Genomic DNA, 55,919 nt, shown 5'->3' with positions numbered 1-55,919 from the left:
ACGGTGGCCGGGGCGGCCGGCACCGGCGCGGAGGCGCTGCGCCTGCTCGCGAGCACCGGCGTCGATCTCGTGCTCCTCGACGTGCACCTGCCCGACACCAGCGGCCTGGAACTGCTGCGCCGCATGCGGGCGGAGGGCCGGACCGCTGACGTGATCATGGTGACCCGTGCGCGGGACGTCGAGGTCGTGCGGGCTGCCGTCGCCTTCGGTGCCACCCAGTACCTGGTCAAGCCGTTCACGTTCAGCGCCGTGGCGGCGAAGCTCGCGAGCCACCGCGCCTACGTCGAGCGGCTGCGGGCTGAGCCGGTGCTGGCCCAGGGCGACGTGGACGAGCTGTTCGACGCGCTGCGCGCGCCCGGCCCCGATCCCGGCCTGCCACCGGGGATCAGCCGGGAGTCGCTCGACGCCGTCTCGGGCGTGCTGGAGGCGGCGGGTGCTCCGCTCACCGCCGCGGAGGTGGCTGAGCGGCTAGGCGCCTCCCGGGTCACGGCCCGCCGCTACCTCGAGCACCTCGCTGACATCGGCGTGGCCACCCGGCAGTCCCGCTACGGGAGCCAGGGCCGGCCGCAGGTCGAGTACGTCTGGCGGGGCTGATCAGCCGGTGTCGATCAGCCGGTGCTGATCAGCCGTGCTGATCAGCCGTGCTGATCAGCCGTGCTGATCAGCCACAGACCTCGGCGAGCGACTGCGGCCCGGTCGGCGGCGGGGTCGGGGTGACGCTCGCCGAGGCCGACGCGCGCGGCGTGGCCGTCGGCTCCACGGTCGGCAGCGGCTGGCCGTTGATCGCCCGCTGCACCACCTCGCGCATGTACTCGGTGTTCACCCGCGCCGTGGAGAACTTGCCGTCCGGGCGGCTCGGGTCCGGCAGGCTCGGGTCGAACGCGATGCTCTCCAGGCGCACCGTGTCCTCCCCGGCCAACGCCGCCAAGGACGGCAGCACTGCCTGCGGGATGTTCGTCGAGACGCTGTCGGTGGTGGCGTTCGCGACCGCCTGGAAGTTCACCAGGATGTCCGTCGGGCTCTTCTGGGTCAGCAGGTTCTGCAGCAGGCACCGCTGCCGGCCCATGCGGGCGTAGTCGGTGGAGTCGGTGCGCGAGCGGGCGAACGCCAGTGCATCCTCGCCGTTGAGCAGCTGGCGGCCGGCCGGGATGTAGCGGTCCGGCTTGACCCGCCGCCCGTCGGGCAGGATGCCGCCGACCGGGACCGGGTTGGGGCCGGTGTCGACCCACAGCCCGCCGAGCGCGTCGATGAGCGCGGCGAACCCGGCCATGTTGACCTCGACGTAGTAGTCCAGCTCCAGGCCGAGCATGTAGCTGATCGTCTGGTGCAGCAGGTTCAGGCCGGGATCGGTGGTCGGGGTGGCCGGTGCGTCCTGCGGGTGGTCGCGCCCCCACGCGTAGACGGCGTTGAGCAGGTAGTCGCCGGAGAGCGGATCGGCCCGGTTGTAGAACCCGTCGGGGAACTTCTTGCCCATCGGCGACTCGGGCGGGAACGGCACGTGCCCGAGGTTGCGCGGCAGCCCGAACAGGATGGTGCGCCCCGAGCGGGTGTCGATGCTCGCCACCATCATCGTGTCGGTGCGGGTGCCCTCGCGGTCCGGGCCGGCGTCGCTGCCGACGAGCAGCACGTTCAGCCGCGGCTTCCCGATCGCCTCCGCCGCGGCGGTGCCGCCGGTGTCGCCGCCGAACAGGTCCTCGATGAAGGTCCGCTGCGCGTTCGCGAGGTTGGCCGCGTAGCCGAACGGGGCGGCGATCACCAGGCACAGCGCGGCGGTGACCACCACGCCCACGAGCTGCTTGCCGAAGCCGAGCGGGCGGGGGCGGGCGAGCAGGTACGTGCGGACGATGACCGCGATCCACGCGGCACCCGCCACCAGCGCCCCGACGGCGAGCAGCACCAGCACGCGCGTCGAGAGCAGGTTCGCCAGCAGCGTGGCGCGGCTCGCCGTCGTGACCAGCAGGACCGCCGACAGCACGAGCAGTACGAACACGCCGACGATGAGCGTGCCGCTGCGGCGCCTGCGCAGCATGAGGTGCCCGACGCCGGGCACGAGGGTCGCAGCGGCCGTCGCGAGCAGGGCACGGCCGAACGTGCGCGGGCGGGTGACCGGGCTGCTGCGCACGGGCGCGGCGCGGTCGGTGCGGGCGGGGGAGACCACGCGCGCGGTCTTCGGCTCGGCCTGGTCGGCGACCCGCGGCACCTTGTCGGTGCGCTTGTCGGCATCGGCGGGGGCGTCGGCGGGGGTCTGCTTCACCGGGCGCGTGGCCGGCTCGACGCGCATGGGTGCGGCGCGCCGGGGGCCGACCGGCTGGGTGGCGGGTTCGGTCGGCGACGGCCCGCCCGGGCGACCCTGCGCCGGGCGACGGGGCGGCTCGGGGCGGCGGCGCAGCGGACCGCCCGGCCGTTCCTCGGGGCCCGATCCGCGGTCGGGCCCGCGGCCCGCCGGCCAGCCCGCGGTGCGCCGGCGGGGTCCGTCCTGCTGCGCCGTCCGCTCGGCGCGGCGCGGCCACGGCTCGGGATCGGGGCGTCGCGGTTGACGCGGTGCGTCGTCCACGCCGCTCACCTCCCGTGTCCTCGAACGCCGACCCGTTCGTGACTCGTCGTCGAGAATGGCGGGATCCTACGCGCAGTGATCACGGTCACGGGCCGTTGCGTCGGCGGCGGTGTCATGCCGACGTCCGGGGCACGCTGAGGTCCACCCCGGTGAGCTCGGCGGACAGCTCGAACAGCCGCCGGGCCACCGCGCGATCGTGTGCGGCGGCGCTGCACCCGACCGGCCGCGGCGCGCCGCGCAGCTGCGCCGGGCCGCCCGGGCCGACCACGGTGCCGCCGGGCAGGTCCGGGACCGTGGCGGCGTACAGGGTCGGCAGCGCCCCGTCCGCGGCCGGCTGGGCGAGCAGCCGGTTGCCCCAGCCCAGCAGCCGGCTCATGACCGGATCGGTGTGCGCCTGAAGGTTCGTCGCCGCGTACCCGGGGTGCGCGGCGAGCGAGCGCAACCGCGACCCGGCCGCCACGAACCGGCGCTCCAGCTCGAGCGCGAACACCAGGTTCGCCAGCTTCGACTGCGCGTACGCCTCCCACGTGCGGTAGCGGCGGCGCTCCCAGTTCGGGTCGTCGAGCCGGATCCGGCCGAAGCGGTGCATGAGGCTCGTCACCGTGACGACCCGGTCGGTCAGGCGGTCGAGCAGCAGCCCCGTCAGGGCGAAGTGGCCGAGGTGGTTCGTGCCGAACTGGATCTCGAACCCGTCGGCGGTGCGCCGGAACGGTACCCCCATCACCCCGGCGTTGTTGACCAGCACGTCGACCGGTCCGTCGAGCGCGTCGGCGAACGCGCGCACGGCGGACAGGTCGGCCAGGTCCAGTGCGCGGACCTCGACCGAGCCGCGCAGTCCGGCCGCGGCCGCCGCGCCCTTGGCGGTGTCGCGGCAGGCCATGACGACGTGCGCGCCCGCGGCCGCCAGCGCCTGCGCGGTGGCCAGACCGAGACCGCTGTTCGCCCCGGTGACGACGATCCGCCGGCCCGTTTGGTCCGGGATCTCCGCGGCGCTCCAGGCGGACGAGGACATGCTTCGACGATACGGACCGGAGCCCTGCGGCCGTCGCCGGATACGGTCCGTGTCCGGGACGTCCGGTTCGCCCGGCAGACTGGGCCCGTGCCTCCCGCTGCTGGCGCTGCCGCCGTCGTCCTGGCCGGCGGTACCGGATCCCGTGTCGGCGCCGCCGGCAACAAGGTGCTCCTCCCGCTGCGCGGGCGCCCGATGATCGCCTGGTCGGTCTCCGCGTTCACCGCGCTGCCCGAGTTCCGCACCGTCGTCCTCGTCGTCCGGGACGGGGAACAGGAACAGGCCCGCGCCGCCGTCGGGCCCGGGCCGCGCATCGTCGCCGGCGGGAAGGACCGCCAGCACTCCGAGCTCGCGGCGCTGCGTGCGCTGGCCGCGGAGATCCGGGCCGGGCAGATCGACGTCGTGCTGATCCACGACGGGGCCCGGCCGCTGGTCGGGACGGACCTGGTGCGTGAGGTGCTGCGGGTCGCGCGGGCCGACGGCGGGGCCGTGCCCGGCCTGCCGCGGCCGGGGCTCGCCGTCGCCGGGCCGGGGGACACGCTCACCGCTGCGGCCGATGGGCTCGTCGCTGTGCAGACCCCGCAGGGCTTCCGGGCGTCGGAGCTGCTCGACGCGTACGAGGCCGCCGCCGCGGACGGGTTCAGCGGCACCGACACCGCCGCCTGCGTCGCCCGCTACGCGCGCGGCCTCCCGGTGCGGTGGGTGTCCGGCAGCGCGCGCAACATCAAGGTCACGTACCCGCACGATCTGGTCGTGGCGGAGCGTCTGCTGAGCTAACCTCGGCTCCTCGCGGAGCGGGGGGTCGTCACGTGAGCATCGACGTACCGACGCGACCGCCCGACACCCACTCGGACGGGCTGCGCGACCGGCTGCGCGAGATCGCCCGCGGCGACGCCACCCCCGACCGGCTGCGCCGGGTGTGCGCGGTCCTCGTGCTCGGTTGCCTGATCGCAGGCGTCGCGAGCCTGGTGGCCGGCATCGAGCGGGCCCGCGCGGTCGCCGACGGCGGCGACCGCATCGGCGGCATCGTCGCCGACGCCGGCGCGGTCTACCGCCTGCTCGCCGACGCCGACGCGATGGCCACCAGCGGGTTCGTCTCCGGTGGGCAGGAGCCCCCGGCCGTGCGCGCCCGCTACGACGCCGACATCGCCCGTGCGTCGGCCCTCCTCGTCGACGCCGCGGCCAAGCTCCCGGCGGGTGATCCGGCCGCCGCCGCGGTGACCACGCTGGCGGAGGAGCTGCCCGTCTACACCGCGCTCGTCGAGACGGCGCGGGTGCACAACCGGCAGAACCTGCCGCTCGGGCAGTCGTACCTGACGACGGCGTCGAGGCTGATGACGGCGGAGCTGCTGCCGGCCGCGGACACGCTGCGGGAGCTGCAGACCGCGCTGCTGCGGGACCGGCTCGCGTCCGCAGGGGACGTCCCGTGGGCGCCGGTGATCACGCTGGTGGCCGCGCTCGCCGCCGTCGTGGACGTGTCGGTGCGGGAGAGCCGGCGCACGAACCGGGTGTTCAGCCCGGGGCTCGCCGTCGCTGGCGGGGCGCTCGTCGTGGCGCTGGTGTGGTGGGCCGGGGCAGCCGTCGTCTGCCGGGCGGAACTGGCCGACGCGGACCGGCACGTGAGCGTCGCGGACGCGCTCGAGGACGCGGGGACCGCGGTGCTGCAGGCGCGCAGCAACGAGAGCCTGGTGCTGGTGGCGCGCAACAGCGGCACCGCCGACGCGGGCTACGTCGAGCAGATGGAGAAGGTGCTCGGCCCGCACGGGCGGGGCGGGTTGCTCGCCGCCGCCGCGGCCGCGGCCGATCCCGGGGCGACGGCCGGGATCGACGAGATCCGCGCGGCGGCCGAAGCCTGGCAGACGGCGCACCGGACCGTGCGTGCGCTGGACGACGAGGGGCGCTACGCCGAGGCCGTCGCGTCCGCGGTGGGGACCGGACCCACGACGTCGGGCAGTCGGTTCGACCGGCTCGACGCCGAGCTGTCGGAGGCCCTCGCCGCCGAGCGGGTGGCGTTCGCCGATGCGACGGGCACCGCGGGGACCGCGCTGACCGGGATCAGCGGCGGGCCCGCGGTGCTCGCGCTCGTCGCCGCGGTGGGGGCCGTCGCCGGGCTGGGGCGACGGATCGGAGAGTACCGATGAGCCGGGCCACGGTCTCGTCGGTGAACGTCCGCCGGCCGCTGCTGTACGTGATCGTCGGTGCGGTGCTGGCGCTGGCCGGCTCGCTCGTGCCGGCCTCGAGGCCGGCCGCGGGCGGTGCGGCGGAGCCCCCGGCGCAGGCGGTTCCCGGTGTGGGCGCGCCGTCGCCGGCGCCGTGCACGGAGGTGGAGGACAGCCTGCGGCCCGGGCCGCTGCCGCCGCCGGGGGCGATGCCGGTCGGGTCGACGATGGCGGCGATCGCCGAGCGCGGGCGGCTGCGGGCCGCCGTCGACCAGGGCAAGTACCGGGTCGGCTTCCGCAACCCCGCGACGGGCGAGCTGGAGGGTTTCGACATCGACGTCGCCCGAGCCATCGCCCAGGCGATCTTCGGTGACCCGGACCGGATCCAGTTCGTCGTGGTCGACATCGCCGACCGGGCGTCCGTCGTCGCGTCGGGGCAGGCCGACGTCACCGTCAACACGTTCACGGTGACGTGCGCGCGCCAGCAGGTGGTGTCGTTCTCCGCGCCGTACTTGACGGCGACGCAGCGGCTGCTCGTGCCGCGGGGGAGCGGGATCCGGGAGATCGAGGACCTCGCCGGGCGGACGGTGTGCACGTCGGCGGGCTCGGTCACCGTCGACGTGCTGAGGCGGACCGACGGCGTGCGGGTCGTCGCGCTGCCCGGCATCCCCGACTGCGTCGTCGAGCTGCAGGCCGGGCGGGTGCAGGCGGTGTCGAGCGACGACGTCGTCCTCGCCGGCCTCGCCGCCCAGGACCCGCAGACCGAGGTCGTCGGCCGCGCCCTCGACTCCGCCCGCTACGCCGTCGCCGTGCCGAAGGGGGCCGACGACATGGTGCGGTTCGTCAACGGGGTGCTGGAGCGGGCGCGCGCGGACGGGTCGCTGGAGGCGAGCAGGCGGGCGTGGCTGGGTGAGGTCCTCGATCCCCTCCCGACCATCCCGCCCCCGGCGTACCGCGACTGACGCGAGTTGCCCCGACGGGCCTGGCGAGTTGCCCCGACGGGCCCGGCGAGTTGCCCCGTGCGAGTGCGCGAGATGCCCCGTGGAGGTCGGCGAGTTGCCCCCGCGGGAACGGTGAGTTCGCCCGCGACGGCCGACACGTTTCCCCGAGGTTGTCAAGTAGCCGCCGGTTCGGGACGTCGACCTGTCCCCATGTGCCCCAGGGCGTCCACAGATCGTCGAGATCGTCCCCGTTCTCGAACGGCGCGACTCACGGTGGGCCTATGCAGATCACCGCCGCCGGGCTGCACGGCGCACACCTGCGGGCCGACCTCGCCGCGGAGTTCGGCACACACCGGGTGAAGTCGGCGCTCGCCACCGGCGAGCTACGTCCTCTGTGGAGGTTCGTTGTGGTCGCCGCGGACCGCTGGCTGGATCCGCTGACCCGCGGCGCCGCAGCACTGCTGCTCGCCGGCACCGATGCCGCGTTGTCCGGTCCGACCGCGACGACGTTGCACGGCTGCCGGGCGCTGACCGCGGCGAACACCCACATCACCGTCCGGCCGGGGCGCACCTTCAAGCCTCGTCCGGGGCTGGTCGTCCACCACTGCGGGATGTTCACGCGCGACGTCGTCGACGTGGAGGGCCTACGCGTCCTCTCGCTCGACCGCACGGTGGCCGATCTGCTGTGCACGGCCCGGCCGGAGGACGCGCTCACCGTCGCCGACGAGGCGCTGCGCCTGGCCGGCCCCGACGCGGATGTCCTGCGCAAGCAGATCGCCGGCAAGATCCGTCGCCGGCTGGATCCGCGAGGAACCGTGCGGGGAGGCAATCTCCTCGACCTCGCGTCGTCCCGATCGCTGTCACCGGCGGAGAGCCGGTTCCGCTGGAAGCTCGTGGACGCGGGGTTCCCGCTCCCGGAGGTGAACTGGGAGCTCACCGCGCTCGACGGGACGGTGATCTGCATTCTTGACCTGGCCTGGCCGTCGGTGCGGATCGCAGCGGAGTACGACGGATATGCGGCACACGCCGGTCGGGCGGCCGAGGACCAGGCGCGCGAGGAGGACCTGCGCAGGCGCGGATGGATCGTCGTCCGGGCGTCGGCGGCCGACCTCGCCAGCCCGGAGAGGTTCGAGCGCGAGCTGCGGGCAGCGTTCGCGCAGCGCGGCTACACCTGGCGGTAGAGCGGTACGCCGGCGCGTCCCGGTCAGGGAGCCTCGGCGTGCCGCTCGGGACGACTCAGTCTCCCGTTCCGGGCGACTCGTCGCGCTCCGCGGGCCAACTCGTCGATCCGTCCGGGGCAACTCGCCGCACCCCGGCGGGCAACTCGCCGGCTTCTTCGGGACAACTCGCGCTACCCCGAGGGGAAACTCGCCCGGCTGGAAGGTCGAACGCTGGAAGGTCGAACTCGGCTCTCACGCGTCGACGGGCATCACGACCACAGTGACGTTGTCCCGGCCGCCGCAGTCGAGCGCGTACTGCGCCAGCTCGGTGGCCATCTCGATCGGGGAGGCCCCGGCCGCGTACGCGGCGCTGGCGAGGTCGGCGGCCGCCGGCAGGTAGTTCCACAGCCCGTCGCTGCACAGCAGCAGCACCCCGGGCCCGTCCGGCGCGAACCGGGTGACGCTCGGGGCGTCGCTCGCGTCCGCCCCCATCCAGCGGGTGATGGCGTGCGCCCGCGGATCGGCCGCGGCCGTCTCCGCGTCGAGCTCGCCGAGCGCCACGATCTCCACCGCCCACGAGTGGTCGGTCGTGAGGGCAGCGCTGGCCCGCCCGCCGCCGGGCGCGGTCAGCCAGTACGCGCGGCTGTCTCCCACCCACGCCACCGTGATCTCCGGCCGGTCCCCGAGCTCGACGAACCCCGCCACCAGCGTGCACGACGGCGCCCCGCGGGCGGAGTCGTAGGGCAACAGCGCGATCGCCTTCGCCGCCGCCGATACGGCGTCCTGGATGTGCACGTTCGCCGGGGTCTCCGGATCCCGCGCGCCCAGTAGCACGTCGAGCGCCGCCGTGGCCGCGGCCCGCGCCGCCAGCTGCGGCCGGTCGACGCTCGACACCCCGTCGCACACGACGGCGGCCAGCACACCCGGCGCCTCGGCCGTGGCCTCGCGGACCCCGAGCGCCATCGCGTCCTCGTTGCGCGCGTGCAGCAGGCCCCGGTCGCTGACCCCGGCGATCGTGCCCAGATCGATCTCGACGTGGTCGGTGCCGTCGTCGCGCAGCGCCCCGCAGTCGGGGCAGGACTGGTCGCCGGGATCAGCCGGGTCCGGTTCCCCGACCTCGTGCCCGCAGCTGCGGCACACCCCGCTGACCGTGACGAGGTCGGACGTGGCTCCGCGCCGCACGAGGAGCCCGCCGCCGCAGCCCGCGCAGAACCGGTCGTCCGGTCGCGCTCGTTCACCGCAGAGCGGACAGCTGCGCGCGCTCACGTCAACGTCCTCGGCCGCACGGCGTTGGCCCGGTCGACCAGCGCGATCCGTTCGGCGCGGTCGGTGGTGAGCCGCGCCCACGTGCGCAGGCACCGCTCCAAGCCCGCGCGCAGGTCGGGTTCGCGCCACTCGCACCCGAGGAACCGCGGCCCGCCGGCGGGGCGCAGCGCGATCGCGGCGTCGAGCAGGGTGGTGCGGACCCGGTTGGCGGTGGCCGGGTCGAGGGGCAGCCGCTCCACCCGGGCCGCGCAGGCCCGCAGCTCCGGCTCCCCGGCGCCGACGAGCATCGCGGCCTCGACGGCGGCGAGCTGCGCGGCGACGTGGAGGGCGGAGGTCTCCGGGATCGCGTCGAGCGCGGCGATCGCCCCGTCCCGGTCGCCCGCCCGCAGCGCCGCGCGAGCCCGGCCGAACGCGGCGTCGGCGATCTGCGGGTCGGTCAGTGCGACCCGCGTGTAGAACGGGCCGGCGAGATCGTCGCTCCCGGCGCACTCGGCGGCCGCGGCCAGCGCCAGCTTCGGCGCGATCTCCCCGGGCAGCGTCGAGTACACGACGTCGAAGCGGGCGCACGCGGCGGCGGGATCGCCCGCCACGAGCGCGGCGATGCCCCGCCACCAGTCCTGCCGCCAGTCCCCGGGCTCCTCGACGGCCAGCCGGGCGAGCACCTCGTGGGCGGCGCCGGGGTCACCCGCCTCCAGGTGGGCCCGCACCAGCCGCAGCCGAAGCTCGGTGCTCGGCTCCGCGGTCGCCTCGACGATCCGCAGCACCGCCGCCCGGTCCAGATCCGCGGACGCGACGATCGCCGCCGCGGGATCGTCACCGTCGGCGAGCGGGATCGGCAGGGCGGCCGCGACCCGGGCGGGATCGGGCCGCCCTAACCCGTCCGGCCCGGCGAGCAGACCGGCGGCGAACGTGCCGCGGGGCGGCCCGAACACCGTCGACACGCCCGGCCGGGGCTGCCCGTCCTCGGTGGCGAGCACCTCCCGCAGCACCCCGGCGAGCTGGTCGTGCATCTCGTCGGCCGACGCGAACCGGCGCAGCGGATCGGGATCGGTGGCGCGGCGCAGCAGCCGGTGGAACGACTCGTGGCGCACCAGCACGGGATGATCGGCCGGCAGCTCCGTGGGCCTGCCGTCCTCCGTCGGGTTCATGCCCAGCGCCAGCACAGCCAGCGTGCGGCCCACCGTGTGGATGTCGGACTGCACCGACGGGCCGTGCGTTGCGATCTCCGGCGCCTGGTAGCCGAGGGTGCCGAACACCGCCGAGCGGCGGTCGTCGGCCCGGATCACCGCGCCCAGGTCGATCAGCTTCACCTGCCGGTCGTACTGGATCACGTTGTCCGGCTTGAAGTCGCAGTACACCAGACCCAGCCCGTGCAGGTAGCCGAGCGCGGGCAGCATCTCCAGCGCGTACGCGGCGGCTTGGCCGACCGGCAGCGGTTCGTAGCTCCCGTCCGGCCGCCGGCGGTCCTGGAGCAGCTGCCGCAGCGAGCGGCCACCCACGTACTCCATGACGATGTAGCCGACGGGGTGGCCCTGCTCGTCGGGGTGCTGCACGAAGTTGAAGATCGACACGATGTTCGGGTGGCTGACCTGGGCGAGGAACTTCTTCTCCGCAACGGCCGCAGCCATCGCGTCGGCGTCGCCGGCGTCGAGCAGCCCCTTCAGGACGCACCACCGGTCCTCGACGTTCCGGTCGATCGCCAGGTAGATCCAGCCCAGTCCGCCGTGGGCCAGACAACCCTGCACCTCGTACTGGCCGGCGACCAGCGTGCCCGGGGCGAGCTTGGGAGTGAAGTCGAACGGGGTGCCGTCCTTCGGGCACGCCCCCCTCGCGGGGCCCGGCCGTCCGTCCTCGCTGCGCCCCACCGGGCCGCCGCACTTGCTGCAGAACCGCTTGTCCTCGGCCACCTGCGGATCGGCGAGCAGCGCGCCGGCCGGGTCGCGCATCGGCACCGGCGGGACGTCGACGAGCCCGGCACCCAGCCGCCCGCGCCCCGTGCTGCCGGTGCTGCGCCCGGACGCCCGCCGCGACGGCCGGCTCGACGCCTCCAGTTCCGAGCGGGCCGTGGGGGAGTGGGCGGCGGTGCCGCCGAGATCGGCCTGCGTGGCCTGCCCCTCGATCATCGCGTCCCCCTGTCCTGCGGCTGCGAGACTAACCCGCAGGATCGACGGTTCGCGGCGACGAACGACCGAATCCCCGCGCGACCGAGTGGATCACCCGTCCGGGAGTGCCGACGTCAGCAGTGCTGCCGTCCGCCGGCGGCGCAGCGCCCGCCCGGACCGCGACGCCGTCCGCGCACCGGCGTCGATCGCGGCTCCCGTCGACGAGCACGCGCGGCATCAGGGCGGCTGTCGGCGCTGCTCGGCGGAGCTGGCAGTGTCGGTGACCCGTGTCGATCACCCTGTGTCGGTAAACCCGTGTCGATCACCTCCACGGGGTCGAACTGCACCAGGTCAGCGGCGCGCCCCGGTTCGACGAGGCCGCGACCGCGCGGCCCAGCCGGACCAGCGCGGCGTCGCCGACGGACGCCACGACAGGCGTGTGGCCGAGGACCTCGGTCGCCACGTCCTGGCCGAGCACGCCGGAGTCCGTCGGCGTCGATCTCCCGATCGGCGGCAGCGGCGATCTCGCCGATCGCCGCGATGCGGACGTCGGCGAGCAGGACGTCGGCGAGCAGGACGTCGGCGCGGAAGCGCTCGGTCTCGTGCCTCGACGGCGGTGTCGCGGCGGATCAGGGTGGCAGCAGAGCCGGTGCACATCAGTGCCGGTGCACAGCAGAACCACGTCCGCACAGCTCGATCACGACCGGGGTCGTCGCCCACGCCGTGGGTGATCGGGATCCACTGCCACTTGTCCAGCACCGTGCAGGGGTGCGAGACCCCGAGCCGCACGACGTCGCCGACGGCCAGCGGATCGGCCGGGTCGAGCCGCAGGAACGCGTGCTGGTCGGCGAGCTCGGTGATCTCTCCGCTGACCGGTCGGGTCGGGGCCCCGAGCCCGGGCGCGGTGAGCTGCGGCTCGGGCAGGCCGAAGTCGAAGCTCAGGTCGTGGCGGCCGCCGTCGAGCAGCGCGAGCCCTGGTTCCGGGCAGGGGACGACCCGGCCCGCTGCAGCACGGGGCTCGCGTCGATCGCCGCGGCGACGGACAGCGCGGTGGCGCGGTCGCGGTGCGGCCGCCGACGGCACCCAGCTCCACCAGCACTTCCCACGGGCGGCCGGGGCCCAGCCCGGCAGCGGTGGCGACGACGGTGGCGGGGGAGTCGGCCCAGACGAGCACGCTCGGCTCGGGATCGGCGTCGAGGGCGGTGCGCAGCCACGCCAGCCCGACCGGGTCGACGACGGCGTTCGCGATCAGTACCCGTTCGACGCCTGCGGCCACCCGAACCTGCGACCAGGTGGCCACGGTGATGCCCCCCGCCCCGGCGGCCAGCTGCTGGTGCCAGACCGCGGGCGACCTCGTCGTCCTGCCGTGCGGGGCGAGCGCGAGCCCGCGGGCGCGGCACCACTCGGCGAGCCGGGTGGTGTTCGCGTCCAGGGCGGGTCCGGTCAGCTCCAGCAGCGGGGTGCCGAACGCCGAGTGGCGGGACGGGTGGCCAGGAACTCGGCGACGGTGGCGCCGACGGTGGCCTCCGGCAGGGACTTCTCGCGGCCCAGGCGATCGTCGGCCGTCCGATCCTGCGTCGCAGCGGTCACACCCGCGATCCTCGCCCGCGGGATTGGTACCCCTGCGCCGCCCCGCCCGGCGGCCGCCATGACAGGGTGGTGTCGTGACTCCGGCAACCCTGTGGACCGTCATCGCCGTCGTCGCCGTGGTGGTGCTCGTCGCGCTCGTGGCCGGGCTGGTGCTGTACCGGCGGCGGCGCATCAGCCTCCGCGACGCCGAGCAGCTGGAGCGCGGTGGGGACACTGCGCTCGCCCCGCCGCGGAAGGCCAACGAGTACAAGGCGGGCGGCGGCATCGACTTCTCCGCGGGCACCGCCACCCCGCCCGCGCAGAAGCCGGTGCCGCCGCGCCCGCGCCCGCCGAAGCCCGAGGCGGCGCCGCCGGTCGAGAAGGCACCGGTCGAGAAGGCACCGGTCGAGAAGGCACCGGAGACGAAGCCCGCCGAGCCAGCTCCGGCACCCGAGGCCGCAGCACCCGAGGCCCCGGCGGAACCCACCCCGGCGGAACCCACCCCGGCTGACCAGACCCCTGAGGAGCAGGCGCTCGAGGAGAGGGCCCCGGAGGAGAGGGCCCCGGAGGAGAAGGCCCCCGAGAAGGCGCCGGAACTCGAACCGCAACCCGCCCCGGCGGCCGCCGCGCCCCCGGCCCCGACCGAGGAGATCGCCCCCACCGAGGGCCGCCTCGAACGGCTGCGCGGGCGCCTGGCCCGCTCCCGCTCCGGCCTGGGCCAGAGCCTGCTCGGCCTGCTCGGAGCGGGCGAGCTGGACGACGAGTCGTGGGAGGACGTCGAGGCCACGCTGCTGGCCGCCGACCTCGGCCCGGAGATGACCGCCGAGCTCATCGACACCTTGCGCACCGAGCTGGCCGCCCGCGCTGTGCGCACCGCCGACCAGGCCAAGCAGCTGCTGCGCGAGGTACTGATCGAGGCGCTGCGCCCCGAGCTCGACCGCTCCGTGCGCGCCCTGCCGCACGACGGCCGCCCGGCCGTGCTGCTGGTCGTCGGCGTGAACGGCACCGGCAAGACGACCACCACCGGCAAGCTCGCGCGCGTGCTCGTGTCGAACGGGCACAAGGTCGTGCTGGGCGCCGCCGACACCTTCCGGGCCGCGGCGGCCGAGCAGCTCGCCACGTGGGGCGAGCGGGCCGGGGCGACGGTGATCCGCGGTCCTGAGGGCGCCGATCCGGCGTCCGTGGCGTTCGACGCGGTCAAGCGGGGCACCGAGGAGGGTGCTGACGCGGTCCTGCTCGACACGGCGGGCCGGCTGCACACCAAGACCGGCCTGATGGACGAGCTGGGCAAGGTGAAGCGCGTGGTGTCCCGCCAGTCCCAGGTCGATGAGGTCCTGCTCGTCCTCGATGCGACCACCGGGCAGAACGGCCTCACCCAGGCGCGGGTCTTCGGCGACGTGGTCGACGTCACCGGGGTTGTGTTGACGAAGCTCGACGGCACGGCCAAGGGCGGCATCGTGTTCCGGGTCCAGCGGGAGCTGGGGGTGCCGGTGAAGCTGGTCGGCCTGGGTGAAGGCCCCGATGACCTGGCGCCTTTCGAGCCGGCCGCGTTCGTCGAGGCCCTGTTGTCCTGATCACCGCGTCGATCACGACGGTGTCACGGCGATCGCACAGGAGGATTGCGTAATCCCGATGTAACTCATGCGGCGGTTTCGTTCACGATGGCGCAACATCGGCACACCGTGGCCGAAACATGGCAATCGGAAGCTTCCCCGCGATGCCGCACCCCTTCGACGGTTCTGCGGCGGAGACGGGAGGGAGTTCCGTGGACACCGGCGATACCGCTTGGATGTTGACCAGCGCCGCATTGGTGCTGTTTATGACCCCGGGTCTGGCGCTCTTCTACGGCGGCATGGTCCGTAGCAAGAGCGTCCTGAACATGATGATGATGAGCCTGTCGGCGATGGGGCTCATCGGCGTCCTGTGGGTGCTGTACGGCTACTCGATCGCGTTCGGCAACGACGTGGGCGCCGGCCTGCTGGGCAACCCGGGCCAGTTCCTCGGCCTGCAGGGGACGTTCGGCGGCACCTACGTCGGTGAGGACGGCGCGCCCGCCGACATCCCGCTGGTCGGCACGATCCCGGCCACGGTGTTCGTCGCGTTCCAGGGAATGTTCGCGATCATCACGGTCGCCCTGATCTCGGGTGCCGCGGCCGACCGGCTGCGCTTCGGCCCGTGGCTGCTGTTCGCCGGCCTGTGGGCGACGATCGTGTACTTCCCGGTGGCGCACTGGGTCTTCGCGTTCGACGGGACCACGGCCGGTGAGGACAGCAAGGGTGGCTGGATCGCCAACACCCTGGCGGCCGTCGACTTCGCCGGGGGTACGGCGGTGCACATCAACGCCGGTGCGGCCGCGCTGGCGCTGGCCATCGTGCTCGGCAAGCGCCGTGGGTGGCCGAAGGAGCCGATGCGTCCGCACAACCTGCCGATGGTCATGCTCGGCGCCGGCATCCTGTGGCTCGGCTGGTTCGGCTTCAACGCCGGTTCGGCCGCGGGTGCCAACGGCGTCGCCGGCATCACGTTCGTCAACACCGTCGTGGCCACCGCTGCCGCGATGCTCGGTTGGCTGATCACCGAGCGCATCCGCGACGGCAAGCCCACCAGCCTCGGTGCGGCGTCGGGCATCGTCGCCGGCCTGGTCGCGATCACCCCGTCCTGCTCGGCGGTCGACCCGATCGGCGCGATCATCATCGGCGTCGTCGCGGGTGTGCTCTGCGCACTGGCCGTGGGCCTGAAGTACCGCCTCGGTTACGACGACTCGCTCGACGTCGTGGGCGTCCACCTCGTCGGTGGTCTGGTGGGCACGATCCTCATCGGCTTCCTGGCCACCTCGGCGGCCCCGGCCGGTGTGGACGGCCTGTTCTACGGCGGCGGCGCCGACCAGCTGTGGCGCCAGATCGTCGGTGCCCTGGCCGTGACCGTGTTCTCCTTCGTGGTCAGCCTGATCATCGCCTACATCGTGAAGGCGATCACCGGTCTGCGCGCGACGGAGGAGTCCGAGATCGCGGGCATCGACGAGGGCGAGCACGCCGAGACCGGTTACGACTTCTCGAGCCTCCGCGGCGGCGGTGGGCTGAACGCATCGTCCCTGTCTGCGGCCAGGGGGTCGCAGGACACCGTCACCGCGGGCAAGGAGAGCTGACAGATGAAGCTGGTCACGGCGATCGTCAAGCCGTTCGTCCTGGAGGACGTGAAGGGCGCGCTCGAGCAGATCGGCGTCCTGGGCATGACCGTCAGCGAGGTCCAGGGGTACGGCCGCCAGAAGGGCCACACCGAGGTCTACCGCGGCGCCGAGTACTCCGTCGACTTCGTCCCGAAGGTCCGCGTGGAGGTCGTCACCGACGACACCCAGGTGGACAAGGTCGTCGACGCGGTGGTCGAGGCCGCCCGCACCGGCAAGATCGGTGATGGGAAGGTCTGGGTCACCCCCGTCGAGAGCGTGATCCGGGTCCGCACCGGGGAGCGCGGGACCGACGCCATCTGATCGTTCGACCGGCCGGGGCCCGCCGCACGACCGTGCGGCGGGCCCGCGGCCGCTTGTGAGGCAAGACGGGCAGACCGGGCGAACCGCCCGCTGCCCGTGGAATCCGGCGGCGGGACGGGGAGGATCGGGTGACGACGGTGCAGGTCACGGCGATCGCCCCGGCTGCGCCGCACATCGGGAAACGGGGTGCCGGAGCACTGTGAGTGCGGCTGTGGCGTCGGGGGACGCAGGGGACCTGGTCAAGGCGAAGGCGGTGCTGCTCGACCCCGGTCCGGGGAAGAAGCGGCTCAGCCCGGAGGCTCTGCGTGCTGCACTGGTCGATCTGCACGACTTCTGGCTCTCCTCGCGAGCTGCGGCGATCGGGCTCACCGAGCGCGCCGCGCTGGTCGCGGTGGGGGCACTCGGTAGGCGTGAGCTCGCGCCGTACTCCGATCTGGATCTCGTCCTGCTGCACGACGGCCGCAAGGACGTCGAGCGGCTCGCCGACGCGCTGTGGTACCCGCTCTGGGACGCCGGCATCGGGCTCGACCACTCGGTCCGCACGCCCGGGCAGGCCGTGCAGGTGGCGGCGACGGACCTGAGAGCGGCGTTCGGCCTGCTGGAGGCCCGGCACATCGCCGGGGACGCCGCGCTGACCGACAAGGTGCGCAACGCGGTCCGCCAGGCGTGGCGGGCCGGCATCCGCACCCGCTACGACGAGATCGCCGACTCCGCGCGGACCCGCTGGGCCAAGGTCGGCGACGTCGCCCACCGCGTGGAGCCGGACCTGAAGAACGGCCACGGCGGGCTGCGCGACGTGCAGCTGCTCGATGCGCTCGCCGCCGCGCAGCTGATCGACCGCCCGGCCGCCGACGTGACCGAGGCCCGGCGGCTGCTGTTGGACGTGCGCACCGAGCTGCACCGGCTGGCCGGCCGGGCGCGCGACGTGCTGCGCGCGCAGGACGCCGACGAGGTGGCTGCGGCACTGGAGATCGCCGACCGGTTCGAGCTGGCCAGGGCGTTGTCCGGGGCGGCGCGCTCGGTGGCGTTCGCGGCCGAGGTCGGGCTGCGCTCGGCGCGCGCGGCCCTGCCGCGTCGCGGGCTGGCCGCGCTGCGCCGCGCCCCGGTGCGTCGCCCGCTCGACACCGGTGTGGTCGAGCACGGGGGTGAGGTGGCGCTGGCCCGCGACGCCAGCGCGGCCCGCGATCCCGCGTTGATGCTGCGGGTGGCGGCCACGGCGGCCCGCACGGGTTTCCCGATCGCCGCCGGCACCCTGCACCGGCTCGCGGACACCGCGCCCGAGCTGCGGGAACCGTGGCCGAAGGCGGCGCTGGGCGAGCTGCTGTCGCTGCTGGGCGCCGGAAAGCCGATGGTGGACGTCGTCGAGTCGCTGGACCGCACCGGGCTGTGGGGGCGGCTGTTCCCCGAATGGGGGGCGGTGCGCGACCTGCCCCCGCGCGACCGCGCGCACGTGTGGACCGTCGACCGACACCTGGTGGAGACGGCCGCGCAGGCCGCCCGGCTCACCACCCGCGTCGCGCGCCCGGACCTGCTGCTCGTCGGGGCGCTGCTGCACGACATCGGCAAGGGCCGCGGCGGGGACCACTCGGTGGTGGGGGAGTCGCTGGCGCTGCAGATCGGCCGCCGACTGGGCTTCCCCGAGCCGGACGTGACCATGCTCGGCGCGGTGGTCCGCCACCACCTGCTGCTCCCGCACACGGCCACCCGGCGCGACCTCGACGATCCCGCCACGATCGCCCGCGTCGCCGAGACGCTCGGCGCGGAGGTCGGCGCCTCGCAGGCCGGGCTGCTGCTGGGCCTGCTGGAGGCGCTCGCCGAAGCGGACGCGCTGGCGACCGGGCCCGGTGTGTGGAGCCCGTGGAAGGAGCAGCTGATCGGCGATCTCGCCCGCCGCTGCCGCACGTTCCTGGCCGGTGAGCCGCTGCCGGCGCCCGCGGCGACCACCGAGGCGGAGACCGAGCTCGCCGCCTCGGTGGTCGTGGAGGGCCGCCCGCAGCTCGTCGTCACCGAGTCGGGCTCCGACGAGCCGGCCACCGTGGCCATCGCGATGCTCGACCGCGGCGGGTCGCTGTCGGCGGCGGCCGGGGTGTTGGCGCTGCACTCGCTGGAGGTGCATGCCGCCGAGCTGCGGACCGTCCGGTCGGGGGACACCGAGGTAGCGGTGTTCACCTTCACGACGTCGCCGCGGTTCGGCCGCATGCCCGATCCGGCGCTGATGCGCTCCGACCTGATCCGCGTCCTCGACGGCGGCCTCGCTCTGGAGGAGGCGCTGGCCCGCAAGGAGCGCGACTACGCCCCGACGATCCCCGCGGCGGAGACCGCTCCGGCCCGGGTGCTGTGGTTCGACGACGAGGCGAGCGGGGCCGTGGTGCTCGAGCTGCGCGGCACCGACCGCATCGGGCTGCTGCACCGGGTGGCCGCCGCGCTGGAGAAGTCCGGGGTCGACCTGCGCTGGGCGCGGGTGTCCACCCTGGGTTCCTCGGTCGTCGACTCGTTCTGCCTGGAGTCCGCGCCGGACGGCGACCGGCGGCGGATCGAGGAGGCCGTCCTCGCCGCCGCCGCGCCGGGCTGAGCGGGTCGGGCTGAACGGGTCAGTCGCGGGGGTGGTAGGTCTCGGCCCGCTCCCGCACCCCCGGCTCGCCGGTCGTGTCCACCGCGATCTCGGCGACCTCGACCTCGTCGAGGTCGGGCTCACCGGCGTGCTCGGCGGCGGCGTTCCTCAGCTGCTGGTCGGCCGCGGCGAGCAGTGCGTGCCCGGTGCGCAGCACGGCGATCGCCGCCAGCACGGTCGCGGCGCCGACGTAGAACGGCACGTGCACGTTGATGTGCTCGGCGAGCAGGCCCGCGGCGAACGGGGCGAGGCCGCCGCCGATGAAGCGGATGAACCCGTACGCCGCGGAGGCGACGGGCCGGTCGACCGGTGCGACGAGCATGACGGCCTGGGTGGTGAGCGTGTTGTTGACGCCGATCAGCGCCCCTGAGGCGATCACGCACACGATCAGCACCGCCGGTGCCGACGTGAACGCGGCGATGACGGCGAGCACGATCGCGAACAGCAGCAGGTTGACGTAGAGGACCGGCGCGGTACCGAACCGCAGCTGCAGCCGGGGCGCGACGAGCACCGAGAAGATCGCCACGAGCACCCCCCACGCGAAGAACACCGCGCCCAGCTCGTAGATCGACAGCCCCATCGGGAACGGGACGTAACCGAGCATGGTGAAGAAGCCCCAGTTGTAGAGCAGGGCGGCCAGGCTCATGACGAGCAGCCCCCGGTGGCGCAGGGCGGCGATCGGCTCGACGATCGAGCCGCGGCGGGCCGGACGCGGGGTGGCCGGCACGAACGCCAGGGTGGCGACGAGCGCGATCGCCATCATCACGGAGACGCCGAAGAACGGGCCGCGCCAGCTGATGTCGCCCAGCACGGCGCCGACCAGCGGGCCACCGGCGATGCCGATGCCCAGCGCGGTCTCGTAGAGCACGATCGCGCCGGCGAACCCGCCCGTGGCGGCGCCGACGATGACCGCGAGGGAGGTGGCGATGAACAGCGCGTTGCCCAAGCCCCAGCCGGCCCGGAAGCCGATGATGCCGCCGATCGAGTCGGAGGCGCCGGCGAGGCCGGCGAACACCACGATCAGCACGAGGCCGGCGACGAGCGTGTTCTTGGCGCCGATGCGGCTGGAGACCCAGCCGGTGACCAGCATCGCGACCGCGGTGACGACGAGGTAGCTGGTGAACAGCAGGGTGACCTGGCTGGGTGAGGCCTGCAGCTGCTCGGAGAGCGCCGGGAGGATCGGGTCGACGAGGCCGATCCCCATGAAGGAGATGACGCAGGCGAACGCGACCGCCCAGACGGCGCGGGGTTGACGGAACGGGCTGGCGGAACGGCCAGACGCAGAAGCCATGGAAAGGTTGTATAGCACAGCTAATTAAATGCGGGCGAGGGGGAAGCGCAGGCCGGCGGCGCGCCCGGAAGGCGGCCCGGTCGGGTGGCGGTGGTACCGCGGGCGGCAGCTGGATCGATAGGGTGCCCGGGCCCGTCGTGAGCGAGGAGTGCACCCGATGAAGCTGGTCACCGCCATCGTCAAGCCCTTCGCCCTCGGTGACGTGCGGGCCGCCCTCGAACAGCTCGGCGTGCTGGGGATGACCGTCTCGGAGGTCCAGGGCTACGGGCGGCAACGTGGGCACACAGAGGTCTACCGGGGTGCCGAGTACTCCGTCGACTTCGTCCCGAAGGTCAAGATCGAGATCGTGGTCCGCGCCGAGGAGCTCGAGAAGGTCGTCGACGCGGTCGCCGGCGCGGCGCGCACCGGCAAGATCGGCGACGGCAAGGTGTGGGTGACCGACGTCGAGCAGGTCGTGCGCGTGCGGACGGGGGAGCGCGGCGCCGACGCCCTGTAGTGGCCGGGGCGGACCTGTGGCCGGGCCCGGACCAGTAGGCTGGTTCGGGTGTTCGACACCCTCTCCGACCGCCTCTCCGGAGCGCTGGCCAACCTCCGGGGCAAGGGTCGCCTCTCCGAGGCCGACATCGACGCCACCGCGCGGGAGATCCGCATCGCGCTGCTGGAGGCGGACGTCGCGCTGCCCGTGGTGCGCTCGTTCATCGCGCGCGTCAAGGAGCGCGCCAAGGGTGCTGCGGTGTCGGAGGCGCTCAACCCGGCCCAGCAGGTCGTCAAGATCGTCAACGAGGAGCTCATCGCGATCCTCGGCGGCGAGACCCGCAGGCTGGCGTTCGCCAAGGAACCCCCGACGGTCATCATGCTGGCCGGTCTGCAGGGTTCCGGTAAGACCACCCTCGCCGGGAAGCTCGCGGCCTGGCTGAAGAAGCAGGGGCACACCCCGCTGCTGGTGGCCTGCGACCTGCAGCGGCCCAACGCGGTCAACCAGCTGCAGATCGTCGGCGAGCGGGCCGGCGCCACCACGTTCGCTCCCGAGCCCGGCAACGGCGTGGGCGACCCGGTGGACGTGGCCCGCCGAGGTGTCGAGTTCGCCCGCGAGAAGCTCTACGACGTCGTCATCGTCGACACCGCCGGTCGGTTGGGCGTCGACGAGGAGATGATGCGCCAGGCCGCGGACATCCGCGACGCCGTGCAGCCGCACGAGATCCTCTTCGTCGTCGACGCCATGATCGGTCAGGACGCCGTCACGACGGCCGAGGCGTTCCGCGACGGCGTCGGCTTCACCGGCGTGGTGCTGACCAAGCTCGACGGCGACGCGCGCGGTGGTGCCGCGCTCTCGGTGCGCGAGGTCACCGGGCAGCCGATCCTGTTCGCGTCGAACGGCGAGAAGCTCGCCGACTTCGACGTCTTCCACCCGGATCGGATGGCCAGCCGCATCCTCGGGATGGGTGACCTGCTCACCCTGATCGAGCAGGCCGAGCAGGTCTTCGACAAGCGCAAGGCCGAGGAGACCGCTCACAAGCTCGGCACCGGCGAGCTGACCCTCGAGGACTTCCTCGAGCAGATGCAGGCCATCCGCAAGATGGGCCCGATCGGCAACATCCTGGGCATGCTGCCGGGCGCCAACACCGCGCAGATGAAGCAGGCGCTCGCCCAGGTCGACGACAAGCAGCTCGACCGGTTGCAGGCGATCATCCGCGGCATGACCCCCGAGGAGCGGGCCAACCCGAAGATCATCAACGGGTCGCGGCGGCTGCGCATCGCCAACGGGTCGGGCGTCACCGTCGGCGAGGTCAACGACCTGGTCAACCGCTTCTTCGAGGCGCGCAAGCAGATGAAGGCGATGGCCGGCCAGTTCGGGTTCGGCACGCGCAGCGCGACCAAGAAGCAGGCCAAGCCGCGCAAGGGCAAGAAGCAGAAGGGGGTCAAGCGGGGTCCCACGCCGCGGGCCGGCGCCGCGCCGTTCGGCATGCCGGACCTGTCGAACCTGCCGCCGTCGCTGCGCGAACTGCCACCGGGGCTCGACCAGCTGCCACCCGGGTTCGATCCCTCGAAGCTGAAGTTCCCGAAGGGGAAGTGACGGATGTACCGGCTGCACGGTGTGGTGCTCGGGCCGGACGGTGAGGAGCGGTCGGCCGACCTGTACGTCGGTGGGGACGGCCGCGTCGCCGACGGGCCGATCGCTGCAGCGGAGACCCTGCTCGACCGCGGTTACATCGTCCCGGGCCTGGTCGACGCCCACTGCCACGTCGGGCTCGGCCCCGGCGGCCCCGTCGACCTCGACGAGGCGGCCGCGCAGGCCGCCCGGGACCGCGACGCGGGCGCGCTGCTGCTGCGCGACTGCGGCTCGCCGGTCGACACCCGGCCGCTGCAGGAGCGCGCGGACCTGCCGGAGATCATCCGGGCCGGCCGGCACATCGCCCGGCCGAAGCGCTACATCCGCGGGCTCTCGATCGACCTCGATGAACCCGGGACCCTGCCGGACGCCGTGGCGGAACAGGCCGCGGCGGGCGACGGCTGGGTGAAGCTCGTCGGCGACTGGATCGACCGCGACGAGGGCGATCTCGCCCCGCTGTGGCCGGACGACGTGCTGGCCGCCGCCGTCGACGCCGCCCACGCCGCCGGGGCGAGGGTCACCGCGCACGTGTTCGCCACGAGTGCACTACCCGGCCTGATCCGGGCCGGCATCGACTGCATCGAGCACGGCACCGGCCTCACCGACGACCTGATCGCCGAGATGGCCGAGCGGGGCACCGCGCTCGTGCCCACCCTGATCAACGTCGACACGTTCCCGAGGATCGCGGACTCCGCGACCCGGTTCCCGGTCTACGCCGACCACATGCGCCGGCTGCACGCAGGCGCGCGCGAGGTCGTGCGGAAGGCGGTCGAGGCCGGGGTGCCGGTGTACGCCGGCTCCGACGCGGGCGGCGGGATCGCCCACGGCCGGATCGTCGACGAGGTCCGCGCGCTGCACGAGGCCGGCCACCCCGACGCGCTCGGCGCGGCCAGCTGGGCGGCCCGGCGGTGGCTGGGCCGGCCGCTGCTGGAGCCGGGTGCTCCGGCCGATCTTCTCGTGTGCCGGGAGGATCCGCGCGGGCGCCCGGACGTGCTCGCGGAGCCAGCGCTTATCATGCTGCGCGGACGCGTCGTCGGCGGGAGCGGTCGGTAGTCCGGACCGGCTCCCGGGCGGGACGAGCCGTCTGGCAGAATGAACGACCGGCTGCGGTCGGCCCTCTACTAGCCGCGCCCTCAGACCTCGAGACGCGTCGCACGTACCCCACGCGCGCTGCGCGGACTCATGCCGAGAACCACAGACCTGCGAGGAGCACCAAACAGCGTGGCCGTCAAGATCAAGCTGACGCGTCTGGGCAAGATCCGCCAGCCCTACTACCGCATCGTCGTCGCCGACTCCCGGACCCGCCGTGACGGCCGGGCGATCGAGACCATCGGCAAGTACCACCCGAAGAACGAGCCGAGCCTCATCGAGGTGAACTCCGAGCGGGCGCAGTACTGGCTGAGCGTGGGCGCGCAGCCCACCGAGCCGGTCAAGAAGCTGCTCGAGATCACCGGCGACTGGCAGAAGTTCAAGGGGCTGCCCGGCGCTGAGGGCTCCCTCAAGCCCCAGCCGGAGAAGGTCGACAAGCTGGCCCGGTTCCAGGCTGCGCTCGCCGAGGCCAACCAGGAGCCCACCACCGAGGCCGTGACCCCGAAGAAGAAGGCCGACCGGCGCGCCAAGGACGAGGGGGCAGCCAGCGACGCCGCGGCCTCTGAGTCCGCGGCGAGCGAGTCGTGAGCGTCCTGGCCGACGCTCTCGAACACCTGGTCCGCGGCATCGTCGACCATCCGGACGACGTACGGGTGGACCTGGTGACCACCCGTCGCGGCCGCACGCTCGAGGTCCGGGTGCACCCCGATGACCTCGGCAAGGTCATCGGCCGCGGCGGCCGTACCGCAACTGCCCTGCGCACCGTCGTCGGCGGGATCGGCGGCAAGGGTGTGCGGGTCGACGTCGTGGACACGGACCGCTGACAACGACGGACAGATCCCAGCAGTTCCTCGTCGGCATCGCCGTGCGGGCACACGGCCTGCACGGCGACGTCGTCGTGGAGGTCAGGACCGACTCCCCGGGGGAGCGCTTCGCCCCGGGCAGCTCGCTCATCGCGAGCCGGCCCGGCAGCCCTCCCGGCACCCTGACCGTCACCTCGGCGCGGCCGCACTCCGGGCGGTTGCTCGTCCGGTTCGCCGAGGTCCCCGACCGCACCGCGGCCGAGCAGCTGCGCGGCACCCGGCTGCTCATCGACGCTGACCAGGTCAAGCCCGCCGACGATCCCGACGAGTTCCACGTCCACCAGCTCGAGGGCATGCGGGTCGAGCTGACCGACGGGACCCCGGTCGGCACCGTCCGCGAGGTGACCTTCGGCCCCGGTGGCGATCTCCTCGTCGTCGCGCGCCCTGAGCGAACCGACGCGCTCGTCCCCTTCGTGAAGGCCATCGTCCCGACCGTGGACGTGCAGGCCGGTCGGATCGTCATCGATCCTCCCGAGGGGCTACTCGACCTCGGTTCGTCAACCTAGGTTGACAACCACTGTTCGTCAACGTGGGTTGACGGCATGACGGATGCGACAGAGGTGGCGGCCGCCGCCACGAGCCGGGACCCCGCGATCGGCCTCGCGGCCGTCGCGTCCCTGCGGGAGCTCCTCGAGTCGTTGGAGGAGCTGCAGGTCGGCAACGCCCGCGCACAGGGCTGGTCGTGGCAGCAGATCGCCGAGTCGCTGCGTGTCTCGAAGCAGGCGGTGCACAAGAAGTACCGCCGCCTCGGGTACTGACCGGCACGAGGGGAGCGGGACATGTTCGAACGGTTCACGGGCAAGGCTCGCGAGGTCGTCGTCGCGGCCCGGGCCGACGCGGTGGCCAGGGGGGCGGACGCGATCAGCAGCGAGCACCTGCTCGCGGCGATCGCGCGGACACCGGACACGATCGCCCGGATGGTCCTCACCGGGTTCTCGGTGGCCCCTGACGATCTCCTCGCCGACATCGACGCCCTCAAGACGCGGCTCTCCGACGACGAGGCGCTGGCCGGCATCGGCATCGACCTCGGCGCGGTGCGCCGTCAGGTCGAGCAGGCGTTCGGCCCCGACGCGCCGTCAGGTCGAGCAGGCGTTCGGCCCCGGCGCGCTCGACCGCACCATGGCCGCCCGCAGGAAGAGCAAGCGCTGGCCCCTCCCCTTCGACCGCTCCGCCAAGAAGGCACTGGAGCTGGCGCTGCGCGAGGCCATCGCGCTGAAGCACAACTACGTCGGCACCGAGCACATCCTGCTCGGCATGCTCCACGCCGAGACCGGAGCGGCCCAGCAGATCCTCGCCGCCCGGGGCGTCATGCAGCGGCCGGCGAGGATCATGGTCGAGGAGCTGGTGCGGGGTCAGCAGGCCGGGTGACCGCCCGTCCGTGGCGGCTCGCCTGGGGCCGAGGTGTCGGGCCAGGAGCACGGTGACGTTCTACGAACGGCACTTCCGTCAGCACCATTCCCTGCGAAGGTGCCGTTCGTAGGCTCTCGTACCGGGTGAGGCGAGGCGCGACCCGATCAGGCCCCGGGGAGGTACGCCACTCCGTGCGCTCCCTGGAGCGGTGCTCGGGGCCTCGAGTCGTCACGAGGATCGACCTCCAGCGTCGCGGCCACCTCCAGCGATCGGAGGTCGATCACGCTCACCGTCCCCGACTGGAGGTTGGTGACGAACCCGGTGGCGCCGTCGGGCGTCGACGTGATGTTGATCGGACTGATCCCGACCTCCAGCTCGGCGAGCGGCTCGTAGCCGGCCGCGTCGAAGATCGACAGGAGGCCCGCCGCGGAACGGGTGCCGGACGCGGCGCCGCTGAACCGCCACTGCCCGACGAGCAGCTTCCCGTCCGCGGTCACGTGCACCGGGCTCGGCATCCCCGGAACCGGGACGGTGTGCACGATCGCGTTCGTGGCGACGTCCACGACCTGCACCGCGTAGGTGTCCGGCGAGGCGGGTGGGAGCGAGATCGCCGGCGTCGCCACGTACAGGCGGGTGCCGTCGGGGGAGAGGGCGAGGTCCTCGCTGCCCGGGCCCGGCACCTTCCGGGCGGGTCTGCAGCCCGTCAGGTCCACCACCGAGACGTACGGCGTCTGCGTGTCGGTCGTGTACGCCGTGCGCCCGTCCGGGGTGATGGCGGCCCAGTGCGGCACGGGTGCCCCGGTCGTTCCGACGGGTTCCGCTGGGTCTCGGCGGGGCCCCTGCCGATGCCTCGATCCTCGCCGCCGCGCGGATGATCAGCGATGTCGAGATGAGTCTCGAGTCGTTCCACTCGGGATGACCGGGGCGGCGGTGTGGCCGACCTGGACCTGAACCTGCTGGTCGCTGGACGCGCTGCTGGAGACCAACAGCGTCACCGCGGCCGCCGAGCGGTTGCACACCTCGCCGCCGGCGCTGAGCTGCACGCCGGCTCGGCTGCGCCGGATCCTCGGCGACCCGCGGCTGGTCCGGGCCGGCCGCAACCTCGTCCCCACACCGCGGGCCCTGGAGCTGCGATCCGAGGTCTCCGCCCTGGTCCAGCAGGCGCGCACCCTGCTCACGCCGCGGGTCGCCCCCGATCCGCGCGGCCTCGACCGGGCGTACACGATCCAGGCCGACGACGGCGTGCTGGTCCACCTGGTCGCCCCGCTGACCGCGAAGGTGCGGGCCGAGGCGCCCGGCGTTCTGCTGCGGTTCCTCCCGGACAGCCTCGAGGGCACCTCCGCGATGCGCGACGGACGGGTCGACGTGGAGCTCGGCGTCGTCGAGCACACCGACCCGGAGACCGTCGTGGAGTGCTCGCCCGGTTCGACGTCGTCGGGGTCGCGGCGGCGGGGCATCCGCTCACCGCGGGCCCGGTCACCCCGGAGTCGTTCGCCGCGGCGAACCACCTGGGCGTCTCCCGGCGCGGCCGGGTCCGCGGGCCGGTCGACGACCGGCTGGCCGAGCTGGGCTCTCCCGGCGGGTCGTCGCCACCGTCCCCGGCTACGCCGCGGCCCTGATCACCTGCCGGGACACCGACTTCGTCTGCCTGGCGCCCGGGCTGTCCGACACCGGGGTACTGGCGGCGGTGGACCTGGGGACGTTTCCCGTGCCCTGCAGTTGCCGCCGATCGAGCTGGCCATGGCGTGGCACCCGCGGCACACGGCTGACGGCGGCCATCGCCGGCTGCGTGAGTGCATCCGGCAGGTGGTCACCGCGGTCGCGCGCCGGTGACCGGTCCTACTCGTCCAGCGGCTCCCGCCCCGTCGCAGCGAAGCGCACCCCCGGCAGCTCGGACACCTCCCCCGCCAGGTCGGTGAGGTCCCCGCGGCCGTCGAGCTGCAGCGCGACCGCGGTGTAGCGGCCGCCGGAGTCCTCCCGGTCCTCGCGGTCGATCTCCACCCCGCGCACCATCCACCCGCGATCTGTGCAGGTGGCCAGCACGGTCCGCAGCACGCCCTGCCCGGTGGCGTAGCCGACGCGCAGCACGGGCGGGTCCTTGCGCCGGCGCGCGGTGAGCCGGGCGAGCGGGGGCAGCCCCCGGGTCACGACGAAGTGCCCGATCGTGGTCGCCACGGCGAGCACCGGCAGCCCGGCCCCGCAGGCCATGCCGACGGCGGCGACGAGCCACACGGTCGCGGCGGTGGTGAGGCCGCGCACCGCGTCCTTGCGCACGAAGATCAGCCCGCCGCCGATGAACCCGATGCCGGAGACGATCTGGGCGGCGATGCGGGCCGGGTCCACCGAGATCCGCTCGACGAGCAGCAGGTCGGCGAACCCGTACTTGGAGACGAGCATCAGCACGGCGGAGCCCAGCCCGACGAGGGTGTGCGTGCGCAGCCCCGCGGACTTGCCGCCCGCCTCGCGTTCCAGTCCGATGAGGATGGACAGGACGAGCGCGAGCAGCGCCGGGAGCAGCACCGAGTACTGGTTGTCGGTCGACCAGAGCGCTGGTGGCACGGCTCGTCCTCCCTCCTGTCAGGATCGCGGCGTGCGGATCGACGTCGTGACCATCTTCCCCGGTTATCTTGCGCCCCTGCGCGAGGCGCTACTGGGACGGGCGATCGCGGCCGGCCTCATCGACGTGCGCGTGCACAACCTGCGGGACTGGACCCGCGACGTGCACCAGGCCGTCGACGATGCGCCCTACGGCGGCGGGCCCGGGATGGTGATGCGCCCGCAGGTGTGGGGCGAGGCGCTGGACGACGTGCTCGGTGACGAGCCCGCCCGGCTGATCGTGCCCACGCCCGCGGGCGTGCCGTTCACCCAGGCGACCGCCCGGCGCTGGAAGGACGAGCCGCGCCTGGTGTTCGCCTGCGGCCGCTACGAGGGCATCGACCAGCGCGTCGTCGACGAGTACGCGTCGCGGATGCCCGTCGAGGAGGTCAGCATCGGTGACTACGTGCTCGTCGGAGGCGAGGTCGCGGTGCTGGTCATGGTGGAGGCCGTGGCCCGGCTGCTGCCCGGGGTGCTGGGCAACCCGCAGTCGGCTGAGCAGGACTCGTTCTCCGACGGCCTGCTGGAGGGCCCGGCGTACACTCGGCCCGTCGTCTGGCGGGGCCGGGAGGTGCCCGCGGTGCTGCGCAGCGGTGATCACGGCGCGATCGCCCGGTGGCGCCGCGACCGGGCGCTGGAGCGCACCGCGAAGCGCCGGCCCGACCTGCTCGCCGCCCTGCCCGAGGACGCGCTCGACCAGCGGGACCGCGAGTTCCTGGCGTCGCTGGACGGGTGAGTGCAGGTCGTCCGAACGCGTCTGGCACTATTGACGGGATGCCAGCGCCCGAACGGGCCTGCCTGCGCTCTGGTTCGAAGTGACGAGCGCCGCACCACCGCTATCACGCACCGAGGACGGACTTCGCGATGAACACCCTGGACGCCCTGGACGCAGAGCAGCTGCGCTCCGACATCCCCGACTTCCGACCGGGGGACACGCTCAAGGTGCACGTGAAGGTCATCGAGGGCAACCGGTCGCGCATCCAGGTGTTCCAGGGTGTGGTGATCCGCCGCCACGGCTCGGGCATCCGCGAGACGTTCACCGTGCGCAAGGTCTCGTTCGGTGTGGGCGTGGAGCGCACCTTCCCGCTGCACTCGCCGAACATCGAGAAGATCGAGGTCGCCACCCGCGGGGATGTCCGCCGGGCGAAGCTGTACTACCTCCGTGATCTTCGTGGCAAGGCCGCCAAGATCAAGGAGAAGCGCGAGACCCCTTCGGCGTCCTGACCTTCGGGGCTGGTTGACGTAGCCTCGTGGGCGTGGCCCTTCCCGAGCTCCCCGACGACAGGCGGGGCCGACCTCGACGGCACGTGCCGGTCGATGAGCCGGCACCCCGTCGTCGAGCCGCAGCTGCTCCGCCGCCGGTGCGGCGGGGCCCCGCAGGGACTCCCCTCGAGGAGCCGGTCGGCCGCCCGGCCCGCCACGCAGCCGCCCCGCCGGCACCGGAGAACGGTGTCCGGCGGCACGCTGCCGCGCCCGTGCGCGAGGACATCCCGCCGCGCTGGCCCGTCCCGCCCGTCGAGGAGCCGTACCTCGGCGCGCCGCGGCGGGCGCCCGATCCGCGGCAGAGCCCGGAGGGGCCGCCCGTCGGTGGCCGCAGGCGGCTCGTCGAGCCGCCCGAGCAGCGCTACCGGCGGCCGGACGAGCCACCCGCCGGCCGTCCGGCGCGCACCGATCACCCCAACGGCTACACCGCCAACGGTCGCGCCAACGGCCGCCCGAACGGGTACCGCAACGGGCACGCGCTCGCGCGTGATCTCGGCACGCAACGTCTCGGCACCGAGCATCCCGGCACAGAGCATCTGGGCGCGGAGCGCGAGCCTGCCCGTGATCCTCTCCGTGATCCTCTCCGTGAGCCGCGCCGTGACCCCGGCCGTCGCCGTGCCCCCGACGGGCGCCGCGCCTCCGCCGACGAGCCGACGACCGCCCGCCCGGCGACCCGCCGCGCCGCCGCCGACCGGCCCCCGCCCGGCCCCGGCCAGTCCGGGGAGCCGCCGGGGCGGCACCGCCGCCGTGCGGGGGAGTCGCCGAACGAGCGGCCCGCCGCGGCCTACCGCGAGCTGCTCGCCGCGGAGGGCAAGAAGCCGCGCCCCGGCCGGCGCCGCCGTACGTCGTTCTGGAAGGAACTGCCGCTGCTCATCGTGGTGGCGCTCGTCCTGACCTTCCTGATCCAGACGTTCATCGCCAAGGTCTACGTCATCCCGTCGGGATCGATGGAGACCACGCTGCACGGCTGCCCGGGCTGCAACAACGACCGCGTCCTCGTCGACAAGGTCACCTACCGCTTCTCCGACCCGCAGCCCGGCGACGTGGTGGTGTTCCGCGGTCCGGACAGCTGGTCGAGCGAGGTCGAGGTCTCGCCGCCGAGCAACGCGTTCGTCGCCGGCCTGCAGCAGCTCGGGTCGCTGATCGGGCTCGCGCCGCCCGACGAGAAGGACTTCGTCAAGCGCGTGATCGCCGTCGGTGGGCAGACCGTGCAGTGCTGCACCCCGACGGGGCAGGTGATGGTCGACGGCAAGCCGCTCGTCGAGCCGTACATCTACTACCTGCCCGGTGCCGGTGAGCCGCGCCAGGAGCAGTTCGGTCCGGTCACGGTGCCGGAGGGTGAGCTGTGGCTCATGGGCGACAGCCGCAACAACTCCGCCGACTCCCGCGTCCCGGGCCACGGCTCGGTGCCCGTCGAGAACGTCATCGGCAAGGCGCGGTTGATCGTCCTGCCGTTCACCCGGTTCGGCTGGATCCCGGAGGCCGATCCGCAGAGCCGCAGCGTGGGGCTCGGCGCGGACGCCCTGGACGTCGCCGGACTGGGTGCGGTGGCGCTGGTCGCGGCGGTGCCGCTGGTGCGCCGCAGGCGCCGCGTCGATCTGCTCGACCTCGACGACTGCGCCACCTGGCCGCAGCGTCGCGCCTGAGCGCACCGGCGCGCGGCGGCGGCTCTACACTTCCGCGCGATGTCCCGCTCCGCAGCTCGTCGTCGACGCGCCGTCCGCGCATCGACCGCCGATCTCCGACGCGAGGGGTTCCTGCCGGGGCGGGCGATCGTGCGGCGGAACGGCAACTGGACCCTGCAGGCCACCCTGCAGCGCCACGGCCTCGGGCCGGTCGCGGGGGTGGACGAGGCCGGCCGCGGCGCGTGCGCGGGTCCGCTCGTGGTGGCCGCGTGCGTGCTGCGCCCCGCCGACGCCAAGCGGCTCGCGGGGCTCACCGACTCGAAGCTGCTCACCCCGGCCGTGCGGGAGGAGTTCTACGACCTCATCGTGCAGCGGGCCGAGCAGTACTCGGTGATCGTGATCCCGCCCGATGAGGTGGACCGACGCGGCGTGCACGTCGCCAACGTGGAGGGGATGCGACGCGCCGTCGCGCACCTGGAGACCCCGCCCGGGTACGTCCTGACCGACGGGTTCCCGGTGCGCGGGTTCGGCACTCCGACCCTGGCCGTGCAGAAGGGCGACCAGGTCGCCGCGTGCGTCGCCGCGGCGTCGGTGCTGGCCAAGGTCACCCGGGACCGGTTGATGGTGGAGCTGGACGCGCAGTACCCGCAGTACCGCTTCGCGGAGCACAAGGGCTACTGCACGCCCGTCCACGACGCGATGCTGGCCGAGCACGGTCCGTCACCGGTCCATCGCTACTCGTTCGTCAACGTCAGGGCCGCGATGGTGGGCGTAGTGAGGTCCGCCGTCGGCGCCGAGGGCGACCTGGTGGACAATGGGAGCTTGCCCGAGCTGATGCCCGCCATGATGTCGGACGCGGGCCCCGGAGGAGGACTGCGATCGTGAGCGCCGAGGATCTCGAGAAGTACGAGACCGAGATGGAGCTCACGCTCTACAAGGAGTACCGGGACATCGTGTCCCAGTTCTCCTACGTGGTGGAGACGGAGCGCCGGTTCTACCTCGCGAACTCGGTCGACGTGGCCGCCCGCAACTCCGACGGCGAGATCTACTTCGAGGTCCGCATGTCGGACGCATGGGTGTGGGACATGTACCGCCCGGCGCGGTTCGTCAAGAACGTCCGCGTGCTGACGTTCAAGGACGTCAACGTCGAGGAGCTGGAGAAGCCCGACCTGCGGCTGCCGGACAAGGAGTTCGGCTGACGAGCCGCACCGCAGGACCGCGTTAGCACGGCGCACCGACGGTTCGGCGGCCTGACGGCCCGGTTGTCCCCAACCGGTCCGGTCCATCCACAGATTTCGCTGGTCGCGCCCGCGGCGGCCGCCCGCCCGCGATCGTGTGGGCATGGCAGCGAAGGACGATCTCGGGCGCCGCGGTGAGGACATCGCGGTGCGCTACCTGGAGCACCAGGGGATGGTGGTGCTCTCGCGCAACTGGCGGTGCCGGGCCGGCGAGCTCGACGTCGTCGCGACGGACGCGCACCAGCTCGTCGTGTGCGAGGTGAAGACCCGCAGCAGTGAGCGGTTCGGCGCCCCGGCGGAGGCCGTCGACCCGAAGAAGGCCGGCCGCATCAAGCGCGTCACCCAGGCATGGCTCGCCGCGCACCGGGTGCGCTGGTGCGACCTGCGGTTCGACGTGGTCGCCGTCGTGGCCGAGCCGGGCGCGCCCGCCCGCATCACCCACTACCGGTCGGCGTTCTGATGGGCCTCGGGCGGACGTGGTCGGTGGCGCTGCACGGCGTCGAGGGCCACGTCGTGGAGGTCGAGGCCCACATCGGCGACGGCATGAACGGTGTCCACATGGTGGGGCTGGCCGACACTGCGCTGCGCGAGTCGAAGGACCGGGTGCGCGCCGCCATCGTGAACTCCGGGTGCAGCTGGCCCCAACGTCGGCTCGTCCTCTCGCTGTCCCCGGCCACGCTGCGCAAGAGCGGCTCGGCGTTCGACCTCGCCCTGGCGCTGGCGGTGCTCGGTGCCCAGGACGTCGTCACGCCGGACTCGCTGACGGGCACGGCGCTGCTCGGGGAGCTGGCCCTCGACGGGCGGCTGCGGCCGTTCGACGGGCTCCTGCCGTGCCTGATCGCCGCCCGCGGCGCGGGGCTCAAACGGGTGGTCGTGCCCGAGCCCGCACTGCCGGAGGCGGCGCTCGTCGACGGGCTGGACGTGTTCGGCGCGACCTGCCTGTCCGACGTGCTGGTGTGGCTGCGCGGCCTGCGCGACCTGCCCCGGCCCGAACCGGTCGCCCGGGCGGCCGTCCACTCGCCGCAACCTGATCTCGCCGACGTCGTCGGCCAGGAGGATGCGCGGCTGGCCTGCGAGATCGCCGCGGCGGGAGGGCACCACATGCTGCTCGTCGGGCCGCCCGGCACCGGCAAGACGATGCTGGCCCGCCGGTTCGCGGGGCTGCTGCCTCCGCTCTCCGACGACGACGCGCTCACTCTGGCCACGATCCGCTCGATCGCGGGTCGGTTGCCGCCCGGGGAGCCCCTCTCACACTCGCCCCCACTCGTCGCGCCGCACCCGTCCAGCTCGATCGCGTCGCTCATCGGGGGCGGGACCGGCATCGCCCGGCCCGGCTCCGTGTCGCTCGCCCACAGGGGCGTGCTGTTCCTGGACGAGGCGCCCGAGTTGGGGCCGAAGCTGCTCGACGCGCTGCGCACCCCGCTGGAGGAGGGCGAGGTGCGGATCGCCCGCTCCGAGGGCACGGTCACCTACCCGGCCCGGTTCCAGCTGATCCTGGCGGCCAATCCGTGCCCGTGCGCCCCCGTCCACGACCGCGACTGCGTCTGCCCATCGTCCGCGCGCCGCCGCTACCTCGCCCGGCTGTCCGGGCCGCTGCTCGACCGAGTCGATCTGCACGCCCGCGTGTACCCCGCCACGACGTTCGCCGGGCCCGATGGGGCCGAGAGCTCCGCGGCCGTGCGGGCGCGGGTGCTGAACGCCCGGACTGCGGCGGCGGAGCGCTGGGCGGGGGAGGGGTGGCAGACCAACGCTGAGGCCCCGGGGCCCGCGCTGCGGTCCCGCTTCGCGCTGCCGGAGCGGGTCGTGCGGCCGCTCGACCTCGGCCTGCGCTCGGGCCAGCTCAGCGCCCGCAGCGCCGACCGGGCGCTGCGCGTGGCGTGGACGCTCGCGGATCTCGCGGGAGATCCGTGCCCGAGCGTCGAGCAGGTCGAGGCGGCGCTCTACTTCCGCGAGCGGAGGGCGGCATGACCGGGGCCGACGAGATGTCCGGCGGGATAGCCGAGGAGGTGCTCCTCGCGCGCGCCTACCTCTCCCGCGTGGCGGAGCCGCCGGCGCCCGCGCTGGCGCGGTTCACAGCGACCGTGGGCGCGGTGGAGGCGGCAGCGCGGGTGCGGCGGGGTGCGGTCCCGGAGGAGGTCACGGCCGAGACGGCGGCTCGCCGCACCACTGAGCACGCCGCGGCCGATCTGGAGGCTGCTCGCCGCTGCGGGGCCCGGCTGCTCGTGCCGGAGGCGCGGCAGTGGCCGACCTGGCCGTTCGCGGCGTTCGAGGTGTGCGGTGCACCCGCGCTGGCCCCGCCGCTCGCACTGTGGGTGCGCGGGCCGGGCGACCTGGCGGCGCTGTCCCAGCTGTCGGTCGCCGTGGTCGGCGCTCGCGCCGCCAGTGGCTACGGCCTGCACGTGGCGGCGGAGCTCGGGGCAGGGATGGCGGCGCACCGGGTCACCGTGGTCTCCGGGGCTGCGCTCGGCATCGACGGCGCCGCCCACCGCGGTGCGCTCGCCGGCGGCGGGCCGTCGGTCGCGGTGCTGGCCTGCGGGATCGACCGCGCCTATCCCGCAGCGCACGAGGCGCTGCTCGCGCGGATCGCCGCCGAGGGGCTGGTGGTGAGCGAGTACCCGCCCGGTTCCGTCCCCGGCCGGCACCGCTTCCTGGTCCGCAACCGCATCATCGCCGCGCTGGGCACGGCCACGGTCGTGGTGGAAGCGGGGCTGCGCAGTGGGGCGCGCCGCACCGCGAGCGACGCGGTCGCGCTGGGCAGGCCGCTGATGGCGGTGCCCGGCCCGGTCACGTCGGGCGTCTCCGCAGGCTGCCACCGGCTGATCCGCGAGGGCGCTCAGCTGGTCACCCGCCCCGAGGAAGTCCTGGAGATCGTCGGGCCGATGGGCGAGCACCTGCTGCCGGACGAGCCGGAGATCGCCGTCCGGCCCACCGACGGCCTCGATCCGGTGGCGCTCCTGCTGCACGACGCGCTGCCCGCCCACGGTGCCCGGCCGGCGTCGTGGCTCGCCGCCGAGGCCGGGGTGCCGCTGACCGCGGCGCGGGCAGCGCTGGTGGATCTCGAACGCCGCGGGCTCGCCGTGCTCGACGCGGGGCGGTGGCGGCGGTGTTGATCACTCCGCTGCGGTGCGCGGTGCAGATCACCCGCTCCGGTGCTCTCGACGCGCGGGCGCGGTGCTTGACCCGGGGCGCGTGGGCCCCGACCGTCGTGAGGTGGCCACCGAGCAGGCACCCGGCGAGCTCGCCGAGCCCGTCGCGGCGGCGCTCAAGGCCTTCACCGAGCACCTGCGGTACGAGCGCGGCCGCTCGGAGCACACCGTCCGGGCTTACCGGAGTGACCTGCGCAGCCTCCTGCAGGGCTTGCCGGAGCTCACCGCGCTCGATCTCGCCCACCTGCGCCGCTGGCTCGCCGCGGGGCGCACGGCCGGGCTGTCGCGCACCACGCTCGCCCGCCGTGCGGCCGCGGCCCGCACGTTCACCGCCTGGGCCCGGCGCACCGGGCGGCTCGACACCGACCCGGGGACCCGGCTCAGCTCACCGCGACCGCACCGCAAGCTCCCGGCTGTCCTCGGGGAGGAGCAGGCCGCGGAGGTGCTCGACGCGGCCACCACCGGCGCAGAGGAGAGCGACCCGATCGCCCTGCGCGACCTGCTCGTGCTGGAGCTGCTCTACGCCACCGGCGTGCGGGTGTCGGAGCTGTGCGGTCTGGACCTCGACGACGTCGACGGCGAGCGTCGAGCACTGCGCGTCGTCGGGAAGGGCAGCCGCGAGCGCACGGTCGTCTACGGCGTCCCCGCCGAGCGGGCGCTGCGCCGCTACCTGGTGGCGGGGCGGCCCGCACTCGTCACCCCGAGGTCCGGTCGGGCGTTGCTCCTCGGAGCGCGCGGCGGGCGGCTCGACCCGCGGATCGCGCGCGAGGTGGTCCACCGCGCGGTCACCGCCGTGCCCGGGATACCCGACGTCGGACCCCACGGGCTGAGGCACGCCGCAGCAACCCACATGTTGCAGGGCGGCGCGGACCTCCGTTACGTACAGGAGTTGCTCGGTCACGCTAAGCTATCAACCACTCAGCTCTACACGCACGTCACCGTCGAGCGGCTGAAGGTGGTTCATGAGCAGGCGCACCCTCGAGCCTGAGCTCGGTCAGGTCGAGAACCTGCAGCTCAGGGTGCATAGCGGCACCGCCACGCTCGGTCAGTCCCGGCGTAGGCCCGGCCGCCGGCGCACCGTTCACGCCCTGCAGTTGCCGCCGCCACCGCCGGTTGACCCGCCCACCACTGGTTCGGAGCAGTCGGCCCCTGCCGACGTCGACGAACTCTGGGTGGAGTACCGGGCCACCCCGACGCGCCCGGTCCGGGATCGGCTCCTGCTCCACTACGCGCCGCTGGTGCGGTCGGTGGCCCACCGGGTCGCGGCGGGGCTGCCGTCGTACGTGGAGATCGCCGATCTCGTGCAGATCGGGTTCTTCGGGCTGATCGCGGCGATCGAACGGTTCGACCCGGAGCGGGGGCTGCGGTTCGAGAACTACGCGGTGCAGCGCATCCGGGGCGCGATCCTCGACGAGCTGCGTGCGCAGGACTGGGTGCCGCGCACGGTCCGGGTGCGGCTGCGCGACCGGGAGCGCGCGCGGGAGAAGCTCGAGTCGCAGCTGGGCCGCGCCGCCACTGACGAGGAGCTTGCCGCCGAGCTGGGCATCACCGTGACCGAGCTGCGAGCTCAGCGGCAGCCGGTACAGGTCGTCTCCGTCGAGGCGCTCGACGAGCAGGGCAGCGGCATCGCCGACCTCGTGGCGGCCGAGTCCGCCGACCCCGGCGAGCTGGTCGACGCGCAGGAGACCGTGGCGATGCTGCGGCGGGCCGTGCTGCGGCTGGAGGAGCGCGACCGCACGGTGATCAGCCTCTACTACGACGAGAACCGCACGCTCGCCGACATCGGCCGCACCCTGGGGCTCACCGAGTCGCGGGTCTGCCAGCTGCACTCCCGCGCGGTGGTGCGGCTGCGCGGGAAGTTCGACGAGCTGGCCGGCTAGCGCTTCGCGGTCAGTCCGGCCGCGGGGGCCACTCCTGCGGCACCGGCAGCAGCCGCACCCGCGGCGTTCGCAGCAGCACCAGCGGATCCACGTAGACGAGCCGGTCCCGGCGGGCGCCCCAGTGCAGGCACGCATCCGGGCAGTCGGCGTGCCCCGGCTCCAGCCGGCCGAGCACCTCGCCCTCGCCGACGAGCTGACCTGCGGTGACGAGCGGGGCGACCGGCTCGTAGGTGGTGCGCAGGCCGTCGGCGTGCTGCAGCGACACCGAGCCGCGGCCGGCGACCGGGCCCGCGAACACCACCACCCCGGCGCGGGCCGCCAGTACGGGTTGCCCGGCCGCGCCGGCGAGGTCCACGCCGCGGTGGCCCGGGCCGTAGGGGTGGTCGGGGCTGCGGAACGGGGCCAGCACGGCGGGCGGGGGCCGCAGCGGCCAGGTGTAGCGGGCGCCCGGGGCCGGGACACCGGCGCCGAGCGGTGGCTCCGCGGTCTCCGGTTGGTCAGGCCGCAGCGTTGCCGCACCGGCCGGTGCCGCGGGGAGGAGCAGCAGGGCCAGCAGGATGAGCGTCGACACCGCCCACGGCGCGCGGCGCGCACGCCTGCCCGCCGCCACCCTTGCCCCGGTCCTGGTCGCCATGCCCCGACGCTGGCACGGATCGGGCTGGACGGGGGGCGGTGCCGCCGGTCTGTGGACGGTCGTTCCCCGGTGTGGACAACCGCGGGCCTCGCGACCACCCGGAAGGACGGGCGGCGTACACTCGACCTGCACCTCGGCACACCTGCACCACCGTCGGGGTGACTTCGCGCGTTCGTGCGGCCCCGCAGTTCGGGGGCGCGGTGGGCGGGCGGTCCCGCCCGGCAGGTGCGGGTCCGGCCACCGGCACGAGCGCCAGGGCGGTGCCGCCGACCCGGCACACCGCGACAACCGCGCGCGTGGCTGCCGAGCGGCCACGCCCCGACCGAAAGGTGAACGGGCCGATGGCCGTCGTCACCATGAAGCAGTTGCTGGACTCCGGCGTGCACTTCGGGCACCAGACGCGCCGCTGGAACCCGAAGATGAAGCGCTACATCCTCACGGAGCGCAACGGCATCTACATCATCGACCTGCAGCAGACGCTGTCGTACATCGACCGCGCCTACGAGTTCGTGCGCGAGACCGTCGCCCACGGCGGCACGATCATGTTCGTCGGCACGAAGAAGCAGGCGCAGGAGGCCATCGCCGAGGAGGCCTCCCGGGTCAACATGCCGTACGTGAACCAGCGCTGGCTGGGCGGCATGCTCACGAACTTCCAGACCGTGCACAAGCGCCTCCAGCGCCTCAAGGAGCTCGAGGCGATGGAGCAGTCCGGCGGGTTCGAGGGCCGCACGAAGAAGGAAATCCTCATGCTCACGCGTGAGAAGGAGAAGCTCGCGAAGACCCTCGGCGGCATCCGCGACATGTCCAAGGTCCCGAGCGCGGTCTGGATCGTCGACACGAAGAAGGAGCACATCGCCGTCGGCGAGGCCCGCAAGCTGGGCATCCCGGTCGTGTCGATCCTCGACACCAACTGCGACCCCGACGAGGTCGATTACCCGATCCCGGGCAACGACGACGCGATCCGCTCGGCCGCCCTGCTCACCAAGGTGATCGCGCAGGCCGCGGCCGACGGGCTGATGGCCCGGGCCCAGCGGGCCCGCGGCGAGGGCGCCGACAAGGGCGAGGGCGGCGCTGCCGACCAGCCGCTCCCGGAGTGGGAGAACGAGCTGCTGCAGCAGGGCGCCGGTTCCGACGGCGCGAGCCTGTCCGAGGCCTCCGCCAGCGCGTCGAGCACCAGCAACGGAGCGTCGCAGTCCGCGAGCTGACGAGGCCGCGGGGCCGGGTCCGCCGCGGATCCGGCCCCGCGCCGCACTCCCGTCAGCCCACCCCCAAGCACCGCCCACAGAACGGACGAAAGGCAGATGGCGAACTACACCGCCGCCGACGTGAAGAAGCTCCGGGACCTGACCGGTTCCGGGATGATGGACTGCAAGAAGGCGCTCGAGGAGGCGGACGGCGACTTCGACAAGGCCGTCGAGCTGCTGCGCATCAAGGGCGCGAAGGACGTCGGTAAGCGCGCCGGCCGCGAGACCGCCAACGGGCTGGTCGCGGCCGAGGGCGGCACGATGATCCAGCTCAACTCCGAGACGGACTTCGTCGCCAAGAGCGCGGACTTCCAGAAGCTGGCGGCCGACATCCTGGCCGTCGCCGTGGAGAAGACGCCGAAGGACCTCGAGGCCCTCAAGGCCGAGAAGCTGGGCTCGGGCACGGTCGCCGACGCCGTGCAGGAGCTGTCCGCCCGCATCGGCGAGAAGCTCGAGCTGAAGAACTACGTGCACATCGACGGCCCGGTCGCGCTGTACCTGCACCGCCGCGACCCCGACCTGCCGCCCGCGATCGGTGCGATCGTGGCCTACGAGGGCGAGGGCGAGGCCGCCGACGAGACCGCGAAGTCGCTGGCGATGCACATCGCCGCGGCTCGCCCGCAGTACACCACCCGCGACCAGGTGCCGGCGGAGCTGCTGGAGAACGAGCGCCGCATCGCCGAGGCGACCGCCCGTGAGGAAGGCAAGCCCGAGAACGTGCTGCCGCGCATCGTCGAGGGGCGCCTCAACGGCTTCTTCAAGGACGTCGTGCTGCTCGAGCAGACCTCGGTGCACGACTCGAAGAAGACGGTGAAGAAGGTGCTGGACGAGGCCGGCGTGTCGGTGAAGGACTTCGCCCGCTTCGAGGTCGGCCTGGCCTGAGACCGGCCTACCCGCCGCCCGCTCTGCCGAGAGGAACTCCGACCCGATGACACTGACCGACCCGCGGATCGGCGCAGACGGCACCCGAACCGGGTACAACCGCGTCCTGCTCAAGCTGGGCGGGGAGATGTTCGGTGGTGGGGCCGTCGGCGTCGATCCGCAGGTGGTCGAGACGGTCGCCCGCCAGATCGCCGCGGTCGTGCGGACCGGCGCGCAGATGGCCGTCGTCATCGGGGGCGGGAACTTCTTCCGCGGCTCCGAGCTGCAGGAGCGGGGCATGGACCGGGCCCGCGCCGACTACATGGGCATGCTGGGCACGGTGATGAACTGCCTCGCGCTCCAGGACTTCCTGGAGCGCGAGCACCACATCGAGACGCGGGTGCAGACCGCGATCACGATGGGGCAGGTCGCCGAGGCCTACATCCCGCGCCGGGCGATCCGACACCTCGAGAAGGGCCGGGTCGTCATCTTCGGTGCCGGGGTGGGCATGCCCTACTTCTCCACCGACACGGCCGGCGCGCAGCGGGCGCTGGAGATCGGCGCCGAGGCGCTGCTCCTGGCCAAGGGCGTCGACGGGGTGTACACCGCCGACCCGAAGCTCGATCCCTCGGCGGAGCTGTTCACCGAGATCACCCATCGCGAGGTGCTCGAGCGGGGCCTGAAGGTCGCCGACGCCACGGCCTTCAGCCTGTGCATGGACAACAAGATGCCGATCATCGTGTTCAACCTGCTCACCGAGGGCAACATCGCCCGCGCGGTCCGGGGCGAGCGGGTCGGCACTCTGGTCGCGACGCCACCGGACCAGGACACCGAAAGGGACCAGCCATGATCGACGAGGCACTCTTCGAGGCCGAGGAGAAGATGGAGAAGGCCGTCGCGGTGGCCAAGGAGGACCTCGCCGGCGTCCGCACCGGCCGGGCGACGCCGAACATGTTCTCCCGGATCTCCGTCGAGTACTACGGCGCGATGACTCCGCTCAACCAGCTCGCCTCGATCACCGTTCCCGAGGCCCGCCTCGTCGTCATCAAGCCGTACGACGCGAGCTCGATGAAGGCGATCGAGAAGGCGATCCGCGACTCCGATCTCGGCCTGAACCCGACCAACGACGGCCAGCTCATCCGCTGCGTGATCCCGCAGCTGTCGGAGGAGCGGCGCAAGGAGATGGTCAAGGTCGCCCGCAGCAAGGGCGAGGAGGCCAGGGTCGCCATCCGCAGCGTCCGCCGCAAGACGATGGAGGAGCTGCACCGCATCGTCCGCGACGGCGAGGCCGGCGAGGACGAGGTGGCCCGCGCCGAGAAGGAGCTGCAGGCCACCACCGACAAGTACGTTCACCAGGTCGACGACCTGGTGAAGCACAAGGAAGCCGAGCTGCTCGAAGTCTGAGTTCGGTGTCCGGTACGCACGGGTCGCACGCTGTGGCCGAGCCGCCGCCGCGCACCTCGCGCGCCGGCCGCGATCTGGTCGCAGCGATCTCGGTCGGCGTGGTGCTGGGCGCGGTCGTGCTCGCGTCGTTGCTGATCGAGCGGCACTTGTTCCTCGGCGTCATCGCGCTGGCCGCCGCCATCGGCACCGTGGAACTGGCGGGGGCGCTGCGCCGCGGTGCCGGGATCGAGGTCCCGCTGCCGGTGCTGCTGGTCGGCGGCCAGGCCATCGTCTGGCTGGCCTGGCCGTTCGGACTGGCCGCGGTGGCGGTGGCGTTCGCCGGTACGGTCCTGGCCGTCGTGCTGTGGCGGATGCGCGCGGGCACGCTGAACTACCTGCGCGACGTCAGCGCGGGGGTGTTCATCGCCGCCTACGTGCCCCTGCTCTGCTCGTTCGCGTCGCTGATGACGGTCGCTCCGGACGGTACGGGGCGGATCATCACCTTCATCCTCTGCGTGGTCGCCTCGGACGTCGGCGGCTACACGACCGGGGTGCTGGCCGGCCGGCACCCCATGGCGCCCACGATCAGCCCGAAGAAGTCGTGGGAGGGCTTCGCCGGCTCCCTCACCGCCGGCATGATCGCCGGCGCGCTGGCTGTCGCGTTCCTGCTGGACGGGCAGTGGTGGGCCGGTGCTCTCACCGGAGCGCTGCTGGTCGTGTGCGCCACCCTCGGCGACCTCGTGGAGTCCATGATCAAGCGAGACATCGGCATCAAGGACATGGGCAACCTGCTGCCGGGCCACGGCGGGCTCATGGACCGGCTCGACTCGCTGCTGCCGACCGCCCTGGTGGCCTGGGCGGTGCTGTCCCTCGTCGTTCCCGCGTGAGGCGGCCGCCGCGGCCGATCCCGAGCCCGAACATCTGGAACTGGCCCGACGTCTACGCCAAGGAGAACGCCGCGCAGGACGTCGACGGCGCGATCTGGGCGGCGCTGCGGGAGCTGGCGCCGTTCGCCGGGCGGGACGTGGTCGACGTCGGCTGTGGGGACGGCTTCCACCTGCCGGTCTTCGCCGCGGAGGCGGCCTCGGTCGTCGGCGTGGAGCCGTACCGGCCGCTCGTGGAGCGCGCCCGGGCCCGCGGCCTGGACGTGCGCGAGGGCAGCGCCGAGCGGTTGCCGCTGCCCGACTCCAGCGTCGACGTGGTGCACGCGCGCACCGCGTACTTCTTCGGCCCGGGCTGCGAGCCGGGGATCGCGGAGGCTGAGCGGGTGCTGCGGCCCGGCGGGGTGCTGGCGATCGTCGATCTCGACGCCACCGTGCCGCCGTACGGCGACTGGATGCGCGCCGACCTGCCCCGCTACGACCCGGCTGCGGTGGAGCGGTTCTTCGCCCGCCAGGGGTTCACGATGCGGCGGATCCGCACGCGCTGGCGCTTCCCCGACCGCATCACCGCCGAGGCGGTGCTGCGCATCGAGTTCTCCGCCGCGACGGCCGATCGGGCGCTGGGGGAGTTCACCGGTCTCGAGCTGCCCGTCGGGTACCGGCTGCACGTGCGGCGGTCCGGGTTGCACCTGCGGTAGCGGTCTCGCCCCACGAACGGCGCTTTCGTCAGCAACGGTGCTGACGAAAGCGCCGTTCGTGGAGAACCCTGTGCACGTTCGGAGTAGCGCGAGCTACGCCGGGTGGTGGATCACCCCGGTCGTGACGCCTCCGTGATCGACCCGTCGCTACCGTGGAGCCATGCGCGACCAACCGACCGTGCCGAACCGGGCCCGGCCGAGGCAGCCGGAGCCGCGGACCGTCCCGCACCGGGTGCCGCCGCGTGTCGTGCCGCCCCCGCGGGCGGCGCGGCCGACGCTGAAGGCACCGGTCCCGGTGCCGCCGGAACGGCCCGATCGGCCCGCGCAGCCAGCTGCCCTGGCGCGGGAGCGCCGCCCGCTGCCGCCGGTGCGGCCGATGACCCTGCCGCTGCTGCTGCCGATCCTCGGCGGGGTCTGGTGGACGATCGGCACGGCCGCGCTCGAGCCGGGCATGGGCACGTTGCTGCTGGCCGCCGGCCTGTCCGGGGCCGTCGCGCTCGGGATCACGCTGCGCAGGCGCATGGGGGAGGGCGTGCCGCTACCGCGCGGTGGCCGCGTCGCCCTGGTGCGCATCGCGGCGGGGTCGATCGTGACGATCCTGCTCGGCGGGGTCGGGTTGAGCTGGCTCGGCCTCGGCGAGATCAAGGTGCCGTTCGCGTTCGCGGTCGTGGCGATCGCGCTGTTCCGCTCGGTGCGCATCCTCCGCGAGCGCGGGCTGCAAGTGGTAGCCGGGGCGCTGCTGGTGCTGGCCGTCGCCGGCGGGTCGCTCGCGTTCGGCACCCAGGGCGATCTGTACACTCAGGGCCTGGTCGGAATGGGCGCGGGCGCGCTGTGCTGCGGGTTCGCCGCGGTCCGCGCCGGGCTGCTCGCGGAGGCGCTGGCCGCGCTGCCGCGCCGGTGAACCCCGCTGGTGATGCCCGCCGTTGCCCCCTGCCGAACATCCCCGCTGCCGATCCCCGCTGCTGATCCCACCGCCGCTCGCTACACGGCGGCCGGAGCGGGTGCGTCGGCCGGCGCCCGGGTCACGACGCCGGCCGCGCCGTCGACCGTGATGCGATCGCCGGTGGTGATGGCGACGGTCGCGTCCGGCACGCCGACGACGGCCGGGATCCCGTACTCGCGCGCCACGACCGCGCCGTGCGAGTTCGCCCCGCCCATCTCCATGACCAGCCCGCCCGCGGTGAGGAACAGAGGGGTCCAGCCAGGGTCGGTCGAGGGCACGACGAGGATCTCGCCGGGTTCCAGGTGCGCCCCGACCGGATCGAGCACCACTCGCGCGGCCCCGGTGACGGTGCCGGCGGAGGCCGCGGTGCCGACCAGCGCCCCGTCCGCGGCAGCCCCGGCGGGTTTGAGTGCCTCGGGCTCGGTGCCATCGGAGAGCAGGATCCGCGGGACGTGCCGGCGCTGCAGCTCCCGGTCGTACTCGGCGCGGCGCTCGGCGACGAGCGCCTGCAGGTCCTCGCCGCCGACCGCGCGGCGCGCTTCGGCGAAGTCGAGCCAGAACACGTCGTCGGCCCGGCCGAGCATGCCCCGGCCGGCCAGCTCCCGGCCGACCGCGGCGAGTTCGGCGCGCGCGACCGCGATCATCCGCACCAGGTAGTCCTTGTGCGTCTCGCGCAGCCCGGTCAGCTCCCGCATGCGGCCCAGCGCCCAGCGGACCAGGCGGGCCTTCGCGGGTGACCGTTCCCCCACCTCGGCGGCCACCTGCGCGACGGCCGCCTCCGCCGCGGCGGCCCCGCGGGCGAACACCGCGTCCGGGGCCTGTTCCGGGTCGGTCATGCGCAGGTAGTTGGCGAGCACCCCGAGGACGTACGTCGGATCGTCGGACCAGCGGGGCATGCCCAGGTCGATCTCGGCGACGGCGCGGTGGCCGTGCCGGCGCAAGAACGCGGTGACACCCTCCTGCGCGTTCCGCGGCAGCCGTCCCTCGGCCCAGCGTGCGGCCAGCTCGGCCGGGGGCAGCTCGGCGAACACGCGGGCCGACTCCGGGTCGGCGCGCAGCTCCACCGCGAGGTCCCACAGCTGCAGGTCCATCTCGGTCGTCGTGTTGTGCGGCAGTGACCGCAGCAGCTCGTGGACGGTGTTCGCGTCGATCGCCTGCCCGGCGAGCAGCCGCGCGAGGCCGAGCATCGCGAACCCGGCTCCGGCGGCCGGGACCACGGTCGGCAGCACCGGGAACGCCGCGCGCAGCACCTCCGCGGCGTGGTCGATGCGGGCGATCGCGGTGGCGGCTTCGGCCAGCGGCCGGTGCGCGTAGACGCGGGCGCCGATCCGGTCGATGCGCCGGCGCGCGGCGGGCGGGCTGGCCAGGGCGAGCAGCACCTGCGGCGGCACGTGGAAGCGGAGCATGGTGCGGGCGATCCGCTTGAGGAACCGCAGCCCCGAGCCGGGCCGCGGCGCGTACGCCGGGTCCTCCAGCAACGCTCGCATCACGACGGCGGACCGGGCCTCCATCACGTCGAGGATCCGGGGGAGGAGCCGGCGGCCGATCTGGTTGCGCAGGCCCTCGGTAGCGTCGATGAAGATGCGGCCGCCGGCCGCGGTGAGGGTGGGCGGCCCGAGCTCGGGATCGGCCGGGATGCCGAACGCCCGCGTCGAGGCGGTGGCCGCGACCATGCGGACCGCCGCGATGCCGGCGGGCGTGATCGGCCGGGTGAGGCCCTGGGCGAGGCTGACGTTGAAGAACGCGCGCAGGCCCGGCCGGTTCGGCGTCGGCACTGGATGCAGGGTGGTGATCGGGCGGGCCTGGGTGAGCAGCAGCGCGCCGCGGATGTCGATCGCCCACTCCACGTCCTGCGGGCTGCCGCAGTGCCGCTCGACCGCGCGGCCCAGCTCGGCGAGCGCGCGGACCTGGTCGTCGGTGAGGGCGTGGGTGGTGTCGGCGGGCAGTTCCTCGTGCTCGGTGCCGCCGCCGGGTAGGGCCCGGACCGCGACGGCCTGTTCGCCCGGCGTGTAGTCGATCCGGCCGTCCTCGACCACGATGTGGTCGGGGTTCACGGCGCCGGAGACGACGGCTTCGCCCAGGCCGGGCGCAGCGTCGATGACGGTGCGGGTGCGCCGGCCGCTCACCGGGTCCGCGGTGAACAGCACGCCCGCGACCTGCGCGTCCACCATCTCCTGCACGACGACGGCGAGCGCGACCGTGTGCTGGTCGATGCCCGTGGTCTCGCGGTAGGCGTAGGCGCGGTCGGTCCACAGCGACGCCCAGCAGCGGCGGACGGCGTCCAGGACGGCCTCGGCGCCGACGACGTTGAGGTAGGTGTCCTGCTGGCCGGCGAAGCTGGCGCCCGGCAGGTCCTCCGCGGTGGCGGAGGACCGCACGGCCACCGGCACGTCGTCCCCGAGCGCGGCGTAGGCGGCGGTGATCGCGGCGGTCGTCTCCGGGGCGCTCGGCGTGGTCCGGAGCGCCTCGCGGGCGCGGGCCGGGAGATCGGGGCCGCCCGCGGCGAGCAGCTCAGCGATCCGCGCGGCCTCCGCGGCGGCGTGGTAGGCCGCGGTGCTCACGCAGAACCCGCGCGGCACCGCGAACCCGGCGGCGATGAGCTCGGCGAGGTTGGCCCCCTTCCCACCGACCAGCTCGAGCCGGCGCGCGTCGGGGGAGTCCAGACCGATGACCGTGCCGATGACCGTCATGCCGGAAGAGTACTCAACATGTGATGAATTTTCTAGCCGGTCGGCCGGACCCGCACCGATCGGTGCGCAGCTGGCACAATCGACGAGGTCATGAGCCTTCCCCTGGTCTTCGACGCGCCCAAGCGCGCGCTCCCGCCCCGCCACCTCGCCGATCTCGACCCGACCGAGCGGCGGTCCGCCGTGGCGGAGCTGGGGCTGCCCGGGTTCCGCGCCGACCAGCTGGCGAGGCACTACTTCGGGCGCCTCTGCGCCGATCCCGATGCCATGACCGATCTGCCCGTGGCGGCGCGGGAGAGCCTGCGGTCGCTGCTGCCGCCGCTCGTGCAGCCCGTGCTGGAGCAGACCTGCGACGGCGGCGCCACCCGCAAGACCCTGTGGAAGGCCCATGACGGCACCCGGGCCGAGTCGGTGCTGATGCGCTACCCGGACCGCGCCACCGTGTGCGTGTCGAGCCAGGCCGGGTGCGGCATGGCCTGCCCGTTCTGCGCGACGGGGCAGGGCGGGCTGCAGCGCAACCTGTCCACCGCGGAGATCGTCGAGCAGGTCCGGCAGGCCGCGGTCGCTGCCCGCGACGGCGCCCTCGGCGTGCCGATGCGGCTGTCCAACATCGTGTTCATGGGCATGGGCGAGCCGCTGGCCAACTACCAGCGGGTGGTCGCCGCGGTCCGGCGGATCACCGAGCCCGCCCCGGCCGGCCTGGGCATCTCCGCGCGCGGCGTCACCGTGTCCACGGTCGGGCTGGTCCCGGCGATCGACAAGCTCGCCGGCGAGGGCCTGCCGGTCACGCTCGCCGTCTCCCTGCACACCCCCGACGACGAGCTGCGCGACACCCTGGTGCCGGTGAACAACCGGTGGAAGGTGGCCGAGGTCCTGGCCGCGGCCCGCCGCTACGCCGTGACCACCGGTCGGCGCGTCTCGATCGAGTACGCGCTGATCCGCGACGTGAACGACCAGCCGTGGCGCGCCGACCTGCTCGGGCAGCGACTCGCCCGGGAGATCGGTCGCAAGCGGGTGCACGTCAACCTCATCCCGCTCAACCCCACGCCGGGCAGCGAGTGGGACGCCTCCCCGCGACCGGTCCAGGACGAGTTCGTGCGGCGCGTCCAGGCCGCCGGGATCGCGTGCACGGTGCGCGACACCCGCGGCCAGGAGATCGCCGCGGCGTGCGGCCAGCTGGCGGCCACGGGCGCCTGACCCCGCGTCGAGAACGAACCTGTGGTGATCGATCAGCCCTTTTGATCACCACAACTTCGTTCTCGAGCGACATCCGGGTTTCAGATCGGGATGACGACCGCTCGCTCGCGGACGCGGTCCCACAGCGGGTACGGCACGTCGGCGAGGGCGAGGACGTCGTCGACGGTGGTGAACGGGCCACTCATCATCCGCACCCGCACGATGTGCTCGGCGACGGCGCGATCGATGTCGCACACCTGGGCGATCACCCAGCCCGGCGCGTTGTTGAGATCCACCAGGCCGCCGTCGTCGTACTGGCGGCCAGGCAGGTCGGGGCGTCCGATGCGCAGCTCGCGGGCCAGCTGCGGGTCGCCGGCGATGAGCGCCCGCGTCTCCTGACGTCGCTTCCGGGCCGCGAGCGCGGCGGCCACCGCGGGATCGGCGACCGGGCCCCCACGCAGGGACGGCCACACGTACGGCCGGATGAGCACGGAGTGCACGGCGGCGATGATCATCAGGGCAGCGATCGCGCCACCGCCTCCTCGGTCCGTGTCGATGAGCAGAAACATCGCAACCACGGCGGCCGTGTACAGGACTGCTGTCAGCTGCATGAGCGGTCGTCGGGTACGGACCGCGGCGTGCACGAAGGGAACGAAGCTGAGTATCCCCGCGGAAAGGACCACCACGATCGGGTACCAGCGGCCCCGGCCCAGCCACGACGTCTGTGTTCTCTGCGGTACGACGGGCGGGGGTGGCGGAGCGTGCTGATACATGGTCTCCCCGGGCTCGGCGGTCGTGGGTACCCGGGTGATCGTCATGGCGCCGTACGGCGTTACCCGTGCACCATGCGTGCCGGGGTCTGCGTCGAGAACGAACTCGTGGTGATCGATCAGCCTTCTTGATCACCACGACTTCGTTCTCGACGGCAACCCGGCCCGCGGCCTTCAGCGGGGCACGACCCGGTCGAGCCAGGCGCGCAGGTCCGCCTCCACCTCGCCCCGGTTGGTCTCGTTGAGGATCTCGTGGCGCGCGCCCGGCCACACGACGCTCGTCACGTCGGTGAGCCCCGCCGACTCCAGTCGTCGGACGAGCGCGTTCGACAGCGCCAGCTGCCCGTTCACCGGGTCCATCTCGCCGACGGCGATGTAGACGGGCAGATCGCGGCGGATGTTCGCCAGCCGTGCGGGGTCGGCCAGCGCGCGGGCGGCGTGGAACATCGCCTTGCTCGCCTCCGCGTCCAGTCCGAACCCGCACAGCTCGTCGGCGAGGTAGGCGTCGACCTGCGCATCGTCGCGGGAGAGCCAGTCGTAGTCGGTGCGGGCCGGGGCGAACGGCGTGTTGAAGCCGGACAGATCGATCGGGGCGTCGAGGTCGATCGCGGGTTCGAGCAGGTCGAGCGCTGCGGTGCCGGACAGCGCGAGCGCGGTGATGTCGGCGGAGTGGTCGAGCACGTACTGCTGCACGGCGAACGAGCCCATGCTGTGCCCGAACAGCACCAGCGGCCGGTCCGGGAACTCGTCGTGGGCGCGCTGGACGAGCAGGTCGATGTCGTCGACGAGCGCCGCCCAGCCGGTCGCCCCGATGTGCCCCGGCGCGCCGCTCATGGTGGCCCCGTGTCCGCGGTGGTCCTGGCCCTGCACGAGGAAGCCGGCGGCGGTCAGCGTGTCGGCGAGGTGCTGGTAGCGCAGCATGTGCTCGCCCATGCCGTGGGTGATCTGGAAGATCCCGCGCGGCGGGCCGTCCGGGGTCCAGCGGTAGGTGATGATCGAGGCGCCGTCGCGGGCGGTGACCGGGATGCGGGTGGGTGACGTCATCGTGCGCCCTTCGGAGAGGAGACCGGGAGCCGCAGCCTCGCGCGCCGCCGCGGGCCCGTCCAGTCCTCGAGGCGTCGGACGCGTCGAGAACGAACCTGTGGTGATCGAAAAGGCTTTTCGATCACCACACCTTCGTTCTCGACGGAACACCCGGCCTCACTCCGGCAGGCCGAGCACCTCCGCCAGGTCGAACGAGACCGGCTGCTCCAGCTGCTCGTACGTGCAGCTGCGCGGATCGCGGTCGGGGCGCCACCGCACGAACTGCGCGGTGTGCCGGAACCGCACGCCCTCCATGTAGTCGTAGCGCACCTCGACGACCCGCTCGGGCCGCAGCGGTACGAACGAGAGGTCCTTGCCGTTGTTCCACCGGCTGCCCTCGCCCTTGAGCGGGGTGCGCTCGCCGGCCTCCTGCTTCGCCCATGACCACGGGTGGTCGTCGAACGTGGTGACGAGCGGCTGCAGCTCTCGGAACAGCTCCTTCCGGGCGGCCAGCGGGAACGCTCCGATGACGCCGACGGAGGCGAGCACGCCGCGATCGTCGTAGAGGCCGAGCAGCAGCGAGCCGATCGCGTCCGGGCCGGACTTGTGCACGCGGTAGCCGGCCACGACCGCGTCGCAGGTGCGCTCGTGCTTGATCTTCGTCATGACCCGCTTGTCGGGCTGGTAGGCCACCGACGGGTCCTTGGCGATGAGCCCGTCCAGGCCCGCGCCCTCGAACTGCTCGAACCACTGCTTCGCCAGGTCGTGGTCGTCGGTGATCGGGGTGATGTGCACCGGCGGCGACGCCTCGGCGAGCGCTTCCTCGAGGCGGGCGCGGCGCTCGGCGAACGGGTGGCCGGTGAGGTCCTCGTCGCCGAGCGCGAGCAGGTCGAACGCTACGAAGCTCGCCGGGGTCTGCTCGGCCAGCAGCTTCACGCGGCTGGCGGCGGGGTGGATGCGCTGCTGCAGGACCTCGAAGTCGAGCCGGTTGCGCTCCCGGTCGACGACCACGATCTCCCCGTCGATCACGGCGCGTTCAGGGAAGTTCGCGCGCACCGCCGCCACGACCTCGGGGAAGTACCGGGTCATCGGTCGTTCGTTGCGGCTGCCGATCTCCACGTCATCACCGTCGCGGAAGATGATCGACCGGAAGCCGTCCCACTTGGGCTCGTACAGCTTCCCGGCCGGGATCGACGGCTGCGGCTTGGCCAGCATCGGCTTCACCGGGGGCATCACGGGCAGGTCCACGCCCGCCATCCTGCCCGCAGGCGCAACCCCGATGCGGCTCACGGACGGGGGAGAGCGGTCACGAACCGGGTGAGCAGCCGGGCGAACGTCTCCCGCTCTGCGTCGGTCCAGTCGGCCATCGCGGCCGCGAACACCCGCCGCCGGTACGCGTGGACGTGCGCCAGCCGCTCGCGCCCGGCGTCGGTGAGCACGAGCAGGGTACGCCGCCCGTCGGACTGGTCGGCCTCGCGGCGCAGCAGTCCCGCGGAGACGGCCGCGGCGACGAGCTTGCTGGCCCGCGGCTGGTCCACGTCTATCGCCGCGGCGACCTCCCCGACGCCCATCGGTTCCGCGGCCGCCTCGACCGCGTCGAGCACGGGTTGGAGGGTGTCGTCGGCCGCGCCGGCGACCCGGGCGAGGGTGCGGCGGCTCTGCCGGCGCCGGATCGCGACCATGGCGGCCTCGACGGCAGCTAGTGTATGTTCATTGACATGTACATGCATAGTGGCAACAAGTTTATCGGATGGTGGCTGAAGGAGGTCGACCGCCTGCTGGAGCAGGCCTTCGCCGACGCGCTCGGGGGCGAGGGCGTCGACCGGCGGCAGTGGCAGCTGCTCAACGCGATCGCCGCGGACGGTGCCGCCGACGCGTTGACCCCGTTCCTGCCCGATCCGGCCGACCGGGGCCGGGCGGTCGCGGAGCTGGTCGATCGAGGCTGGGTCGAGCCGCGCGACGGCGGCTACGCGCTCACCGCGGCGGGGGTCGCGCTGCGTGAGCGGCTGGGCGTGCTCGTCGGGGCCCAGCGCCGCCGGGTCACCGAAGGCATCAGCGCCGAGGAGTACGCCACGACCGTCGACGTGCTGCGCCGTATGGCCGCCAACCTCGCGCCGGGCGGCGACCGGGTGCCCGCGTAGGGTCGGCGGGTGCCCCGGTACACCGCCGCTGAGCTGGCCGCTGCCCGCTCGCTCGTCGTGCCCGACGTGCTGCCCGGCCCGGACGACCCGCCGCTGCGGGTGCTGTTCTGCGGCATCAACCCCGGCCTCGTCACGGCGCTCACCGGACACCACTTCGGCCGGCCGGGCAACCGGTTCTGGCCCGCCCTGCACGGAGCCGGGTTCACCCCGCGGCTGCTCGCCCCCGCTGAGCAGGACGAGCTGCGCGCGCTCGGGCTGGGCATCACGAACGTCGTCGCGCGCGCCACGGCCCGCGCCGCCGAGCTCACCGATGACGAGCTGCGCGCCGGGGGAGCGCGGCTGCGGGAGCTGGTGGCGCGGGTGAAACCCCGTTGGCTCGCCGTCGCGGGCGTCGGTGCCTACCGCACGGCGTTCGACCGGCCGAAGGCCCAGGTCGGGCCGCAGGTCGACCGGTTGGGCGACACCCGGATCTGGGTGCTGCCGAACCCGAGCGGGCTCAACGCGCACTGGCAGCTGCCTGCCCTGGTCGAGGAGTTCCGCAGGCTGCGCGAGGCGGCCGGCGACACCGCCGAGGCCGGCCCGGGTGGGACTGGTCAGTCGAGGTCCTGCACGTCCGGCTCGGGCGGCTCGTCGGTGCCGTCGCGGGCGTCGCGATCGGCCCACTCCAGCAGCTCGTCGAGCACGTAGATGTCGTCGTCGATGCCGGCGTGCAGATCGCCCAGCTCGGCGAACCGGGCCGGGACGGTGGCGATGGTGAAGTCGGCGGGCTCGGCGTCGTCGATCTCGTCCCAGCGGATCGGGGTGGACACCACGGCCTCGTGGACCCCGCGCACCGAGTAGGCGCTGCGGATGGTGTGGTCGCGGGCGTTCTGGTTGTAGTCGACGAACACCGACGCGGGATCGCGGTCCTTGCGCCACCACGTCAGGTCGACGAGGCTGCAGCGGCGGGCGACCTCACGGGCGAACGCGTGCGCGGCCCGCCGGACCTCCTTGAAGCCCCAGCGCGGCTCGATCCGCACGTAGACGTGCAGGCCCTTGCCGCCGGACGTCTTCGGGTAGCCGACGGCGCCCAGCTCGTCGAGCACCTCGTGGACGACGTGCGCCACCCGGCGCACGTCGTCGTAGGTGGCCCCGGGCATCGGGTCCAGGTCGATGCGCCACTCGTCGGGCTGCTCGACGTGGCCGCGCCGGGAGTTCCACGGGTGGAACTCCACCGTGGACATCTGCACCGCCCACACGACGTCGGCGATGTGCTGAACGCACAGCTCATCGGCGGTGCGGTTCCAGCGCGGGAAGTGCACGCGCACCGTCTGCACCCAGTCGGGGGCGCCGCGCGGCAGCCGCTTCTGGTGCACCTTCTCGCCGGTCACCCCGGTGGGGAAGCGGTGCAGCATGCACGGCCGGTCACGCAGCGCGCGCACGATCCCGTCGCCGACGGAGATGTAGTACTGCGCCAGGTCCAGCTTGGTCTCGCCGCGGGCCGGGAAGTAGACGCGGTCGGGGTTGGAGATCCGCACCACGCGGCCGTCGATCTCCAGCTCGACCCCGGGCATGACCGCGCCGGCTCAGCGCCGCCAGGCGTTGCGGCGGTTGCGGATCGAGATCAGCACCCCGACGGCCAGGATCGCGGCGGTGCCGACGAGGTAGAGGTCCTCGATGCGGCCGGTGTGGTTGCCGATGGTCATCGCGAGCAGCGCGATGATGCAGAAGATGCCCGCGGCCAGCCCGCCGTTCGGGAACGAGCCGTTCCAGCCCCACTTGCTGTCCGGGTCGGGAACGTCCTCCTCGGGGCGCCTGGCCACTTCGCGGGAGCTGCTCGCCACTGCCATCCTCCTGATCAACGCTCCTGAGCACGCTGAACTGCAGCCTCATCCTCGCACAACGAGGGGGCGAGGATGATGTGAGGCGATGCCCGAGACACCGCCCGCCCCCGCAGACCAGCGCACCGTCACCGTGCTCGGCTCGACCGGCTCGATCGGCACGCAGGCGCTGGACCTGATCGCCCGGCACCCGGACGCCTACCGGGTCGCCGGCCTGGCCGCCGGGGGAGGTGACGTCGGGCTGCTGGTCGAGCAGGCCCGCGCCCACCGGGTGCCACGCGTGGCGGTGGCCCGCGCCGACGCCGCTGCCGCCGTCCGCGAGGCGTTGCCGGGGGTGGAGGTCCTCGCCGGGCCGGACGCGGCCGCCGAGCTCGCCGGCGCACCGGGTGTGGACATCGTGCTGAACGGCATCACCGGGTCGGTCGGGCTGCGGCCCACCCTGGCCGCGCTGCAGGCGGGGGCGCGGCTCGCGCTGGCCAACAAGGAGTCGCTGGTCGCGGGCGGACCGCTGGTGCTCGCCGCGGCCGCGCCCGGCCAGATCGTGCCGGTCGACTCCGAGCACTCGGCGCTGGCGCAGTGCCTGCGCGGCGGGCGGGCGAGCGAGGTGGCGCGGCTGGTCGTCACGGCGTCGGGCGGACCGTTCCGCGGCCGCACCCGCGCCGAGCTGGCCGACGTCACCGTGGAGGCGGCGCTGGCCCATCCGACCTGGGACATGGGCCCGGTCATCACGATCAACTCGGCCACGCTGGTCAACAAGGGCCTGGAGGTCATCGAGGCCCATCTGCTCTTCGGCGTGCCCTACGACCGGATCGACGTGGTGGTGCACCCGCAGTCGATCGTGCACTCCATGGTCACCTTCACCGACGGCTCCACGCTCGCGCAGGCCAGCCCGCCGGACATGGTGCTGCCGATCTCGCTGGCGCTGGGCTGGCCGGACCGCATCGCCGGGGCCGCCGCCGCGTGCTCCTGGGACACCGCGCAGAGCTGGACGTTCGAACCGCTCGACGAGGAGACGTTCGCCGGCGTGCGGCTGGCCCGGGCGGCCGGGACCGCGGGCGGGTGCGTGCCGGCGGTGTTCAACGCCGCCAACGAGGAGGCGGTGGCCGCGTTCGTCGCCGGGCGGATCCGGTTCACCGACATCACCGACGTCGTCGAGCGCGTCATCGGTGCCGCGGACGGCTGGCGGGGCGATCCCGCTACCGTGGACGACGTGGCGGCCGCCGAGGACTGGGCCCGTGCGCGCGCCCGCGAGCTGGCCGGAGCTGGAGTGACCTCATGATGACCGTGCTCGGGATCGTCCTGTTCTTCGTGGGCATCCTCCTCTCGGTCGCCTGGCACGAGCTGGGCCACCTCGTGGCCGCGAAGAAGTTCGGCATCAAGGTGCCGGAGTTCTTCGTCGGGTTCGGGCGCACGATCTGGTCGGTCCGCCGCGGCGAGACGGAGTACGGCATCAAGCTCGTCCCGCTCGGCGGCTACATCCGCATGATCGGGATGATCCCGCCCGCGAAGGGCGAGGGCGTGCTCGGGCGGACCAAGCGCACCGGCCCGTTCCAGAGCCTGATCGACGACGTGCGCAGCCAGTCGGCGGCCGAGGTCCGTCCGGAGGATGCCGACCGGCAGTTCTGGACGCGGGCGCCGTGGAAGCGGGTGGTCGTGATGTTCGCCGGCCCGTTCATGAACCTTGTGCTGGCCGTCGCGATCTTCACGTTCTCGCTGATGGTGATCGGGCTGCCGACCGGCACCAGCACCACGGTCAGCGCGGTCTCCAAGTGCGTCGTGCCGGCGACGGCGACCACGTCGGAGTGCCCGCCTGACGCCCCGCTCACCCCGGCGGCGGCCGCCGGGTTCCAGGCGGGCGACCGGATCGTGGCCTTCCAGGGCCGCACCTACGCGCCGGACGAGTGGTCGCAGCTGCAGCGGGACATCCGCACGGCCAGCGGTGAGGTGTCGGTCGTCGTCGAGCGCGACGGGCGGCAGATCGAGCTGCGGCCCACGCTCATCACCACCGAGCTGCCCGACCTGGACGACCCGGAGAAGATCGTCGAGGGCAGCTTCCTCGGTCTGTCCCCGGTGACGTTCTACGAGCCGCAGAGCTTCGGCGCGGTCGTCGACGAGATCGGCGGGGTCCTCGCCCGCACCGGCGAGGCGATCGTGGGGCTGCCGCAGCGGGTGCCCGGCCTGTTCGGCGCGGTGTTCCTCGGCGAGGAGCGCGACCGCGAGGGCCCGGTCGGTGTGGTCGGCGCGTCCCGGCTGGGCGGGGAGATCCTCGACATGGACCTGCCCGTCAAGGCCGAGATCTCGATCTTCCTGCGGCTGCTGGCGCTGGTGAACATCTCGCTGTTCCTGTTCAACC

General features: G+C 73.6%; 56 protein-coding genes and 3 pseudogenes (2 of these 59 running past the window's edge). 41 read left to right on the top strand and 18 right to left on the bottom strand.

Features of this window, described 5'->3' with window-relative positions; all coding sequences use genetic code 11:
• Positions 1-594, top strand: partial view of a response regulator gene (locus BUE41_RS25430; RefSeq protein ID WP_073459846.1) — the 3' portion only. It extends 81 nt beyond the left edge of the window; 594 of the gene's 675 nt are visible here — the last part of the coding sequence; its start codon lies off the left edge, out of view; its stop codon occupies positions 592-594.
• 67 nt (positions 595-661) lie between these two features.
• Here BUE41_RS25430 and BUE41_RS25425 read toward each other — a convergent pair whose 3' ends face one another.
• Both BUE41_RS25425 and BUE41_RS25420 read right to left on the bottom strand, forming a co-directional pair.
• On the bottom strand, positions 662-2,554 hold the full coding sequence (locus BUE41_RS25425) for an LCP family protein (protein ID WP_143172347.1): 1,893 nt from the start codon (positions 2,552-2,554) through the stop codon (positions 662-664).
• 112 nt (positions 2,555-2,666) lie between these two features.
• The gene (locus tag BUE41_RS25420) at positions 2,667-3,566 is read right to left on the bottom strand and encodes an oxidoreductase (RefSeq protein ID WP_073459844.1); all 900 of its coding nucleotides are present in this window, start codon (positions 3,564-3,566) and stop codon (positions 2,667-2,669) included.
• A gap of 87 nt (positions 3,567-3,653) precedes the next feature.
• On the opposite strand from BUE41_RS25420, the gene BUE41_RS25415 reads away from it, so the two are divergent.
• From BUE41_RS25415 to BUE41_RS25400, 4 genes are all read left to right on the top strand, one after another.
• The gene (locus tag BUE41_RS25415) at positions 3,654-4,340 is read left to right on the top strand and encodes an IspD/TarI family cytidylyltransferase (protein ID WP_073459843.1); all 687 of its coding nucleotides are present in this window, start codon (positions 3,654-3,656) and stop codon (positions 4,338-4,340) included.
• Between the two features lie 32 nt (positions 4,341-4,372).
• Positions 4,373-5,704: a hypothetical protein gene (locus tag BUE41_RS25410; RefSeq protein WP_084755815.1), complete on the top strand. Its 1,332-nt coding sequence runs from the start codon at positions 4,373-4,375 to the stop codon at positions 5,702-5,704.
• Positions 5,701-6,684: a glutamate ABC transporter substrate-binding protein gene (locus BUE41_RS25405; protein ID WP_073459842.1), complete on the top strand. Its 984-nt coding sequence runs from the start codon at positions 5,701-5,703 to the stop codon at positions 6,682-6,684. Before BUE41_RS25410 ends, BUE41_RS25405 begins: the two co-directional genes overlap by 4 nt.
• A 260-nt stretch (positions 6,685-6,944) precedes the next feature.
• A complete protein-coding gene (locus BUE41_RS25400) occupies positions 6,945-7,844 on the top strand; it encodes a hypothetical protein (RefSeq protein ID WP_084755813.1) in 900 nt (299 codons plus the stop codon).
• Between the two features lie 231 nt (positions 7,845-8,075).
• Here the strand turns inward: BUE41_RS25400 and BUE41_RS25395 are convergent, their stop codons facing one another.
• The 5 genes and pseudogenes from BUE41_RS25395 to BUE41_RS32225 all read right to left on the bottom strand — a co-directional run bounded on the left by BUE41_RS25395 (position 8,076) and on the right by BUE41_RS32225 (position 12,781).
• Positions 8,076-9,089, bottom strand: coding sequence for a protein phosphatase 2C domain-containing protein (locus BUE41_RS25395; RefSeq protein WP_073459841.1), 1,014 nt, complete (start codon positions 9,087-9,089; stop codon positions 8,076-8,078).
• Positions 9,086-11,212 carry a serine/threonine-protein kinase gene (locus BUE41_RS25390; protein WP_073459840.1) on the bottom strand — a complete coding sequence of 709 codons (2,127 nt, stop codon included), beginning with the start codon at positions 11,210-11,212 and terminating at the stop codon, positions 9,086-9,088. Before BUE41_RS25390 ends, BUE41_RS25395 begins: the two co-directional genes overlap by 4 nt.
• A gap of 301 nt (positions 11,213-11,513) precedes the next feature.
• A complete protein-coding gene (locus tag BUE41_RS32235) occupies positions 11,514-11,669 on the bottom strand; it encodes a hypothetical protein (RefSeq protein ID WP_234997572.1) in 156 nt (51 codons plus the stop codon).
• A gap of 311 nt (positions 11,670-11,980) precedes the next feature.
• Positions 11,981-12,274, bottom strand: a pseudogene (locus BUE41_RS32230) (amino acid deaminase); the annotation flags it as partial.
• 360 nt (positions 12,275-12,634) lie between these two features.
• Entirely contained in the window at positions 12,635-12,781 is a 147-nt protein-coding gene (locus tag BUE41_RS32225; protein ID WP_234997568.1) for a hypothetical protein, read from the bottom strand.
• Positions 12,782-12,855: 74 nt separating this feature from the next.
• Between BUE41_RS32225 and ftsY the strand changes: the two genes are divergently transcribed.
• From ftsY to BUE41_RS25365, 4 genes are all read left to right on the top strand, one after another.
• Positions 12,856-14,334: a signal recognition particle-docking protein FtsY gene (gene ftsY / locus BUE41_RS25380; protein ID WP_073459838.1), complete on the top strand. Its 1,479-nt coding sequence runs from the start codon at positions 12,856-12,858 to the stop codon at positions 14,332-14,334.
• A gap of 245 nt (positions 14,335-14,579) precedes the next feature.
• A complete protein-coding gene (locus tag BUE41_RS25375; RefSeq protein WP_407691685.1) occupies positions 14,580-15,902 on the top strand; it encodes an ammonium transporter in 1,323 nt (440 codons plus the stop codon).
• A gap of 3 nt (positions 15,903-15,905) precedes the next feature.
• Entirely contained in the window at positions 15,906-16,244 is a 339-nt protein-coding gene (locus BUE41_RS25370) for a P-II family nitrogen regulator (RefSeq protein WP_073459836.1), read from the top strand.
• Between the two features lie 199 nt (positions 16,245-16,443).
• On the top strand, positions 16,444-18,816 hold the full coding sequence (locus BUE41_RS25365) for a [protein-PII] uridylyltransferase (RefSeq protein ID WP_073459835.1): 2,373 nt from the start codon (positions 16,444-16,446) through the stop codon (positions 18,814-18,816).
• A gap of 19 nt (positions 18,817-18,835) precedes the next feature.
• On the opposite strand, the gene BUE41_RS25360 is transcribed toward BUE41_RS25365, so the two are convergent.
• Entirely contained in the window at positions 18,836-20,146 is a 1,311-nt protein-coding gene (locus BUE41_RS25360; protein ID WP_084755811.1) for an MFS transporter, read from the bottom strand.
• A 157-nt stretch (positions 20,147-20,303) separates the two neighbouring features.
• Between BUE41_RS25360 and BUE41_RS25355 the strand changes: the two genes are divergently transcribed.
• The 9 genes and pseudogenes from BUE41_RS25355 to BUE41_RS33025 all read left to right on the top strand — a co-directional run bounded on the left by BUE41_RS25355 (position 20,304) and on the right by BUE41_RS33025 (position 25,576).
• Entirely contained in the window at positions 20,304-20,642 is a 339-nt protein-coding gene (locus tag BUE41_RS25355; protein ID WP_073459863.1) for a P-II family nitrogen regulator, read from the top strand.
• Between the two features lie 48 nt (positions 20,643-20,690).
• On the top strand, positions 20,691-22,220 hold the full coding sequence (ffh, locus tag BUE41_RS25350) for a signal recognition particle protein (protein ID WP_073459834.1): 1,530 nt from the start codon (positions 20,691-20,693) through the stop codon (positions 22,218-22,220).
• Positions 22,221-22,223: 3 nt separating this feature from the next.
• Positions 22,224-23,309, top strand: a complete 1,086-nt coding sequence (locus BUE41_RS25345; RefSeq protein ID WP_073459833.1) for an amidohydrolase family protein — start codon at positions 22,224-22,226, stop codon at positions 23,307-23,309.
• A gap of 168 nt (positions 23,310-23,477) precedes the next feature.
• Complete coding sequence (gene rpsP / locus BUE41_RS25340) at positions 23,478-23,933, top strand: 30S ribosomal protein S16 (RefSeq protein ID WP_073459832.1); 456 nt, start codon at positions 23,478-23,480, stop codon at positions 23,931-23,933.
• On the top strand, positions 23,930-24,169 hold the full coding sequence (locus BUE41_RS25335; RefSeq protein ID WP_073459831.1) for an RNA-binding protein: 240 nt from the start codon (positions 23,930-23,932) through the stop codon (positions 24,167-24,169). Before rpsP ends, BUE41_RS25335 begins: the two co-directional genes overlap by 4 nt.
• The gene (rimM, locus tag BUE41_RS25330) at positions 24,166-24,714 is read left to right on the top strand and encodes a ribosome maturation factor RimM (protein ID WP_073459830.1); all 549 of its coding nucleotides are present in this window, start codon (positions 24,166-24,168) and stop codon (positions 24,712-24,714) included. Before BUE41_RS25335 ends, rimM begins: the two co-directional genes overlap by 4 nt.
• Before the next feature lie 36 nt (positions 24,715-24,750).
• The gene (locus BUE41_RS25325) at positions 24,751-24,966 is read left to right on the top strand and encodes a helix-turn-helix domain-containing protein (RefSeq protein WP_073459829.1); all 216 of its coding nucleotides are present in this window, start codon (positions 24,751-24,753) and stop codon (positions 24,964-24,966) included.
• 21 nt (positions 24,967-24,987) lie between these two features.
• Positions 24,988-25,170, top strand: a pseudogene (locus BUE41_RS33030) (Clp protease N-terminal domain-containing protein); the annotation flags it as partial.
• 157 nt (positions 25,171-25,327) lie between these two features.
• Positions 25,328-25,576 carry a Clp protease N-terminal domain-containing protein gene (locus tag BUE41_RS33025; RefSeq protein ID WP_073459828.1) on the top strand — a complete coding sequence of 83 codons (249 nt, stop codon included), beginning with the start codon at positions 25,328-25,330 and terminating at the stop codon, positions 25,574-25,576.
• Between the two features lie 146 nt (positions 25,577-25,722).
• Here the strand turns inward: BUE41_RS33025 and BUE41_RS25310 are convergent, their stop codons facing one another.
• Positions 25,723-26,349 carry a YncE family protein gene (locus BUE41_RS25310; protein ID WP_073459827.1) on the bottom strand — a complete coding sequence of 209 codons (627 nt, stop codon included), beginning with the start codon at positions 26,347-26,349 and terminating at the stop codon, positions 25,723-25,725.
• A 220-nt stretch (positions 26,350-26,569) separates the two neighbouring features.
• Between BUE41_RS25310 and BUE41_RS25305 the strand changes: the two genes are divergently transcribed.
• Positions 26,570-27,391: a LysR family transcriptional regulator gene (locus tag BUE41_RS25305; protein WP_234997566.1), complete on the top strand. Its 822-nt coding sequence runs from the start codon at positions 26,570-26,572 to the stop codon at positions 27,389-27,391.
• 6 nt (positions 27,392-27,397) lie between these two features.
• Here the strand turns inward: BUE41_RS25305 and BUE41_RS25300 are convergent, their stop codons facing one another.
• On the bottom strand, positions 27,398-28,117 hold the full coding sequence (locus BUE41_RS25300; protein ID WP_073459826.1) for an MgtC/SapB family protein: 720 nt from the start codon (positions 28,115-28,117) through the stop codon (positions 27,398-27,400).
• Between the two features lie 31 nt (positions 28,118-28,148).
• Between BUE41_RS25300 and trmD the strand changes: the two genes are divergently transcribed.
• The 10 genes from trmD to BUE41_RS25250 all read left to right on the top strand — a co-directional run bounded on the left by trmD (position 28,149) and on the right by BUE41_RS25250 (position 37,305).
• The gene (gene trmD, locus BUE41_RS25295; RefSeq protein ID WP_073459825.1) at positions 28,149-28,889 is read left to right on the top strand and encodes a tRNA (guanosine(37)-N1)-methyltransferase TrmD; all 741 of its coding nucleotides are present in this window, start codon (positions 28,149-28,151) and stop codon (positions 28,887-28,889) included.
• A gap of 128 nt (positions 28,890-29,017) precedes the next feature.
• The gene (gene rplS, locus BUE41_RS25290) at positions 29,018-29,377 is read left to right on the top strand and encodes a 50S ribosomal protein L19 (RefSeq protein ID WP_073459824.1); all 360 of its coding nucleotides are present in this window, start codon (positions 29,018-29,020) and stop codon (positions 29,375-29,377) included.
• 251 nt (positions 29,378-29,628) lie between these two features.
• On the top strand, positions 29,629-31,062 hold the full coding sequence (lepB, locus tag BUE41_RS33020; RefSeq protein WP_407691684.1) for a signal peptidase I: 1,434 nt from the start codon (positions 29,629-29,631) through the stop codon (positions 31,060-31,062).
• A 39-nt stretch (positions 31,063-31,101) separates the two neighbouring features.
• Positions 31,102-31,926: a ribonuclease HII gene (locus BUE41_RS25280; RefSeq protein ID WP_084755807.1), complete on the top strand. Its 825-nt coding sequence runs from the start codon at positions 31,102-31,104 to the stop codon at positions 31,924-31,926.
• The gene (locus tag BUE41_RS25275) at positions 31,923-32,240 is read left to right on the top strand and encodes a DUF2469 domain-containing protein (protein WP_073459823.1); all 318 of its coding nucleotides are present in this window, start codon (positions 31,923-31,925) and stop codon (positions 32,238-32,240) included. The genes BUE41_RS25280 and BUE41_RS25275 overlap by 4 nt, the downstream gene beginning before the upstream one ends.
• Positions 32,241-32,382: 142 nt before the next feature.
• Complete coding sequence (locus BUE41_RS25270) at positions 32,383-32,739, top strand: YraN family protein (protein ID WP_073459822.1); 357 nt, start codon at positions 32,383-32,385, stop codon at positions 32,737-32,739.
• A complete protein-coding gene (locus tag BUE41_RS25265) occupies positions 32,739-34,247 on the top strand; it encodes a YifB family Mg chelatase-like AAA ATPase (RefSeq protein WP_073459821.1) in 1,509 nt (502 codons plus the stop codon). The genes BUE41_RS25270 and BUE41_RS25265 overlap by 1 nt, the downstream gene beginning before the upstream one ends.
• Positions 34,244-35,389, top strand: coding sequence for a DNA-processing protein DprA (dprA, locus tag BUE41_RS25260; RefSeq protein ID WP_234997565.1), 1,146 nt, complete (start codon positions 34,244-34,246; stop codon positions 35,387-35,389). The genes BUE41_RS25265 and dprA overlap by 4 nt, the downstream gene beginning before the upstream one ends.
• A gap of 100 nt (positions 35,390-35,489) precedes the next feature.
• Positions 35,490-36,413, top strand: a complete 924-nt coding sequence (locus BUE41_RS25255; RefSeq protein ID WP_073459820.1) for a tyrosine recombinase — start codon at positions 35,490-35,492, stop codon at positions 36,411-36,413.
• Positions 36,388-37,305 carry a FliA/WhiG family RNA polymerase sigma factor gene (locus BUE41_RS25250; RefSeq protein WP_084755806.1) on the top strand — a complete coding sequence of 306 codons (918 nt, stop codon included), beginning with the start codon at positions 36,388-36,390 and terminating at the stop codon, positions 37,303-37,305. Before BUE41_RS25255 ends, BUE41_RS25250 begins: the two co-directional genes overlap by 26 nt.
• Before the next feature lie 10 nt (positions 37,306-37,315).
• Here the strand turns inward: BUE41_RS25250 and BUE41_RS25245 are convergent, their stop codons facing one another.
• The gene (locus tag BUE41_RS25245; RefSeq protein WP_084755804.1) at positions 37,316-37,939 is read right to left on the bottom strand and encodes a M23 family metallopeptidase; all 624 of its coding nucleotides are present in this window, start codon (positions 37,937-37,939) and stop codon (positions 37,316-37,318) included.
• 341 nt (positions 37,940-38,280) lie between these two features.
• Here BUE41_RS25245 and rpsB point away from each other — a divergent pair, with 341 nt between their 5' ends.
• From rpsB to BUE41_RS25210, 7 genes are all read left to right on the top strand, one after another.
• Entirely contained in the window at positions 38,281-39,144 is an 864-nt protein-coding gene (gene rpsB / locus BUE41_RS25240) for a 30S ribosomal protein S2 (RefSeq protein ID WP_073459859.1), read from the top strand.
• Between the two features lie 96 nt (positions 39,145-39,240).
• Positions 39,241-40,065, top strand: coding sequence for a translation elongation factor Ts (gene tsf / locus BUE41_RS25235; protein ID WP_073459818.1), 825 nt, complete (start codon positions 39,241-39,243; stop codon positions 40,063-40,065).
• A 46-nt stretch (positions 40,066-40,111) separates the two neighbouring features.
• Positions 40,112-40,894, top strand: a complete 783-nt coding sequence (pyrH, locus tag BUE41_RS25230; protein WP_073459817.1) for a UMP kinase — start codon at positions 40,112-40,114, stop codon at positions 40,892-40,894.
• Positions 40,891-41,448, top strand: coding sequence for a ribosome recycling factor (gene frr / locus BUE41_RS25225; protein ID WP_073459816.1), 558 nt, complete (start codon positions 40,891-40,893; stop codon positions 41,446-41,448). The genes pyrH and frr overlap by 4 nt, the downstream gene beginning before the upstream one ends.
• Entirely contained in the window at positions 41,445-42,314 is an 870-nt protein-coding gene (locus BUE41_RS25220) for a phosphatidate cytidylyltransferase (RefSeq protein WP_073459815.1), read from the top strand. The genes frr and BUE41_RS25220 overlap by 4 nt, the downstream gene beginning before the upstream one ends.
• Positions 42,311-43,006, top strand: coding sequence for a class I SAM-dependent methyltransferase (locus BUE41_RS25215; protein ID WP_073459814.1), 696 nt, complete (start codon positions 42,311-42,313; stop codon positions 43,004-43,006). The genes BUE41_RS25220 and BUE41_RS25215 overlap by 4 nt, the downstream gene beginning before the upstream one ends.
• A gap of 160 nt (positions 43,007-43,166) precedes the next feature.
• Positions 43,167-43,907 carry a hypothetical protein gene (locus BUE41_RS25210; protein ID WP_073459813.1) on the top strand — a complete coding sequence of 247 codons (741 nt, stop codon included), beginning with the start codon at positions 43,167-43,169 and terminating at the stop codon, positions 43,905-43,907.
• Between the two features lie 80 nt (positions 43,908-43,987).
• Here the strand turns inward: BUE41_RS25210 and BUE41_RS25205 are convergent, their stop codons facing one another.
• Complete coding sequence (locus tag BUE41_RS25205; protein ID WP_073459812.1) at positions 43,988-46,639, bottom strand: PEP/pyruvate-binding domain-containing protein; 2,652 nt, start codon at positions 46,637-46,639, stop codon at positions 43,988-43,990.
• A gap of 90 nt (positions 46,640-46,729) precedes the next feature.
• On the opposite strand from BUE41_RS25205, the gene rlmN reads away from it, so the two are divergent.
• Positions 46,730-47,833, top strand: coding sequence for a dual-specificity RNA methyltransferase RlmN (rlmN, locus tag BUE41_RS25200; RefSeq protein WP_073459811.1), 1,104 nt, complete (start codon positions 46,730-46,732; stop codon positions 47,831-47,833).
• 80 nt (positions 47,834-47,913) lie between these two features.
• On the opposite strand, the gene BUE41_RS25195 is transcribed toward rlmN, so the two are convergent.
• From BUE41_RS25195 to BUE41_RS25180, 4 genes are all read right to left on the bottom strand, one after another.
• Positions 47,914-48,423 carry a helix-hairpin-helix domain-containing protein gene (locus BUE41_RS25195; protein WP_234997561.1) on the bottom strand — a complete coding sequence of 170 codons (510 nt, stop codon included), beginning with the start codon at positions 48,421-48,423 and terminating at the stop codon, positions 47,914-47,916.
• A gap of 333 nt (positions 48,424-48,756) precedes the next feature.
• Entirely contained in the window at positions 48,757-49,626 is an 870-nt protein-coding gene (locus BUE41_RS25190; protein ID WP_073459810.1) for an alpha/beta fold hydrolase, read from the bottom strand.
• Between the two features lie 156 nt (positions 49,627-49,782).
• Complete coding sequence (locus BUE41_RS25185) at positions 49,783-50,853, bottom strand: ATP-dependent DNA ligase (protein WP_073459809.1); 1,071 nt, start codon at positions 50,851-50,853, stop codon at positions 49,783-49,785.
• Between the two features lie 38 nt (positions 50,854-50,891).
• Positions 50,892-51,287 carry a MarR family winged helix-turn-helix transcriptional regulator gene (locus BUE41_RS25180; protein WP_234997560.1) on the bottom strand — a complete coding sequence of 132 codons (396 nt, stop codon included), beginning with the start codon at positions 51,285-51,287 and terminating at the stop codon, positions 50,892-50,894.
• 36 nt (positions 51,288-51,323) lie between these two features.
• Between BUE41_RS25180 and BUE41_RS25175 the strand changes: the two genes are divergently transcribed.
• The gene (locus tag BUE41_RS25175; protein ID WP_143172346.1) at positions 51,324-51,746 is read left to right on the top strand and encodes a MarR family transcriptional regulator; all 423 of its coding nucleotides are present in this window, start codon (positions 51,324-51,326) and stop codon (positions 51,744-51,746) included.
• Positions 51,747-51,755: 9 nt separating this feature from the next.
• Positions 51,756-52,301: pseudogene (mug, locus tag BUE41_RS25170) on the top strand (G/U mismatch-specific DNA glycosylase); the annotation flags it as partial.
• Between the two features lie 38 nt (positions 52,302-52,339).
• Here mug and ligD read toward each other — a convergent pair.
• Both ligD and BUE41_RS25160 read right to left on the bottom strand, forming a co-directional pair.
• A complete protein-coding gene (ligD, locus tag BUE41_RS25165) occupies positions 52,340-53,299 on the bottom strand; it encodes a non-homologous end-joining DNA ligase (RefSeq protein WP_073459806.1) in 960 nt (319 codons plus the stop codon).
• Positions 53,300-53,311: 12 nt separating this feature from the next.
• Positions 53,312-53,569 (bottom strand): DUF2631 domain-containing protein, encoded by a 258-nt coding sequence (locus BUE41_RS25160; RefSeq protein WP_159444964.1) that lies wholly within the window; start codon positions 53,567-53,569, stop codon positions 53,312-53,314.
• An 85-nt stretch (positions 53,570-53,654) separates the two neighbouring features.
• Between BUE41_RS25160 and dxr the strand changes: the two genes are divergently transcribed.
• The gene (gene dxr, locus BUE41_RS25155; protein ID WP_073459804.1) at positions 53,655-54,845 is read left to right on the top strand and encodes a 1-deoxy-D-xylulose-5-phosphate reductoisomerase; all 1,191 of its coding nucleotides are present in this window, start codon (positions 53,655-53,657) and stop codon (positions 54,843-54,845) included.
• Positions 54,842-55,919, top strand: partial view of a M50 family metallopeptidase gene (locus BUE41_RS25150; protein ID WP_073459803.1) — the 5' portion only. Its footprint extends 221 nt past the window's final position; only the first 1,078 of its 1,299 coding nucleotides appear in the window; its start codon is at positions 54,842-54,844; its stop codon lies off the right edge, out of view. Before dxr ends, BUE41_RS25150 begins: the two co-directional genes overlap by 4 nt.

This window comes from Pseudonocardia thermophila (genome assembly GCF_900142365.1).
Lineage (GTDB): Bacteria > Actinomycetota > Actinomycetes > Mycobacteriales > Pseudonocardiaceae > Pseudonocardia > Pseudonocardia thermophila.
The sequence above is the reverse complement of the archived record's forward strand: the minus strand, read 5'-3'. Positions and strand labels throughout refer to the sequence as shown.

Excerpts from the sequence above, each read along its gene's own strand:
- BUE41_RS25420 (WP_073459844.1), bottom strand. The coding sequence starts at position 3,566 with ATGTCCTCGTCCGCCTGGAGCGCCGCGGAGATCCCGGACCAAACGGGC.
- BUE41_RS25405 (WP_073459842.1), top strand. The coding sequence starts at position 5,701 with ATGAGCCGGGCCACGGTCTCGTCGGTGAACGTCCGCCGGCCGCTGCTG.
- BUE41_RS25400 (WP_084755813.1), top strand. The coding sequence starts at position 6,945 with ATGCAGATCACCGCCGCCGGGCTGCACGGCGCACACCTGCGGGCCGAC.
- BUE41_RS25390 (WP_073459840.1), bottom strand. The coding sequence starts at position 11,212 with ATGATCGAGGGGCAGGCCACGCAGGCCGATCTCGGCGGCACCGCCGCC.
- BUE41_RS25375 (WP_407691685.1), top strand. The coding sequence starts at position 14,580 with ATGACCCCGGGTCTGGCGCTCTTCTACGGCGGCATGGTCCGTAGCAAG.
- BUE41_RS25370 (WP_073459836.1), top strand. The coding sequence starts at position 15,906 with ATGAAGCTGGTCACGGCGATCGTCAAGCCGTTCGTCCTGGAGGACGTG.
- BUE41_RS25360 (WP_084755811.1), bottom strand. The coding sequence starts at position 20,146 with ATGGCTTCTGCGTCTGGCCGTTCCGCCAGCCCGTTCCGTCAACCCCGC.
- BUE41_RS25355 (WP_073459863.1), top strand. The coding sequence starts at position 20,304 with ATGAAGCTGGTCACCGCCATCGTCAAGCCCTTCGCCCTCGGTGACGTG.
- BUE41_RS25345 (WP_073459833.1), top strand. The coding sequence starts at position 22,224 with ATGTACCGGCTGCACGGTGTGGTGCTCGGGCCGGACGGTGAGGAGCGG.
- BUE41_RS25325 (WP_073459829.1), top strand. The coding sequence starts at position 24,751 with ATGACGGATGCGACAGAGGTGGCGGCCGCCGCCACGAGCCGGGACCCC.
- BUE41_RS33025 (WP_073459828.1), top strand. The coding sequence starts at position 25,328 with ATGGCCGCCCGCAGGAAGAGCAAGCGCTGGCCCCTCCCCTTCGACCGC.
- rplS (WP_073459824.1), top strand. The coding sequence starts at position 29,018 with ATGAACACCCTGGACGCCCTGGACGCAGAGCAGCTGCGCTCCGACATC.
- BUE41_RS25280 (WP_084755807.1), top strand. The coding sequence starts at position 31,102 with ATGTCCCGCTCCGCAGCTCGTCGTCGACGCGCCGTCCGCGCATCGACC.
- BUE41_RS25270 (WP_073459822.1), top strand. The coding sequence starts at position 32,383 with ATGGCAGCGAAGGACGATCTCGGGCGCCGCGGTGAGGACATCGCGGTG.
- BUE41_RS25265 (WP_073459821.1), top strand. The coding sequence starts at position 32,739 with ATGGGCCTCGGGCGGACGTGGTCGGTGGCGCTGCACGGCGTCGAGGGC.
- dprA (WP_234997565.1), top strand. The coding sequence starts at position 34,244 with ATGACCGGGGCCGACGAGATGTCCGGCGGGATAGCCGAGGAGGTGCTC.
- BUE41_RS25250 (WP_084755806.1), top strand. The coding sequence starts at position 36,388 with ATGAGCAGGCGCACCCTCGAGCCTGAGCTCGGTCAGGTCGAGAACCTG.
- BUE41_RS25245 (WP_084755804.1), bottom strand. The coding sequence starts at position 37,939 with ATGGCGACCAGGACCGGGGCAAGGGTGGCGGCGGGCAGGCGTGCGCGC.
- rpsB (WP_073459859.1), top strand. The coding sequence starts at position 38,281 with ATGGCCGTCGTCACCATGAAGCAGTTGCTGGACTCCGGCGTGCACTTC.
- tsf (WP_073459818.1), top strand. The coding sequence starts at position 39,241 with ATGGCGAACTACACCGCCGCCGACGTGAAGAAGCTCCGGGACCTGACC.
- pyrH (WP_073459817.1), top strand. The coding sequence starts at position 40,112 with ATGACACTGACCGACCCGCGGATCGGCGCAGACGGCACCCGAACCGGG.
- frr (WP_073459816.1), top strand. The coding sequence starts at position 40,891 with ATGATCGACGAGGCACTCTTCGAGGCCGAGGAGAAGATGGAGAAGGCC.
- BUE41_RS25210 (WP_073459813.1), top strand. The coding sequence starts at position 43,167 with ATGCGCGACCAACCGACCGTGCCGAACCGGGCCCGGCCGAGGCAGCCG.
- BUE41_RS25205 (WP_073459812.1), bottom strand. The coding sequence starts at position 46,639 with ATGACGGTCATCGGCACGGTCATCGGTCTGGACTCCCCCGACGCGCGC.
- rlmN (WP_073459811.1), top strand. The coding sequence starts at position 46,730 with ATGAGCCTTCCCCTGGTCTTCGACGCGCCCAAGCGCGCGCTCCCGCCC.
- BUE41_RS25195 (WP_234997561.1), bottom strand. The coding sequence starts at position 48,423 with ATGCAGCTGACAGCAGTCCTGTACACGGCCGCCGTGGTTGCGATGTTT.
- BUE41_RS25190 (WP_073459810.1), bottom strand. The coding sequence starts at position 49,626 with ATGACGTCACCCACCCGCATCCCGGTCACCGCCCGCGACGGCGCCTCG.
- BUE41_RS25180 (WP_234997560.1), bottom strand. The coding sequence starts at position 51,287 with ATGGTCGCGATCCGGCGCCGGCAGAGCCGCCGCACCCTCGCCCGGGTC.
- BUE41_RS25175 (WP_143172346.1), top strand. The coding sequence starts at position 51,324 with ATGTACATGCATAGTGGCAACAAGTTTATCGGATGGTGGCTGAAGGAG.
- ligD (WP_073459806.1), bottom strand. The coding sequence starts at position 53,299 with ATGCCCGGGGTCGAGCTGGAGATCGACGGCCGCGTGGTGCGGATCTCC.
- dxr (WP_073459804.1), top strand. The coding sequence starts at position 53,655 with ATGCCCGAGACACCGCCCGCCCCCGCAGACCAGCGCACCGTCACCGTG.